Below are 54070 nucleotides of genomic sequence, written 5' to 3'. Positions count from 1 at the left end.
CATGGCAAAGGGTAAATTCGAACGCACCAAGCCGCACGTGAACGTGGGCACCATTGGTCACGTTGACCACGGCAAGACGACGCTGACGGCGGCGCTGACGAAGGTGGGTGCCGAGCGCTTTGGCGGCGAGTTCAAGGCGTACGACGCGATTGACGCGGCGCCGGAAGAGAAGGCCCGCGGCATCACGATTTCGACGGCGCACGTGGAATACGAAAGCCCGACGCGTCACTACGCGCACGTGGACTGCCCGGGCCACGCGGACTACGTGAAGAACATGATTACCGGTGCGGCGCAGATGGACGGCGCGATTCTGGTGTGCTCGGCCGCTGACGGCCCGATGCCGCAGACGCGCGAGCACATCCTGCTGTCTCGCCAGGTGGGCGTGCCGTACATCGTGGTGTTCCTGAACAAGGCCGACATGGTGGACGACGCCGAACTGCTGGAGCTGGTGGAGATGGAAGTCCGCGAGCTGCTGACCAAGTACGAGTTCCCGGGCGACGACACCCCCATCATCCACGGTTCGGCGCGTCTGGCGCTGGAAGGCGACCAGTCGGAGATTGGCGTGCCGGCCATCCTGAAGCTGGTGGAGGCGCTGGACACGTTCATTCCGGAGCCGCAGCGTGACGTGGACAAGCCGTTCCTGATGCCGGTGGAAGACGTGTTCTCGATTTCGGGTCGTGGCACGGTGGTGACCGGTCGCATCGAGCGCGGCATCATCAAGGTGGGCGACGAAATCGAAATCGTCGGTATCCGTCCGACCCAGAAGACCACGGTCACGGGCGTGGAAATGTTCCGCAAGCTGCTGGACCAGGGCCAGGCGGGCGACAACGCGGGTCTGCTGCTGCGCGGCACCAAGCGTGACGACGTGGAGCGTGGGCAGGTGCTGGCCAAGCCGGGTTCCATCACCCCGCACACAGAGTTCGAGGCCGAGGTGTACGTGCTGTCGAAGGACGAGGGTGGCCGTCACACGCCGTTCTTCAAGGGTTACCGTCCGCAGTTCTATTTCCGTACCACGGACATCACCGGTGCGGTGACGCTGCCGGAAGGCACGGAGATGGTGATGCCGGGCGACAACATCAAGATGAACGTGCAGCTCATCAACCCGGTGGCGATGGACGAAGGCCTGCGTTTCGCGATTCGCGAAGGCGGCCGTACCGTCGGCGCCGGCGTCGTGGCCAAGATCATCAAGTAAGCTGCTGTTCCGGCGATTCACCATCGCCGGACTTCGCGAACGGCGGGCCGGAACCTCGGTCCGCCTTCGCCGTCTAAGGGAAACCTTAAGCAAATCGATACGCCAGTAGCTCAATTGGCAGAGCAGCGGTCTCCAAAACCGCAGGTTGGGGGTTCGAGTCCCTCCTGGCGTGCCATACCAGCGGAGTCTTCCGCAGGCCGGGCGCGTGACGGCCGGCATAGAGCTAAAAGAGCGACACTGACTTGAACAGCAAGGTCGAACAATCCAAGGGCGGCGCATCCGCCGGCGACATCGCCAAATACGTGCTGGCTGCTGCCCTGGTGGTCGCGGGCCTGGTGGCATGGTGGTGGTTCAACGGCCAATGGGCCACGCCGGTGCGTTCGCTGGCGGTCGCGGCCGGTCTGGTCCTGGGTTCGGTGGTGTTCCTGACCACCGGCAAGGGGCGCGATACCCGCGAGTTCCTGTCGGAGTCGCGTTTCGAATTGCGCAAGGTGGTCTGGCCGACCCGCCAGGAAGCGACCCGCATGACTTGGGTGGTGGTGATCGTGGTGATCATCCTGAGCCTGCTGCTGGCGGGTTTCGATTTCGCCATCAAGTGGGCGATCGAGTTGTTCCTGGACTACGGCCGCTGAGGAGAATGTCGCAGTGAAGCGTTGGTACGTGGTTCACGCCTATTCGGGCTTCGAGAAGTCGGTCGCGCAGGCATTGCGTGATCGCATCGTCCGCAATGACATGCAGGACAGGTTCGGCGATGTCCTGGTTCCGACCGAGGAAGTGGTCGAAATGCGCTCCGGCCAGAAGCGCCGTTCCGAGCGCAAGTTCTTCCCGGGTTATGTGCTGGTGCAGATCGAGACCCATGACGAAGCGGGCATCCCGCGCATGGACAACGAAAGCTGGCACCTGGTGAAGGAAACCAGCAAGGTGCTGGGCTTCATCGGCGGCACCGCCGATCGCCCGCTGCCGATCCGCGACGAAGAGGCCGCCGCCATCCTGGACCGTGTTCAGGAAGGTGTGGAAAAGCCGCGTCCGAAGGTGTTGTTCGAGCCGGGCGAAATGGTCCGGGTCACCGACGGCCCGTTCAACGACTTCAACGGCGTGGTCGAGGAAGTCAACTACGAAAAGAGCCGCCTGCGCGTGGCGGTACTGATCTTCGGCCGTTCCACCCCGGTGGAGCTGGAGTTCGGCCAGGTCGAGAAGGCCTGACCCCTTCGGGCCTGCCGCCGGCACGGCCAGAAAAACCCTGTTATACTGCGCGGCTCCCTGTCCAGAGCCGGGCAGGGCACCAGCCGCCGCAAGGCGGCTTCCGTGCGTCTACAACGCGAAGCCGGGACGCGTGATTTTCCCGGTCCGATGGGGAGCCTGACACCAGGCGCTAGCACCCGGAGAGAACTCAGATGGCTAAGAAAGTTGTTGGTTACATCAAGCTGCAGGTGAAGGCCGGCCAGGCCAACCCCTCGCCGCCGGTCGGCCCGGCCCTGGGCCAGCGCGGCCTGAACATCATGGAATTCTGCAAGGCGTTCAACGCCGCCACGCAGAAGCTGGAACCGGGTCTGCCGATTCCCGTGGTCATTACCGCCTATTCCGACCGCACGTTCACCTTCATCACCAAGACGCCGCCGGCGACCATCCTGCTGAAGAAGGCCGTGGGCATCCAGTCCGGCTCCAAGCGCCCGAACACCGAAAAGGTGGGCAAGGTGACCCGCAAGCAGCTGGAAGAGATCGCCAAGGCGAAGGAACCCGACCTGACCGCGGCCGATCTGGACGCAGCAGTTCGCACGATCGCGGGTTCGGCCCGCTCCATGGGCCTGACGGTGGAGGGTTAAGAAGATGGCACAGACCAAGCGACAGAAGGCCATCCTGGCCGCAGTAACCCCGGGCAAGACCTACGTCATCGACGAGGCGCTGAAGATCGTCAAGTCCGCCACCAAGGCCAAGTTCGTCGAGTCCGTCGACGTTGCCGTGCGCCTGGGCGTGGACGCCAAGAAGTCCGACCAGCAGGTCCGCGGTTCGACCGTGCTGCCGGCCGGTACCGGCAAGTCGGTGCGCGTGGCGGTGTTTGCCCCGGCCGGCGCCAAGGCCGATGAGGCCGCCGCCGCCGGCGCCGAAGCCGTCGGCATGGACGACCTGGCCGAGAAGATGCTGGCTGGCGACATCAACTACGACGTGGTCATCGCCACGCCGGACGCGATGCGCGTGGTCGGCAAGCTGGGCACCGTGCTCGGTCCGCGTGGCCTGATGCCGAACCCGAAGGTCGGCACCGTGTCGCCGAATCCGGCCGAGGCGGTGAAGAACGCCAAGTCGGGTCAGGTGCGCTACCGCACCGACAAGGCCGGCATCATCCACTGCACCATCGGCAAGGCCAGCTTCGACGACGAAGCGCTGAAGAACAATCTGCAGGCCCTGCTGGCCGATCTGGTGAAGGCCAAGCCGGCCACCGCCAAGGGTCAGTACCTGCAGAAGATCTCGGTCAGCTCGACCATGGGGCCCGGCGTCACCGTCGACCAGTCGTCGCTCAACCTGAAGTAATGAACCGGTCCGCGCGCCAAGCGCGCGGCCTTGCCGGTTCATCATCCCTGCGAAGGTAGGGATCCATCGGGATCTTGAAGATCCCCGGATCCAGATCTCCACAAGGAAAAGCAACAAGGCAGCACCCGCGAGGGTGTTGCCGAACATTTGAGGGCAATCGCGAAGGAACCCGTTCCCGCGCGATAGCCGTCAAAGACCGCAGGCGTGATCAGCGCGCATCGACGACGGGCACGGAAGCTCGTGTTGGCAGGGAATCGCCGTCGATGCAAGCGAGGTCACTTAATCCGGACCCGCAAGGGAACGCGCCTGCGCAGATGGTGCCGCCTTCTGGAAATTTCCTGGTACAGATTCATGCCAGTCAGAAAGGCCACCACCGGGGTTCGCGCCCCCGGCGTCCAGGAAGGATGCCGTCCAGGACCGCAAGCGGCAGGAGTCGCGAGCGGAATCAACAAGTGAGGAGTGTATGGCTCTCAATCTGTCCCAGAAGCAAGAAGTAGTCGCCGAACTGGCAGACGTCGCCGCCAAGGCGCACTCCCTGGTCGCCGCCGAATACGCAGGCATCACGGTCACCCAGATGACCGCGATGCGCAAGAAGGCGCGTGAGACCGGCGTGTTCCTGAAAGTTGTCAAGAACACCCTGGCTTCCCGTGCCGTCGAAGGTACCGAATACGAGTGCGTCAAGGACAAGCTCGTCGGTCCGCTGCTGTATGCGTTTTCGACGGAAGAACCCGGCGCTGCCGGGCGTCTGATCAAGGAATTCGCCAAGGGCAACGACAAGCTGCAGGCCAAGGTGGTCGCGTTGGGTGGTCAGCTGTATCCGGCCAGCCACGTCGAGGTTCTGGCTTCGCTGCCGACCCGCGATCAGGCCCTGGCCATGCTGGCCCGCGTCCTGGCCGAACCGGCCTCGATGTTCGCCCGTGCCGTCAAGGCCGTGGGCGACAAGCAGGGGGGCGGCGAAGCCGTCGCCGAAGCTGCGGCCGAAGCCTGAGTTCGACGTCTCAACGGTTCACTGAACCCTTTCCCAAGATAAATTTCCAAAGGTAAACACAATGTCCCTTTCCAACGAGCAGATCGTCGACGCCATTGCCGGCAAGACCCTGATGGAAGTGATGGAGCTGGTCAAGGCCATCGAAGAGAAGTTCGGCGTCTCCGCCGCCGCCCCGGTCGTCGCCGCTGCCGGTCCGGCCGCCGCTGCCGCCCCGGTCGAAGAGCAGACCGAGTTCACCGTCACCCTGAAGTCCGCCGGCGAAAAGAAGGTCGAAGTCATCAAGGCCGTCCGCGCCATCACCGGCCTGGGCCTGAAGGAAGCCAAGGACCTCGCCGAGGCCGGTGGCGTCCTGAAGGAAGCCGCTTCGAAGGAAGACGCCGAGAAGATGAAGAAGGATCTCGAGGCCGTCGGCGCCACCGTCGAAGTGAAGTAAGCAACATCCGTCGCCACGCAACATCGGCGGCAAACCGAGGCCGGGGGCGAAAGCCCCTGGCCTTCGGTCGTTTCAACGGGAATAGGGAATAGGGAATAGGGAATCGCCAGAGAGCGGCGCCGGAAGGTCGCTTTTCTGACGATTCTCCATCCCCTATTCCCGATTCCCGCCCAAAAGCGAGTTTGTAGTTGGAAGCAGCAGCAGAAGGCGTGCTGGTGCCGGCAATACCAGCGGCTTCCAACTGAAAATTCTCCCGTTCGAAAGAATGTTCCCCCGGGGTCGCGGACGCGCGGCCCCCGATGCCAAAGGCACTCCCATGACGACATACTCGTTCACCGAGAAGAAGCGCATCCGCAAGGACTTCGGCAAACAGCGTTCGATCCTCGAAGTCCCCTTCCTGCTTGCCATCCAGGTCGACTCCTACCGCGAATTCCTGCAGGAATTCACCGAGCCGTCCAAGCGCGAGGACCGCGGCCTGCACGCCGCCCTCAAGTCGGTGTTCCCGATTTCCAGCTACAGCGGCAACGCCGCGCTGGAATACGTTGGCTACAAGCTTGGCGAACCCGTGTTCGACGAGCGCGAGTGCCGCAACCGTGGCCTGAGCTACGGCGCCCCGCTGCGCGTCACCGTCCGCCTGGTCATCTATGACCGCGAATCGTCGACCAAGGCGATCAAGTACGTGAAGGAGCAGGAGGTCTATCTGGGCGAAATCCCGCTGATGACCGAGAACGGCACCTTCATCGTCAACGGCACCGAGCGCGTCATCGTCTCCCAGCTGCACCGTTCGCCGGGCGTGTTCTTCGATCACGATCGCGGCAAGACCCACAGCTCGGGCAAGCTGTTGTACAGCGCCCGCATCATTCCTTACCGCGGCTCCTGGCTGGACTTCGAGTTCGACCCGAAGGACGCGCTCTTCACCCGTATCGATCGTCGCCGCAAGCTGCCGGTGACCATCCTGCTGCGCGCGCTGGGCTACTCCAACGAGGAGATGCTCAACGAGTTCTTCGACATCAACACCTTCCACATCCTGCCCGAAGGCGTGCAGCTGGAACTGGTGTCCGAGCGCCTGCGCGGTGAAACCCTCAACTTCGATCTGGCCGATGGCGACAAGGTCATCGTCGAAGCCGGCAAGCGCATCACCGCGCGCCACGTGAAGCAGCTGGAGCAGTCCGGCATCTCCGCGCTGGCGGTGCCCGACGAGTACCTGGTCGGCCGCATCCTGTCGCACGACGTGATCGACGGCAACACCGGCGAACTGCTGGCCAACGCCAACGACGAAATCACCGAAGAGCAGCTGGTCAAGTTCCGCAAGGCCGGCGTCGACGCGGTCGGCACCCTGTGGGTGAACGATCTGGACCGTGGTCCGTACCTGTCCAACACCCTGCGCATCGATCCGAGCCGCACCCAGCTGGAAGCGCTGGTCGAGATCTACCGCATGATGCGTCCGGGCGAGCCGCCGACCAAGGATGCCGCGCAGAACCTGTTCCACAACCTGTTCTTCACCTTCGAGCGCTACGACCTGTCCAATGTCGGCCGCATGAAGTTCAACCGCCGCGTGGGCCGCAAGGAAGTCACCGGCGAAGCCGTGCTGTATGACAAGAAGTACTTCGGTTCGCGTACCGATGAAGAGGCCAAGCGCCTGGTCGCCGAACTGGGCGAGACCTCGGACATCCTGGATGTCATCAAGGTCCTGACCGAGATCCGCAACGGCCGCGGTACCGTCGACGACATCGATCACCTGGGCAACCGTCGCGTGCGTTCGGTCGGCGAGATGGCCGAGAACGTGTTCCGCGTGGGCCTGGTCCGCGTCGAGCGCGCGGTCAAGGAGCGCCTGTCGATGGCCGAGTCCGAAGGCCTGACCCCGCAGGAGCTGATCAATGCCAAGCCGGTGGCCGCCGCGATCAAGGAGTTCTTCGGCTCCTCGCAGCTGTCCCAGTTCATGGATCAGAACAACCCGCTGTCGGAAGTCACCCACAAGCGCCGCGTCTCGGCGCTGGGTCCGGGTGGCCTGACCCGCGAGCGCGCCGGCTTCGAAGTGCGCGACGTGCATCCGACCCATTACGGCCGCGTCTGCACCATCGAGACGCCGGAAGGCCCGAACATCGGCCTGATCAACTCGCTGGCCGTGTACGCCCGCACCAACAACTACGGCTTCCTGGAAACCCCGTACCGCAAGGTCGTGGACGGCACCATCACCGACGAGATCGAATACCTGTCGGCGATCGAGGAGAACGAGTACGTCATCGCCCAGGCCAATGCGCTGCATGACCCCAAGGGCCACCTGACCGAACAGTTCGTGCCGTGCCGCTACCAGGGCGAATCGCTGCTGAAGCCGCCGAGCGAAGTGGACTACATGGACGTCTCGCCGATGCAGACCGTGTCGGTCGCGGCGGCGCTGGTGCCGTTCCTGGAGCACGATGACGCCAACCGTGCGCTGATGGGCGCCAACATGCAGCGCCAGGCCGTGCCGACGCTGCGCGCGCAGAAGCCGCTGGTGGGTACGGGCATCGAACGTGCCGTGGCGCGTGACTCGGGCGTGACCGTGAACGCGCGTCGCGGTGGCGTGGTCGAGCAGATCGACGCCGCCCGCATCGTGGTCAAGGTCAACGAGAGCGAGATCTCCGGCGAGCACGATGCCGGCGTCGACATCTACACGCTGATCAAGTACACCCGCTCCAACCAGAACACCTGCATCAACCAGCGTCCGCTGGTGAACGTGGGCGACACGGTGGCGCGCGGCGACGTGCTGGCCGACGGTCCCTCGACCGACATCGGCGAGCTGGCCCTGGGCCAGAACATGCTGATCGCGTTCATGCCGTGGAACGGCTACAACTTCGAAGACTCCATCCTGCTCTCCGAGCGCGTGGTGGAAGAGGATCGCTACACCACGATCCACATCGAAGAGCTGACCTGCGTCGCGCGTGACACCAAGCTGGGTCCGGAGGAAATCTCCGCCGACATCCCGAACGTTTCCGAGCAGGCGCTGAACCGCCTGGACGAGAGCGGCGTGGTGTACATCGGCGCCGAAGTGCGCGCCGGCGACATCATGGTCGGCAAGGTCACGCCGAAGGGCGAGAGCCAGCTGACTCCGGAAGAGAAGCTGCTGCGCGCCATCTTCGGCGAGAAGGCCTCCGACGTTAAGGACAGCTCGCTGCGCGTGCCGCCGGGCATGGACGGCACCGTCATCGACGTGCAGGTCTTCACCCGCGACGGCATCGAGAAGGACAAGCGTGCGCGCCAGATCGAGGAAAACGAGATCAAGCGCGTCAAGAAGGACTTCGACGATCAGTTCCGCATCCTGGAAAGTGCCATCTACGCCCGCTTGCGCTCGCAGCTGGTCGGCAAGGTCGCCAACGGTGGTCCGGGCCTGAAGAAGGGCGACACCATCAATGATGCCTACCTGGATGGCCTGAAGAAGGCCGACTGGTTCGCCATCCGCATGAAGGACGACGACGCCTCCGACGCCATCGAACGCGCCCAGAAGCAGATCCAGGTGCACGAGAAGGAGTTCGAGCGCCGCTTCGCCGACAAGCGCGGCAAGATCACCGCCGGCGACGATCTCGCCCCGGGCGTGCTGAAGATGGTCAAGGTCTACCTAGCCGTGAAGCGCCGCATCCAGCCGGGTGACAAGATGGCCGGCCGCCACGGCAACAAGGGCGTGGTGTCCACCATCGTGCCGGTCGAGGACATGCCGTACATGGCCACCGGCGAGACCGTGGACATCGTGCTGAATCCGCTGGGCGTGCCGTCGCGTATGAACATCGGCCAGGTGCTGGAAGTCCACCTGGGCTGGGCCGCCAAGGGACTGGGTCGGAAGATCCAGGCCATGCTGGAAGCCCAGGCCAAGGTCGCGGATCTGCGCAAGTTCCTGGACCAGATCTACAACCACGAGAAGAAGCTGGGCGAGGACCGCGTGGACCTGTCGCAGTTCAGCGACGAGGAACTGATCAACCTGGCCCGCAACCTGACCGACGGCGTGCCGATGGCGACGCCGGTGTTCGACGGTGCGGCGGAAGCGGAAATCAAGCACATGCTGGAGCTGGCTGATCTGCCGATCAGCGGCCAGACCCAGCTGTATGACGGCCGCACCGGCGAGGCGTTCGATCGCCACACCACGGTCGGCTACATGCACATGCTGAAGCTGAACCACCTGGTGGACGACAAGATGCACGCTCGCTCGACCGGTCCGTACTCGCTGGTCACCCAGCAGCCGCTGGGCGGCAAGGCGCAGTTCGGCGGCCAGCGTTTCGGCGAAATGGAAGTCTGGGCGCTGGAAGCCTACGGCGCGGCGCACACCCTGCAGGAAATGCTGACGGTCAAGTCGGATGACGTGCAGGGCCGCAACCAGATGTACAAGAACATTGTCGACGGCGAACACGAGATGGTCGCGGGCATGCCGGAATCCTTCAACGTGCTGGTGAAGGAAATCCGCTCCCTGGCCATCAACATGGAACTGGAAGACAACTGAGGTTCGGGATAGGTGATGCGGGATTCGGGACCGGCAAGCGATTGCCTCCCGAATCTCCCGGATCCCCGCTCTGACGAATCCCCAATCTCGAATTCCGAATCCCGGAGAAAACCATGAAAGATTTGCTCAACCTCTTCAACCAGCAGCGCCAGACGCTGGATTTCGACGCGATCAAGATCGCGCTGGCTTCGCCGGACCTGATCCGTTCCTGGTCCTACGGTGAAGTGAAGAAGCCGGAAACGATCAATTACCGTACCTTCAAGCCGGAGCGCGACGGCCTGTTCTGCGCCGCCATCTTCGGCCCGATCAAGGACTACGAGTGCCTGTGCGGCAAGTACAAGCGCATGAAGCACCGCGGCGTGGTCTGCGAGAAGTGCGGTACCGAAGTCACCCTGGCCAAGGTGCGCCGCGAGCGCATGGGCCACATCGACCTGGCCTCGCCGGTCGCACACATCTGGTTCCTCAAGTCGCTGCCCTCGCGCATCGGCCTGATGCTGGACATGACCCTGCGCGACATCGAACGCGTGCTGTACTTCGAAGCCTACGTGGTCACCGAACCCGGCCTGACAACCCTGGAGCGCCGCCAGCTGCTCACCGAAGAGCAGTACATGCAGGCGCGCCAGGAGCACGGCGACGACTTCGACGCAGCCATGGGCGCCGAGGCCGTCTATGACCTGCTGCGCACCATCGACCTGCAGGCCGAGATGGTCAACCTGCGCGAGGAAATCGCCAGCACCAACTCCGAGACCAAGCTCAAGCGCCTGACCAAGCGCATCAAGCTGATCGAGGCGTTCCTGGAGTCGGGCAACCGTCCGGAATGGATGGTCATGACCGTGCTGCCGGTGCTGCCGCCGGATCTGCGTCCGCTGGTGCCGCTGGACGGCGGCCGCTTCGCGACCTCCGATCTGAACGATCTGTACCGCCGCGTCATCAACCGCAACAACCGCCTGCGCCGCCTGCTGGAGCTGAACGCTCCGGACATCATCGTGCGCAACGAAAAGCGCATGCTGCAGGAATCGGTCGACGCGCTGATGGACAACGGCCGCCGCGGCCGCGCCATCACCGGCACCAACAAGCGCCCGCTCAAGTCGCTGGCCGACATGATCAAGGGCAAGCAGGGCCGCTTCCGCCAGAACCTGCTCGGCAAGCGCGTCGACTATTCCGGCCGTTCGGTCATCGTGGTCGGCCCGTACCTCAAGCTGCACCAGTGCGGCCTGCCGAAGAAGATGGCGCTGGAACTGTTCAAGCCGTTCGTGTTCGCCAAGCTGCAGCGCCGTGGCCTGGCCACCACCATCAAGGCCGCCAAGAAGCTGGTCGAGCGCGAAGAAGCCGAAGTCTGGGACATCCTGGAAGAGGTCATCCGCGAACACCCGGTGCTGCTGAACCGTGCGCCGACCCTGCACCGCCTGGGCATCCAGGCGTTCGAGCCGGTGCTGATCGAAGGCAAGGCGATCCAGCTGCATCCGCTGGTCTGCACCGCGTTCAACGCCGACTTCGACGGTGACCAGATGGCCGTGCACGTCCCGCTGTCGCTGGAAGCGCAGCTGGAAGCCCGCGCGCTGATGATGTCGACCAACAACATCCTCTCGCCCGCCAACGGCGAGCCGATCATCGTGCCGTCGCAGGACGTCGTGCTCGGCCTGTACTACATGACCCGCGCCCTGGAGAACAAGAAGGGCGAGGGCATGGCGTTCGCCAACATCTCCGAGGTCAAGCGCGCCTACGACAACCGCGTGGTCGAGCTGCATGCCAAGGTCAAGGTCCGCATCACCGAGGTGGTGACCGACGAGGACGGCAGCAAGCAGCGCAAGTCGTCGATCGTGGACACCACGATCGGCCGCGCGCTGCTGGCCGACATCCTGCCGGAAGGCCTGCCGTTCGCGCTGGCCAACACCGAGTTGAACAAGAAGGCCATCAGCCGCCTGATCAACTCCAGCTACCGCATGCTGGGCCTGAAGGACACGGTCGTGTTCGCCGACAAGCTGATGTACACCGGTTTCGCCTACGCGACCCGCGCCGGCGTCTCCATCGGCATCGACGACATGCTGATCCCGGCCGAGAAGAAGGGCATCCTGGGCGAAGCCGAGCAGGAAGTGCTGGAAATCCAGGAGCAGTACCAGTCGGGCCTGGTCACCGCGGGCGAGCGCTACAACAAGGTGGTCGACATCTGGTCGCGCACCAACGAGCGCATCGCCAAGGCGATGATGGACACCATCGGTACCGACAAGGTGCAGAACGCCAAGGGCGAGACCATCAACGAGAAGTCGATGAACTCGCTGTACATCATGGCCGACTCCGGCGCGCGTGGTAGCCAGGCGCAGATCCGCCAGCTGGCCGGCATGCGTGGCCTGATGGCGCGTCCGGACGGCTCGATCATCGAGACGCCCATCAAGGCGAACTTCCGCGAAGGCCTGAACGTGCAGGAGTACTTCAACTCCACCCACGGCGCCCGCAAGGGTCTGGCCGATACCGCGCTGAAGACGGCGAACTCGGGTTACCTGACCCGCCGTCTGGTCGACGTGGCGCAGGACGTGGTGATCACCGAAGTGGACTGCGGCACCAGCGAAGGCCTGACCATGACGCCGATCGTGGAAGGCGGCGACGTGGTCGAGCCGCTGCGCGATCGCGTGCTGGGTCGCGTCGTGGCCGAGGACGTGTTCCTGCCGGGCAACGACGAGGATCCGATCGTCACCCGCAACACCCTGCTGGACGAAGCCTGGGTGCAGAAGCTGGAAGACGCCAGCGTGCAATCCATCAAGGTGCGTTCGACCATCACCTGCGAATCGCAGTTCGGCGTGTGCGCGCACTGCTACGGACGTGACCTGGCCCGCGGCCACATCGTCAACATCGGCGAAGCGGTCGGCGTCATCGCCGCCCAGTCGATCGGCGAGCCCGGCACCCAGCTGACCATGCGTACGTTCCACATCGGTGGTGCGGCCTCGCGTGCGGCGGCGGTGGACAACATCACGGTCAAGACGACCGGCTCGATCAAGTTCAACAACCTGAAGTACGTCGAGCACGCCAACGGCAGCCTGGTCGCGGTGTCGCGTTCCGGCGAACTGTCGGTGCTGGACGGTCATGGCCGCGAGCGCGAGCGTTACAAGCTGCCCTACGGCGCCACCATCAACGTCAAGGATGCCGACCAGATCACCGCCGGCCAGGCCGTGGCGAACTGGGATCCGCACAACCACCCGATCGTCTCGGAAGTCGCCGGTTTCGTGCGCTTCGTGGACTTCGTCGACGGCGTCACCGTCATCGAGAAGACCGACGAACTGACCGGCCTGGCTTCGCGCGAGATCACCGATCCGAAGCGTCGCGGTTCCCAGGGCAAGGACCTGCGCCCGATCGTCCGCATCGTGGACAAGGACGGCAAGGATCTGAACATCCCGGGTACCGATCTGCCGGCGCAGTACCTGCTGCCGCCGCGCTCGATCGTCAACCTGCAGGATGGCGCCCCGGTGGGCGTGGGCGACGTGGTCGCCAAGATCCCGCAGGAAGCCTCGAAGACCCGCGACATCACCGGTGGTCTGCCGCGCGTGGCCGACCTGTTCGAAGCGCGCAAGCCGAAGGATCCCGCGATCCTGGCCGAGCGCTCGGGCGTGGTCAGCTTCGGCAAGGACACCAAGGGCAAGCAGCGCCTGATCATCAAGGACACCGATGGATCGGAGCACGAGGAGCTGATTCCGAAGTTCCGCCAGATCATCGTGTTCGAAGGCGAGCACGTGACCAAGGGCGAAACCGTCGTGGACGGCGAGCCGAGTCCGCAGGACATCCTGCGCCTGCTGGGCGTGGAACCGCTGGCGGCCTATTTGGTCAAGGAAATCCAGGACGTGTACCGACTGCAGGGCGTGAAGATCAACGACAAGCACATCGAGGTGATCACCCGCCAGATGCTGCGCAAGGTCGAGATCACCGACACCGGCAACAGCAAGTTCCTGTCCGGCGAGCAGGTCGAGAAGCAGCGCCTGATCGAGGAGAACGTCAAGCTGGCCGCCCGCAACGAGCTGCCGGCAAAGTACGACCCGGTCCTGCTGGGCATCACCAAGGCCTCGCTGGCGACCGAGTCGTTCATCTCGGCGGCCTCGTTCCAGGAGACCACCCGCGTGCTGACCGAGGCGGCCGTCCGCGGCACCCGAGACAGCCTGCGCGGCCTGAAGGAAAACGTGATCGTCGGCCGTCTGATCCCGGCCGGTACCGGTCTGGCTTACCACAACCAGCGTCGCCGCAACGCCTCCGGCCTGACCGAGGCGGAAGTGAACGCGCTGGCGGGCAGTCCGGCCGCCGAAGTCTCCACCCCGGCCGCCTCGGCCGAGGAAGCCGGCGAGGAGTCCAGCGCCAGCTAAAAACGGCAAGATGGCGGCCTTCGGGCCGCCCCAGACCACGAAATGAGGGGCAGGGAGCCCCTCGTTTTCGGCCCAGGAAGGGCGGGATCGCAAACCTGTAGAGGCCCCTGGCATACACCGCATTGACGGTGTCGCCGGGTGCCAGCTATACTTTTCCGTCTCGGTGGGCCGGTTCGCGGCCTGCCGTCGTTTTCACGCAACAAGGCTCCGGCCTTCACCCAAAGAATCCAAACATGGCAACCATCAACCAGCTGGTCCGCAAGCCGCGGCAGGCAACCACTTACAAGAGCGCCTCGCCGGCGCTGGACAAGTGCCCGCAGCGTCGCGGCGTGTGCACGCGCGTCTACACCACCACCCCGAAGAAGCCGAACTCGGCGCTTCGCAAGGTGGCCAAGGTGCGCCTGACCAACCAGGAAGAAGTCATCAGCTACATCGGTGGCGAAGGTCACAACCTGCAGGAGCACTCCGTCGTGCTTGTGCGTGGCGGTCGTGTGAAGGACCTGCCGGGCGTGCGTTACCACACCGTCCGCGGTTCGCTCGACGCCTCCGGCGTCGCCAAGCGTCGCCAGGGCCGTTCCAAGTACGGCGCCAAGCGCCCGAAGGCTTAAGGTTAAGGAAGAAGAATTATGTCGCGTAAAGGCTCAGCTCCCCAGCGTGAAGTCCTGCCGGATCCCAAGCATGGCAGCCAGACGATCGCCCGCTTCATCAACATGGTCATGCTCAGCGGCAAGAAGTCCGTCGCCGAGAAGATCGTCTATGGCGCCATGGACGTCATCGGCGAAAAGAACCCGAATGCCCTGGAACTCGTCGAGAAGGCGCTGGACAACGTGTCCCCGACCGTCGAGGTGAAGTCCCGCCGCGTCGGCGGTGCCACTTATCAGGTGCCGGTCGAAGTGCGTTCCAGCCGCCGCCTGGCGCTGGCGATGCGCTGGCTGATCGAATCCGCCCGCAAGCGTGGCGAGAACTCGATGCCGCGCAAGCTGGCCGCCGAGCTGCTGGACGCCTCGGAAAACCGTGGTGGCGCCATCAAGAAGCGCGAAGAAACCCACCGCATGGCGGAAGCGAACAAGGCGTTCGCCCACTACCGCTGGTAACAAGCCGGGCCCCCTTGCAACCGGGGGCCATCGGCACCATCTAGGTGCCCCAAGCGGCCTGTCCGCAGAATACCGAAGGCCGCCGCAAGGCGGCATTCGGCCATATAGAAGATCGCCCTCCACGGAGGACCGGATTCCCGTCGGTTCTCCCATCAGAAAAGAGAGACTGTCGTGGCTCGCACCACTCCCATCGAGCGTTACCGCAACTTCGGCATCATGGCGCACATCGACGCCGGCAAGACCACCACGTCCGAGCGCATCCTGTTCTACACCGGCAAGAGCCACAAGATCGGTGAAGTGCACGAAGGCGCCGCCACGATGGACTGGATGGAGCAGGAGCAGGAACGCGGCATCACCATCACCTCCGCCGCCACCACGGCGTTCTGGAAGGGCATGGATGGTTCGTTGCAGGAACACCGCTTCAACATCATCGACACCCCCGGGCACGTCGACTTCACCATCGAAGTCGAGCGTTCGCTGCGCGTGCTCGACGGCGCGGTGTTCGTGCTGTGCTCGGTCGGTGGCGTGCAGCCGCAGTCCGAGACCGTGTGGCGCCAGGCCAACAAGTACGCCGTGCCGCGCATGGCGTTCGTCAACAAGATGGACCGCACCGGTGCCAACTTCGACAAGGTCGTGGGCCAGCTGAAGTCGCGCCTGGGCGCCTACGCCGTGCCGATGCAGGTGCCGATCGGTGCCGAAGACGGTTTCGAGGGCGTGGTCGACCTGCTCAAGATGAAGGCCATCCACTGGGATGTCGCTTCGCAGGGCACCAAGTTCGAGTACCGCGACATCCCGGCCGAGCTGCAGGAAAAGGCCGAGGCGGCGCGTGCGTTCATGATCGAAGCCGCGGCTGAAGCCTCGGAAGCGCTGATGGACAAGTACCTCAACGACGGTGAGCTGTCCGAGGCCGACATCATCGCAGGTCTGCGCGAGCGCACCCTGAAGGTGGAAATCGTGCCGGTGTTCTGCGGCTCGGCGTTCAAGAACAAGGGCGTGCAGGCGATGCTGGACGGCGTGGTCAACCTGCTGCCGTCGCCGGCGGATCGTCCGCCGGTGCAGGGCATCGACGAGAACGAGAAGGAAGACAGCCGCAAGGCGTCCGACACCGAGCCGTTCTCGGCGCTGGCGTTCAAGATCATGACCGACCCGTTCGTCGGTTCGCTGACCTTCTTCCGCGTCTACTCGGGCGTGCTGAATTCGGGTGACCAGGTGTACAACCCGGTCAAGTCGAAGAAGGAGCGCGTGGGCCGCATCCTGCAGATGCACTCCAACCAGCGCGACGAGATCAAGGAAGTGCGCGCGGGCGACATCGCCGCGGCGGTGGGCCTGAAGGACGTCACCACCGGCGATACCCTGTGCGCGCAGGATCACATCATCACCCTGGAGCGCATGGTGTTCCCGGAGCCGGTCATCTCGATGGCCGTCGAACCGAAGACCAAGTCGGATCAGGAAAAGATGGGTATCGCCCTGGGCCGTCTGGCGCAGGAAGATCCTTCGTTCCGCGTGCGTACCGACGAAGAATCCGGCCAGACCATCATTTCCGGCATGGGCGAGCTGCACCTGGACATCATCGTCGACCGCATGAAGCGCGAGTTCAACGTTGAAGCCAACGTCGGCAAGCCGCAGGTGGCCTACCGCGAAACCATCCGCAAGAAGGTCAAGCAGGAAGGCAAGTTCGTGCGCCAGTCGGGCGGTCGCGGCCAGTACGGCCACATCGTCATCGAGATGGAGCCGCAGGAACGCGGCATCGGCTTCTCCTACGAGAGCGCGATCGTCGGCGGCGTGGTGCCCAAGGAATACGTGACCGCCGCCGGCAAGGGCATCGAGGAAGCGATGAAGAACGGAGTGCTCGCCGGCTTCCCGGTGGTCGACGTCAAGATCGTCGCGGTCGATGGTTCGTTCCACGACGTTGACTCCAACGAAATGGCGTTCAAGGTCGCCGGCTCGATGGCGTTCAAGGAAGCCTTCAGCAAGGCCAGCCCGGTCCTGCTCGAGCCGATGATGAAGGTCGAAATCGTCACTCCGGAGGAATACCTGGGTGACGTGATGGGCGACGTGAGCCGTCGTCGCGGCATCCTGCAGGGTCAGGACGACAGTCCGTCCGGCAAGGTGATCAACGCGATGGTGCCGCTGGGCGAAATGTTCGGCTACGCCACCACGCTGCGCTCGATGTCGCAAGGTCGCGCCACCTTCACGATGGAGTTCGACCATTACGCCGAAGCGCCGGCCAACATCGCCGACGCGGTCGTCAAGAAGAACTGAGGCTAGGCATAGGAACCGGGGCGCGCTGGCGCGTCCCGGCTTCCATCCCAATCCCCAATCACGAATCAATTAAAGGTAGAAGAACATGGCAAAGGGTAAATTCGAACGCACCAAGCCGCACGTGAACGTGGGCACCATTGGTCACGTTGACCACGGCAAGACGACGCTGACGGCGGCGCTGACGAAGGTGGGTGCCGAGCGCTTTGGCGGCGAGTTCAAGGCGTACGACGCGATTGACGCGGCGCCGGAAGAGAAGGCCCGCGGCATCACGATTTCGACGGCGCACGTGGAATACGAAAGCCCGACGCGTCACTACGCGCACGTGGACTGCCCGGGCCACGCGGACTACGTGAAGAACATGATTACCGGTGCGGCGCAGATGGACGGCGCGATTCTGGTGTGCTCGGCCGCTGACGGCCCGATGCCGCAGACGCGCGAGCACATCCTGCTGTCTCGCCAGGTGGGCGTGCCGTACATCGTGGTGTTCCTGAACAAGGCCGACATGGTGGACGACGCCGAACTGCTGGAGCTGGTGGAGATGGAAGTCCGCGAGCTGCTGACCAAGTACGAGTTCCCGGGCGACGACACCCCCATCATCCACGGTTCGGCGCGTCTGGCGCTGGAAGGCGACCAGTCGGAGATTGGCGTGCCGGCCATCCTGAAGCTGGTGGAGGCGCTGGACACGTTCATTCCGGAGCCGCAGCGTGACGTGGACAAGCCGTTCCTGATGCCGGTGGAAGACGTGTTCTCGATTTCGGGTCGTGGCACGGTGGTGACCGGTCGCATCGAGCGCGGCATCATCAAGGTGGGCGACGAAATCGAAATCGTCGGTATCCGTCCGACCCAGAAGACCACGGTCACGGGCGTGGAAATGTTCCGCAAGCTGCTGGACCAGGGCCAGGCGGGCGACAACGCGGGTCTGCTGCTGCGCGGCACCAAGCGTGACGACGTGGAGCGTGGGCAGGTGCTGGCCAAGCCGGGTTCCATCACCCCGCACACAGAGTTCGAGGCCGAGGTGTACGTGCTGTCGAAGGACGAGGGTGGCCGTCACACGCCGTTCTTCAAGGGTTACCGTCCGCAGTTCTATTTCCGTACCACGGACATCACCGGTGCGGTGACGCTGCCGGAAGGCACGGAGATGGTGATGCCGGGCGACAACATCAAGATGAACGTGCAGCTCATCAACCCGGTGGCGATGGACGAAGGCCTGCGTTTCGCGATTCGCGAAGGCGGCCGTACCGTCGGCGCCGGCGTCGTGGCCAAGATCATCAAGTAATGAGCTGAACGGGGCGGGCTCGATGAGCCCGCCCCGTTTTGTCGGTTCGTTGCGCCAGCGAAAGCCGGGGGCCATTGAACCGACAATGTCGGGAATACAGGGGAGGGGGCGGAAGTATTGACCCCGGCCTCATCCCGGCGGTGAAAATTCGCCGGATTTGCTGCAAACCAGCAAAAAGACCGTTATAATGCGCGTCCCCCGGACGGCACTGCCATCCCGGGTTCTCGCAATATCCACGCCGCTTCCCCCTGGGAGGAAAGCCGGCGCTACCGCGAAAAGAAGCACAGGGAGTGCTTCGTGTTCGCCAGACAAGGAGAGTCGCATGCCTGCCCGCCCGGTTTCAGGGGCGGACGCCCCGCTATTGACGGGGCCAGTCATGCGTTCTATACTTTTCTGTCTGGGCAGGCCGGTTTACCGGCCTGCCCAGTTTTTCAGGATGAAACCCCAGGCCGCTCAGGCTCGTCGATACCGCGCTTTCCCGGCGGTTGAGGCAAGGGGCTGAACGTCTGGACCCTACCGGGGCAAGGCATCCCAGAAGCCGCGCCCGTCGCTCTTTAACGAAGGAAATTCCGTCATGGCGGACCAAAAGATCCGAATCCGGCTCAAGGCGTACGATCATCGCTTGATCGACCGCTCGGCCAGCGAGATCGTTGAGACGGCCAAGCGGACCGGCGCGCAAGTGCGCGGCCCGATCCCGCTGCCGACCAAGATCGAACGCTACACCGTCCTGGTATCCCCGCACGTCGACAAGGACGCCCGCGACCAGTACGAGACCCGCACGCACAAGCGCGTGCTCGACATCGTCGACCCCAACGACAAGACCGTGGACGCGCTGATGAAGCTCGAACTCGCGGCTGGCGTCGACGTTCAGATCAAGCTGACCTGAGGCCAACGACCATGACCGCGAAGAAGTATTCGTTGGGAATCGTCGGCCGCAAGGCTGGCATGACCCGCGTGTTCACCGAAGATGGCAAGTCCATTCCGGTGACGCTGATTGAAGCCACCCCGAATCGCATCACCCAGATCAAGACCCAGGAAACCGACGGCTACAGCGCCGTGCAGGTGGCCGTGGGCACCCGCCGTGCCTCGCTGGTGACCAAGCCGGTCGCTGGTCACCTGGCCAAGGCCAAGGTCGAAGCCGGCCGTGGCCTGTGGGAACTGCGTGTCGAAGCCGACAAGCTGGGCGACTTCGCCGTCGGCGGCGAAATCAAGGCCGACATTTTCGAAGTGGGCCAGAAGGTCGATGTCCAGGGCGTGACCAAGGGCAAGGGCTTCCAGGGCACCATCAAGCGTTGGAACTTCACCATGGGCGACGCTACCCACGGTAACTCGCTGTCGCATCGCGCGCCGGGTTCGCTGGGTCAGCGCCAGACCCCGGGTCGTGTGTTCCCGGGCAAGAAGATGTCCGGCCACATGGGTGCCGTGACGCAGAGCACGCAGAACCTGGAAGTGGTTCGCGTGGATGCCGAGCGCGGCCTGATTGCCATTCGCGGTGCCGTGCCGGGTGCTGCCGGCGGTGACGTGATCGTGCGTCCGGCGAGCAAGGGTTGAGGAGAACGACAATGGAACTAGCCATTACAGGTAGCGCCAACAAGCTGTCGGTTTCCGACGCCGTGTTCGGTCGTGAATTCAGCGAAGACCTGGTCCACCAGGTGGTCGTTGCCTATCGCAATGCCGGTCGTGCCGGTACCAAGGCGCAGAAGACCCGCGCCGAAGTCAACGGCACCACCAAGAAGTCGAAGAAGCAGAAGGGCGGCGGTGCCCGTCACGGTGCCCTGACCGCGCCGATCTTCGTCGGCGGCGGCGTGACCTTCGCGGCGAAGCCCCGCAGCTTCGACCAGAAGGTCAACCGCAAGATGTACCGCGCGGCCATCTGCGCGATCCTGTCGGAGTTGAACCGCCAGAACCGCCTGAAGGTGGTCGACGCGTTCGACATCGACGCCACCAAGACCAAGACGCTGATCGAAAAGCTGAAGGGTCTGGAAGTCGGTCAGCGCCCGCTGATCGTCACCGAAGAAGCTTCCGAGCATCTGTACCTGTCCGCCCGCAACCTGCCGTATGTGGAAGTGCGTGACGTGCAGGGTCTGGATCCGGTTGCCCTGGTGGGCGCCGACAGCGTTGTCGTCACCGCCGATGCCATCAAGAAGATCGAGGAGTGGCTGGCATGAGCAACGAGAAAATCTTCAGCGTGCTGCGTGCTCCGCGTGTCTCCGAGAAGACTGCGCGCCTGCAGGAAGTTTCCAATCAATACGTCTTTGAAGTTTCGAATGACGCCACCAAGGCCGATGTGAAGGCTGCCGTGGAAAAGTTGTTCGACGTCAAGGTCGAGGCGGTCAATGTGGTCAACGTGAAGGGCAAGAACAAGTCCTTCCGTTTCCGCAACGGCCGTCGCGGCGACTGGCGAAAGGCGTACGTGCGTCTGGCCGAGGGCCAGGCTATCGACGTAACGGCCAAGGCCTGAGGTAGACCCACATGCCATTGATGAAATTTAAGCCAACCTCTGCCGGCCGCCGTTCCGCGGTCCGCGTGGTGACGCCGGACCTGCACAAGGGTGCTCCGCACGCCGCGCTGCTGGAAAAGCAGAGCAAGACCGGTGGCCGCAACCACCACGGTCGCATCACCACCCGTCATATCGGTGGTGGTCACAAGCAGCACTACCGCATCATCGACTTCAAGCGCGACAAGGAAGGCATCCCGGCGCGCGTTGAGCGGATCGAATACGATCCGAACCGCACCGCGCACATCGCGCTGCTGTGCTATGTCGACGGCGAGCGCCGCTACATCATCGCCCCGAAGGGCCTGAAGGCCGGTGACCAGGTCATCGCCGGCAGCGACGCGCCGATCAAGGTCGGCAACACGCTGCCGCTGCGCAACATCCCGGTCGGCACCACCGTGCACGGCATCGAACTGAAGCCGGGCAAGGGCGCCCAGATCGCCCGCGCCGCTGGCGCCGCCGTGCAGTTGGTCGCCCGCGAGCAGGGCTTCGCCACGCTGCGTCTCCGCTCCGGCGAAATGCGCAAGGTGCAGGTCGAATGCCGTGCCACCGTCGGTGAAGTCGGCAATGACGAGCACAGCCTGGAAAAGCTGGGCAAGGCCGGTGCCAAGCGCTGGCGCGGCATCAAGCCGACTGTCCGCGGTGCGGCCATGAACCCGGTTGACCACCCGCACGGTGGTGGTGAGGCCAAGGCCGGCCAGGGCAACCCGCACCCGGTCACCCCGTGGGGCGTGCCGACCAAGGGTTACAAGACGCGCAAGAACAAGCGCACTCAGCAATTCATCGTCCGCGATCGTAGGGGCTAATCGACCATGGCACGTTCACTCAAGAAGGGCCCGTTCGTCGATCACCACCTCGTCAAGAAGGTGGAGGCCGCCGGCGGCAGCAAGAAGCCGATCAAGACCTGGTCGCGCCGCTCGATGATCCTGCCGGAAATGGTGGGCTTCACGATCGCAATCCACAACGGCAAGAATCACGTTCCGGTGCTCGTCAACGAGAACATGGTCGGCCACAAGCTCGGCGAATTTGCCGTCACCCGTACCTTCAAGGGCCACGGTGGCGACAAGAAAGCCGGCGGTAAGAAGTAAGGAGAGATGACCATGGAAGCGAAAGCCATCCTGCGCACCGCGCGCATCTCCCCCCAGAAGGCCCGCCTGGTCGCTGACCAGGTGCGTGGACTGTCGGCCGAACGCGCCGTCAACCTGCTGAAGTTCTCGGACAAGAAGGCCGCCCACCTGATCAAGAAAGTGGTCGAGTCGGCGATTGCCAATGCCGAGAACAACCAGGGCGCCGACGTCGACGAACTGAAGGTCAAGACCATCATGGTTGACGAAGGTCCGGTGCTGAAGCGTTTCATGGCCCGCGCCAAGGGCCGTGGTACCCGCATTCTGAAGCGCACCAGCCACATCACCGTGGTCGTGGGCGAGGGCAAATAAGTATGGGTCACAAAGTTCATCCGACCGGAATCCGCCTGGGCATCGCCAAGGACTGGAATTCCAAGTGGTTCGCCAACAAGCGCGACTACGCCGACTACCTGGCCGCCGACCTCAAGGTGCGCGAAATGCTGCGCAAGAAGCTGGCGCAGGCGGGTATCTCCAAGATCCTGATCGAGCGTCCGGCCAAGACCGCCCGCGTGACCATCCACACCGCCCGCCCGGGCGTGGTGATCGGCAAGCGCGGTGAGGACATCGAGAAGCTGCGCAAGGAAGTCAGTGATCTGATGGGCGTCCCGGCGCACATCAACGTCACCGAAGTCCGCAAGCCGGAACTGGACGCGCAACTGGTGGCCGAGTCGATCGCCCAGCAGCTGGAGCGCCGCATCATGTTCCGCCGCGCCATGAAGCGCGCGGTCGGCAACGCGATGCGCCTGGGCGCCCTGGGCATCAAGGTCAACGTCGCTGGCCGCTTGAACGGCGCCGAAATCGCCCGTTCGGAGTGGTACCGCGAAGGCCGCGTGCCGCTGCACACCCTGCGCGCGGACATCGACTACGGCTTCGCTGAAGCCAAGACCACCTACGGCATCATCGGCATCAAGGTGTGGGTCTACAAGGGCGAAATCTTCGATTTCAGCCAGGTGGGCCAGGAGAAGCAGGACGACACGCCGCGCACCGAACGCAACGAGCGCAGCGACCGTCCGCGTGGACCGCGCCGTGATCGCGAGGCGAGGGAATAATCATGTTGCAACCCAAGCGAACCAAATACCGCAAGATGCACAAGGGCCGTAACGAAGGCCTGAGTTGGAACGGTAACCTCGTCAGCTTTGGCGAGTACGGCCTGAAGGCCACGGCGCACGGCCAGCTGACCGCGCGCCAGATCGAGGCCGCCCGCCGTTCCATCAGCCGTTACGTCAAGCGTGGCGGCAAGATGTGGATCCGCGTGTTCCCCGATAAGCCGATCACCAAGAAGCCGATCGAAGTCCGAATGGGCTCCGGCAAGGGCAACGTGGAGTACTGGGTCGCCCAGATCCAGCCCGGCCGCATGATCTATGAAATCGAAGGCGTCAGCGAGGATATCGCGCGCGAGGCGTTCCGCCTGGCCGCGGCCAAGCTGTCCGTCACCACCCAATTCGTGACCCGGACGGTGCGCTAATGGAACTCAAGCAACTCCGCGAGAAGTCGGCTGACGAACTGAAGGCCCACCTGACCGACCTGCGCAAGGAGCAGTTCTCCCTGCGCATGCAGAAGGTCACTGGCCAGCTGCCGAAGACCCATGAAACCCGCCGGGTACGCCGCGAGATTGCTCGTGTCAAGACCCTGCTTGGCGGCAAGAAGTAAGGAGCGCCCGAGATGAGCGATAACAAAGACAAAGCGCAACGCACCATCGAAGGCCGCGTCGTCAGCAACAAGATGGACAAGACCGTCACCGTGCTGGTGGAGCGTCAGGTCAAGCATGCCCTGTACGGCAAGTACATTCGTCGTTCCACCAAGCTGCACGCGCATGACGCGGACAACAGCTGCAAGGAAGGCGACGTGGTGCGCGTGACCGAAATCGCCCCGATGTCCAAGACCAAGAACTGGCGCGTGGTGGAAATCGTCACCCGCGCGGCTGAATAAGAGGAGATCTGAATCATGATCCAGATGCAGAGCTACCTTGACGCGGCCGACAACTCCGGCGCCAAGGAACTGATGTGCATCAAGGTGCTGGGCGGCTCCAAGCGCCGTTACGCCGGCATCGGCGACATCATCAAGGTGACCGTCAAGGACGCCATCCCGCGTGGCAAGGTGAAGAAGGGCGAAGTCTACGATGCCGTGGTCGTGCGTACCCGCAAGGGCGTCCGTCGCCCCGACGGTTCGCTGATCCGCTTCGATGGCAACGCCGCCGTGCTGCTCAACAACAAGCAGGAGCCGATCGGCACCCGCATCTTCGGGCCAGTTACCCGCGAGCTGCGTTCCGAGAAGTTCATGAAGATCGTTTCGCTCGCGCCTGAAGTGCTCTGAGCGGAGGACATAGAAATGGCAAACCGTATCAAGAAGGGCGACCAGGTGGTCGTCACCGCCGGCAAGGACAAGGGCAAGAAGGGCGACGTGGTGCGCGTGGACGGTGACCGTGTGGTCGTCTCCAACGTGAATGTCGTCAAGCGCCACACCAAGCCGAATCCGCAGGCGGGCATCGCCGGCGGCGTGGTCGAGCGTGAATCCTCGATCCACATTTCGAACGTTGCTCTGTTCAACCCGGCTACCGGCAAGGGCGAGCGTATCGGTTTCAAGGTCCTGGAGGATGGACGCAAACTGCGTGTGTTCCGCTCCAGTGGTGAGGCGCTCGACGCCTGAGGAATGAGGTCATGACCACCCGTCTCGAAAAAATCTACAAGGAAGAAGTGGCGCCGGCTCTGATGAAGAAGTTCGGCTACACCAATCCGATGGAAGTCCCGAAAATCACCAAGATCACCATCAATATGGGTGTGGGTGAAGCGGCTACCAACAAGAAGATCCTGGAAAATGCCGTGGCCGACCTGGCCAAGATCAGCGGCCAGAAGCCGATCACGACCAAGTCCCGCATCTCGGTGGCTTCGTTCAAGATCCGCGATGGCTGGCCGATCGGCTGCAAGGTGACCCTGCGTCGCGCCAAGATGTACGAATTCCTGGATCGCCTGATCAACATCTCGCTGCCGCGAGTGCGTGACTTCCGTGGCGTGTCGGGCCGTTCGTTCGATGGCCGCGGCAACTACAACATGGGCGTGAAGGAACAGATCATCTTCCCGGAAATCGACTTCGACCAGGTCGACGCGCTCCGCGGCATGGATATCGCCATCACCACCACCGCCAAGAGCGACGCCGAAGCCAAGGCGCTGCTGGAAGCGTTCAAGTTCCCGTTCCGTAACTGAGTCGCAGGAAAACCACACATGGCAAAGACCTCAATGGTGAACCGCGATATCAAGCGGGCCAAGCTGGCGAAGAAGTACGCCGCCAAGCGCGAAGCACTGAAGAAGATCATCTCGGGCGTCAACGCGTCCTTCGAAGAGAAGATGGAAGCGGTGACCAAGCTGCAGAAGCTGCCGCGCGATTCCTCGCCGTGCCGCGAGCGCAACCGTTGCGAACTTTCGGGTCGTTCGCGCGGCGTGTACCGCAAGTTCGGCCTGGGCCGCAACAAGCTGCGCGAAGCGACCATGCGCGGCGACGTGCCTGGCCTGCGCAAGGCCAGCTGGTAAGAAATACGGCCTCCCGGGCCCGTCCCGGGAAGGTCAGAATCCAGGTCCGGCACACGCCGGACTTGTTGCTGTACAATTACCGGTTCCCGCGGCTCGCCGTGGAACCCGGTCCCGTCGGGACCGCCACCTGGGGCTCCCAGGCAAAACCCAAGATTTTCGCGAAAGCGGATATCGGTGCTACTCAAAAGGCAACCACTTATGAGCATGACTGATCCCATCGCCGACATGCTGGTCCGCATCAAGAATGCGGCCGCCGTCGGCAAGCAGACGGTGAAAATGCCGTCCTCCAAGATCAAGGCCTCGATCGCCAACGTCCTGAAGTCGGAAGGCTACATCGCCGACGCGCGCGTGACCAAGACCGAGAACAACAAGGCCGAGCTGGAAATCGTCCTGAAGTACTTCGAAGGCAAGCCGGTCATCGAGAAGCTGTCGCGCGTGTCCCGCTCGGGCCTGCGCCAGTACCGTGGCAAGACGGAGCTGCCGAAGGTTCTCGGCGGTCTGGGCGTCGCCATCATTTCCACCTCCAAGGGCATCATGACCGATGCGCAGGCGCGCCAGCAGGGCGTCGGCGGTGAAGTCCTGTGCTTTGTGGCCTAACGGAGTAAACCAATGTCCCGTGTAGCCAAAAAGCCGATTGCCCTGCCCAAGGGCGTTGAAATCACTTCCCAGGCCGATGCGCTGAGCGTCAAGGGTCCGAAGGGCACCCTGTCGATCACCAAGCCGGCCGGCGTCCAGATCTCGATCGAGAACGGCGTCGCCAGCCTGTCTCCGGAGTCGCTGGAGCATGACGCGATCACCGGCACCATCCGCGCCATCCTCGCCAACATGGTGAAGGGTGTGTCCGAAGGTTTCGAGCGCAAGCTGGAGCTGGTGGGCGTGGGTTACCGCGCCGCGATGCAGGGCAAGGATCTGAGCCTGTCGCTCGGTTTCTCGCATCCGGTCGTGTTCGCGGCGCCGGAAGGCATCACCCTCGCCACCCCGACCCAGACCGAAATCCTGGTGCAGGGTGCGGACAAGCAGCGCGTGGGCGAAGTCGCCGCCAAGATCCGCGGTTTCCGTCCGCCGGAGCCCTACAAGGGCAAGGGCGTGAAGTACTCCGACGAGACCATCATCCGTAAGGAAGCGAAGAAGGCGTAAGCACGCCTTCGGCTTCGAGGAACCAGATCATGAGCATCAAGAACACCGCCCGTCTGCGCCGCGCCAAGTCGACCCGTTCGCACATCCGCGACCTGGGTGTGCCGCGCCTGTCCGTCCTGCGTACCGGCCAGCACATCTACGCCCAGCTTTTCACCGCCGACGGCGCCAAGGTCATCGCTTCGGCGAACACCCTGCAGGCCGACGTGAAGGATGGCCTGAAGAACGGCAAGAACAGCGATGCCGCTGCCCGCGTGGGCAAGATCATCGCCGAGCGCGCCAAGGCCGCGGGCATCGAGAAGGTGGCTTTCGACCGTTCCGGTTACCGCTTCCATGGCCGTATCAAGGCCCTGGCCGACGCGGCCCGCGAAGGCGGCCTGCAGTTCTAATCTTGAAAGGCATGGGGGCGACCCCATGCCTTGACCTGCCGGCGCGGGCTGCGTCGGGCGCTCCGGTCCTTATGTGGCCGGCCGCGTGGCAACGAAGTACTCCACAACCATAAGTGGCGAAGCCACAAATCCACATCAACCAAGGATTTCAACATGGCAGAACAACGTGAACCGCGGGGTCGTGATCGCGACCGCAACCGCGAAGAGAAAGTCGACGACGGCATGATCGAGAAGCTGGTCGCGGTCAACCGCGTCAGCAAGACCGTCAAGGGCGGCCGCCAGTTCACCTTCACCGCACTGACGGTGGTGGGCGACGGCGCCGGCAAGATCGGTTTCGGCTACGGCAAGGCGCGCGAAGTGCCGGTCGCCATCCAGAAATCGATGGAGTACGCCCGCAAGAACATGTCCAATGTCGAGCTGAACAACGGCACCCTGTGGCATCCGGTCAAGGCCGGCCACGGCGCGGCGCGCGTGTTCATGCAGCCGGCTTCGGAAGGTACCGGCGTGATCGCCGGTGGCGCGATGCGCGCCGTGCTGGAAGCGGTCGGCGTGAAGAACGTGCTGGCCAAGGCGGTAGGTTCGCGCAACCCGATCAATCTCGTCCGTGCCACCCTGAAGGGCCTGAGCGACATGCAGTCGCCGACCCGCATCGCGGCCAAGCGCGGCAAGAAGGTGGAGGAACTCCTCAATGGCTAACGAGTCCAACAAGACCGTCAAGGTCCGCCTGGTGCGTGGCCTGCGTGGTTCCCAGTCGCGTCACCGCCTGTCGGTGAAGGCGCTGGGCCTGAACAAGCTGAACGATGTGCGTGAACTCAAGGACAGCCCGCAGGTTCGCGGCCTGATCGCCAAAGTCCACTACCTCGTCAAGGTCGAGGAGTAATCAACATGCGTCTCAATACGTTGAAGCCCGCCGAGGGCGCCCGCACCGAACGCACCCGCGTCGGCCGCGGTATCGGTTCCGGCCTGGGCAAGACCGCGGGTCGCGGTCACAAGGGTTCGTTCGCCCGCGCGGGCAAGGGCAAGATCAAGGCGAAGTTCGAAGGCGGCCAGATGCCGCTGATCAAGCGTCTGCCGAAGGTCGGTTTCCGTTCCAAGCTCAAGCAGGACACGGCTGAAGTGTTGTCCTACCAGCTGGACAAGCTGGAAGCCGGCGAAATCGACTTCGCCGCGCTGCGTGCCGCCAAGCTGGTGCCGAGCACCGCCAAGCGCGCCAAGATCGTCAAGAAGGGCGAGCTGACCAAGAAGTTCGTGCTGAAGGGCGTGCTGGCCACCGCGGGTGCCAAGGCGGCTATCGAAGCCGTCGGCGGCAGCGTGCAGGAGTAAGTGACGCATGGCGCAGGGTAATGCCGCCAGCGCGCTGGCAGGCGCAGGCAAGTTCACCGAACTCCGCCAGCGCCTGCTGTTCGTGCTGGGTGCCTTGATCGTCTATCGCATCGGCTGTTACGTGCCGGTGCCTGGCGTCAATCCCGACGCCATGCTGGCGATGATGCAGAACCAGGGCGGCATCGTGGACATGTTCAACATGTTCTCGGGCGGCGCCCTGCATCGCTTCAGCATCTTCGCGCTGAACGTCATGCCGTACATCTCGGCGTCGATCGTGATGCAGCTGGGCGTGCATATCTTCCCCAGCCTGAAGGCGCTGCAGAAGGAAGGCGAGTCCGGTCGCCGCAAGATCACCCAGTACTCGCGCATCGGCGCGGTGATGCTGGCGGTCGTGCAGGGCGGCAGCATCGCCGTCGCGCTGCAGAATCAGGTCGCTCCCGGTGGCGTGCCGGTCGTGTATTCCCCCGGTCTCGGCTTCGTCCTGACCGCGGTGGTCGCGCTGACCGCCGGCACCATCTTCCTGATGTGGCTGGGCGAGCAGGTGACCGAGCGCGGTGTCGGCAATGGTGTATCGCTGATCATCTTCGCCGGTATCGTCGCGGGTCTGCCGGGTGCGGTGCTGACCACCCTGGAAGCTTTCCAGACGGGTACGCTCAACGCCATTTCGCTGATCATCATCGTGCTGGTTGTATTCGGCTTCACCTTCTTCGTGGTGTTCGTGGAACGCGGCCAGCGCCGTATTACCGTGAACTATGCACGGCGCCAGGGTGGTCGCAGCGCGTACATGAACCAGACTTCGTTCCTGCCGCTGAAGCTGAACATGTCGGGCGTCATCCCGCCGATCTTCGCGTCCAGCATCCTGGCCTTCCCGGCCACGCTGGCGATGTGGTCGGGCCAGAATGGCGCGACCACCTGGCTGCAACGCATCACCCAGGCGCTGGCCCCGGGCGAGCCTCTGCACATGATCGTGTTCGCAGCGATGATCATCGGCTTCGCGTTCTTCTACACGGCGCTGGTGTTCAACTCGCAGGAAACCGCCGAGAACCTGAAGAAGTCGGGCGCACTGATTCCGGGCATCCGTCCGGGCAAGGCCACGGCCGACTACGTCGACGGCGTGCTGACCCGCCTGACCGCGGCCGGTTCGTTGTACCTGGTGACGGTGTGCCTGTTGCCGGAAGTGATGCGGACCCAACTGGGTACTTCGTTCTACTTCGGCGGTACCTCGCTGCTGATCGTGGTGGTGGTGGTCATGGACTTCATCGCGCAGGTCCAGGCGCACCTGATGTCCCACCAGTACGAGAGCCTGTTGAAGAAGGCCAATTTGAAGGGTGGTTCCCGCGGCGGTCTTTCGCGCGGATAATCGCCTCCCTGGCGCGGAAGCCTTCCGCGCGGCCGGCCCTCCGGGGCTGGACCAACCAAAAGGGCGGCCCGGGCGGCGATCTCGCGCACGGGTGTGAAGCAGCCGGTCCCACGCCAGAGTAGCGTGGGCGGGGCAGGGCTCCGGGGGAAACCCCGATGCCAGGCACCAGGCCGCTTCCGGCGCCGGAGCATGGGCACACTCCCCATGCCGGGCTTCGTGCCGACCCTAGGTCGGCGCGGGCTTCCCAGTAACCCGAGATCTTGCTAAAATTTCCAGTTCACTCCGTCCGTCTGCCTGTTTTCCGTCTTGGAAAGGGGGCCTGCCGGGCCATCAAACACAGTTGGAGACCGCGTCATGGCGCGTATTGCAGGTGTCAACCTGCCTGCCCAGAAGCATGTCTGGGTCGGTTTGCAAAGCATCTACGGCATTGGCCGTACCCGTTCCAAAAAGGTCTGCGAAGCCGCTGGCGTCGCCGTGACCACCAAGATCCGCGACCTGTCGGAGCCGGAAGTCGAGCGCCTGCGCGCCGAAGTCGGCAAGTACGTGGTCGAGGGCGACCTGCGCCGTGAAGTCGGCATCGCGATCAAGCGCCTGATGGACCTGGGCTGCTATCGCGGCCTCCGCCATCGCCGCGGCCTGCCGCTGCGCGGCCAGCGCACCCGCACCAACGCCCGTACCCGCAAGGGTCCGCGCAAAGCCATCAAGAAGTAAGGGGCGACCATCATGGCCAAGCCAGCTGCTGCCAAAGTCAAGAAGAAGATCAAGCGCGTCATCACCGACGGCGTCGCCCACGTCCACGCTTCTTTCAACAACACCATCATCACCATCACCGATCGCCAGGGCAACGCGCTTTCCTGGGCGACTTCCGGTGGTGCCGGTTTCCGCGGTTCGCGCAAGTCGACGCCGTTCGCCGCGCAGGTCGCCGCCGAAAAGGCCGGTCGTGCTGCGCTGGACTACGGCGTGAAATCGCTGGAAGTCCGCATCAAAGGCCCGGGTCCGGGCCGCGAGTCCGCCGTTCGTTCGCTGAACAACGTCGGCTACAAGATCACCAACATCATCGACGTGACGCCAATCCCGCACAACGGGTGCCGTCCGCCGAAGAAGCGTCGCGTCTAAGGGGGCGATAAGAAATGGCTCGTTATATCGGTCCTACCTGTAAGTTGGCGCGCCGCGAAGGCGCCGACCTGTCCCTGAAGAGCCCGGCGCGCGCGCTGGACTCCAAGTGCAAGCTGGAGCAGAAGCCCGGCCAGCACGGTGCCGCCCGCAAGGGCAAGCTGTCCGACTACGCCACCCAGCTGCGCGAAAAGCAGAAGGTCAAGCGTATCTACGGTCTGCTGGAGCGCCAGTTCCGCAACTACTACAAGAAGGCCTCGACCAAGAAGGGCAACACCGGCGAGAACCTGCTGCAGTTGCTGGAAACCCGCCTGGACAACGTGATCTATCGCATGGGCTTCGCCGTGACCCGTCCGGCTGCTCGCCAGCTGGTCTCGCACCGTGGCGTGCTGGTCAATGGCAAGCCGGTCAATCTGCCGTCCTACCAGGTCAAGGCCGGTGACGCGATTGAGCTGTCCGAGCGTGCCCAGAAGCAGCTGCGCGTGCAGGAGTCGCTGACCCTGTCCGAACAGCTCGACCTGAGCCCGTCCTGGATCGAAGTCGACGCGAAGAAGTTCAGCGGCGTGTTCAAGGCCGTGCCGGAACGTTCCGACCTGCCTGCGGACATCAACGAAGCGCTGATCGTCGAGTTGTACTCGAAGTAATTCATTCACGCACCCCCGATGCCCCCGTCGGGGGTTTGCAGGAGACAAAGCAACATGACGGGTATCACTCAGCAAGTGCTGCGCCCCCGCGGCCCGCAGATCGAGCGTCTGACCGACAACCGTGCCAAAGTGGTCATCGAGCCGCTGGAGCGTGGTTACGGCCATACGCTCGGCAATGCGCTGCGCCGCGTGCTGCTCTCGTCCATCCCGGGCTTCGCAATCACCGAAGTCGAGATCGACGGCGTGCTGCACGAATACAGCACCATCGAAGGCCTGCAGGAAGACGTGCTGGAAGTCCTGCTGAACCTCAAGGATGTGGCCATCCGCATCCATACCGGTGATTCCTCGACCCTGACCCTGAGCAAGCAGGGCCCGGGCGTGGTGACCGCCGCGGACATCAAGACCGATCACAACGTCGAGATCCTCAATCCGGATCTGGTCATCTGCACGCTGACCAAGGACACCGCGCTCAACATGCGGTTGAAGATCGAGCGTGGCTTCGGCTATCAGCCGGCTGCCGCGCGTCGTCGTCCGGATGAAGAGACCCGCAGCATCGGTCGCCTGGTGCTGGACGCCTCGTTCTCGCCGGTCCGCCGTGTCGCCTACGCCGTGGAAGCCGCGCGCGTGGAGCAGCGTACCGACCTGGACAAGCTGGTCCTGGACATCGAAACCAACGGCACGATCGACGCCGAGGAAGCCGTGCGCACCGCGGCCGACATCCTGAGCGATCAGCTGTCGGTGTTCGGTGACTTCACCCACCGCGATCGCGGTGCGGCCAAGCCGGCCAGCAGTGGCGTGGATCCGGTGCTGCTGCGCCCGATCGACGATTTGGAGCTGACGGTGCGTTCGGCCAACTGCCTCAAGGCCGAGAGCATCTACTACATCGGCGACCTGATCCAGAAGACCGAAGTGGAACTGCTCAAGACCCCGAACCTCGGCAAGAAGTCGCTGACCGAGATCAAGGAAGTCCTGGCGCAGCGCGGCCTGTCCCTGGGCATGAAGCTGGAGAACTGGCCGCCGGCCGGTGTCGCCCAGCACGGCATGCTCGGCTAAGCCACACGCAGTCATCGCAATACCCCGCGCCTCCGGGCGCGGGTGGCTTCACCAGAGCAACAACGTCGACGGGCCTGAAGGCCCGCGACGGTTTCCGGCCAGGGAGCACAGGCCGGTTCGGACCATCCGCAGTCCAGGTTCCAACGCCAGGATGGCGACAACGATCTCCAACAGTTTCAACATTCATCAGGAATCAAGACCATGCGCCACCAGAAAGCCGGCCGCAAGTTCAGCCGCACCAGCGCCCATCGCGAAGCGATGTTCAGCAACATGGCCGCGTCGCTGATCAAGCACGGCCTCATCCGTACCACCCTGCCGAAGGCCAAGGAACTGCGCCGCGTCGCCGAGCCGCTGATCACCCTGGCCAAGGTCGACGGCGTCGCCAACCGCCGCCTCGCCTTCTCGCGCCTGCGCGACAAGGAAGCCGTGGGTACCCTGTTCACCACCCTCGGCCCGCGTTACCAGTCCCGTCCGGGTGGCTACCTGCGCATCCTCAAGTGCGGTTTCCGCGCTGGTGACAATGCACCGATGGCCTACGTCGAACTCGTGGACCGTCCGGAAGCAGCCCAGTAATCAGGCGCTTTTGGCGAATCGCAGAAAACCCCGGCCATGCCGGGGTTTTTTGTGCGCGCCGATCCGCCGCACCCGGGAGCACGGCCAACGCACGGTGGCAGGACTCCGGAGGTGGGTTTGTCCCGAACCGGCTTTCCCGCAGCGAACACGGGAACGCCTGGAGGGACATGCGCCGCCGGGGCCCGACGGAGAGAATCCGGAATTTGTTTTTACCCTTCACGCGGTGATAATGCGGCCTGCCCCTTCGCCGCGAGCCTTCATGAACCCGTTCCGCTGGTCGTTCCGTGCGCAGTTCCTTCTCGGCTTCGTCATCTGCGCGGCCCTGCTTGCCTATGCGTTGTACCTGGAGCACGTGCAGGGCCTGATCCCGTGTCCGCTGTGCACCTTCCAGCGGGGCGCCTTCGCCTTGCTGGGATTGGTGTTTCTGCTGGGCGGCCTGCACTCGCCGAAGGCCTCGGGTGGCCGCGGCTTCTACGGCATCCTGGGGCTGGCGGCCGCCGGCCTCGGCATAGGCATCGCCGGCCGGCACGTGTGGCTGCAGCACCTGCCTCCCGACCAGGTACCCGCCTGCGGCCCTGATTTGGCCTACATGATGGAAGCCTTTCCGATGGGCGACGTGCTCCGGCAGGTGCTGACAGGTTCCGGCGAGTGCGCCAAGGTCGACTGGTCGTTCCTGGGACTCTCGATGCCGGGCTGGGCGCTGGTCTGGTTCGTGCTGCTGGCGCTGTGGGCGCTGTTCGCCGCGTTCAAGCGGCGCAAGTCGCGCTACTACTGAGGTTTGACGCGGCGCACCATTCTGTCACCATGGTGGACCGCAAGAGGAATCCCCCATGAGTACCCCCGATCGCACCCTCCAAGCTGTCAGCCTGCCCGCGAACTGGGCGCCGGACAGCTGGCGCGACAAGCCGGCGGTGCAGATGCCGACCTATCCGGACGCCGCCGGACTGGCCTCGGCCTCGGCCGAACTCCGTCAGCTGCCGCCGCTGGTGACCTCGTGGGAAATCTTCGCGCTCAAGAAGCAACTGGCGGAAGCGCAGGAGGGCAAGCGTTTCCTGCTGCAGGGCGGGGATTGCGCGGAGAGTTTCAGCGACTGCGAATCCGGGCTGATCTCCAATCGCCTCAAAGTCCTGCTGCAGATGAGCCTGGTGCTCGTGCATGGATTGCGCCTGCCGGTGGTGCGGGTAGGCCGCTTCGCCGGCCAGTACGCCAAGCCGCGTTCGGCTGACACCGAGACCCGGGATGGTGTGACGCTGCCCAGCTATCGCGGCGATCTGGTCAACCAGCCCGAGTTCACCGCCGAAGCGCGGGTGCCGGATCCGCGCCGGATGATCAAGGCGCATGCGCGCTCGGCCATGACGATGAATTTCGTGCGCGCGCTGATCGACGGCGGGTTCGCCGACCTGCATCACCCGGAATACTGGAACCTGAGCTGGGTGGGCTACTCGCCGCTGTCGGCCGAGTACCAGGACATGGTGCGCTCGATCGGCGACGCGGTGCGGTTCATGGAAACCCTGTCCGGTTCCGAGGTGCACAACCTCAACCGAATCGATTTCTACACTTCGCATGAAGCGCTGCTGCTGCCCTACGAGGAGGCGCTGACGCGCGAGGTGCCGCGCCAGTGGGGCTGGTTCAACCTGAGCACCCATTTCCCGTGGATCGGGATGCGGACCGCCGCCGTCGACGGCGCGCACGTGGAGTACCTGCGTGGCGTCCGCAATCCCATCGCCATCAAGGTGGGGCCGTCGGTATCGCCGGATCAGCTGCTGCGGCTGATCGACGTGCTGAACCCGGAAGACGAACCCGGCCGTCTGACTTTCATCCATCGCATGGGCGCCGTCCAGATCGCCGACAAGCTGCCGGCCTTGCTGGAGGCGGTTCGCCGCGATGGCCGGCGCGTGCTGTGGGTCTGCGATCCGATGCATGGCAACACCGAGAGCACCTCCAACGGCTACAAGACCCGCCGCTTCGACAACATCCGGAGCGAGGTGGAACAGTCGTTCGATCTGCATGCCGCGGCGGGCACCCGCCTGGGCGGTGTGCATCTGGAGCTGACCGGCGAGGATGTCACCGAATGCACCGGTGGCGCGCGTGAATTGACCGACGCCGACCTGGAGCGCGCCTACCGCTCCACCGTGGACCCGCGCCTGAACTACGAACAGTCGCTGGAAATCGCGATGTCGATCGTGCGCAAGCAGAACCTGCTGGCGTCGCCGGCGGGACGCTGAGCCGCACTCCCTCAGGACCAGTGGGTATGCATCCCGCGCGCCGGCTGCGGGATGAACCATGACGGTTGTCCCGCGAACATGTGGGCGAAATCGGAGGCCGGCACGGGGGGACTGAACAGGTTGCCCTGCAGCTCGTCGCAACCGTTGGCGACCAGCCAGGCCAGTTGCGCCTGTGTCTCCACGCCCTCGGCCACCGTGCGGCACTGCAACTGGCCGGCGAGGCCGATGATGGCGCGGGTGATCGCGCCCTGGTTCGGCTCGGTGACGTCGCGCACGAACGATTGGTCGATCTTGAGCACGTTGAAGCCGTAGTTGCCGAGGTAACTCAGGCTGGAAAAACCGGTGCCGAAGTCGTCGATGGCGATCCGCACGCCCATTGCCTTGAGCGCGCGCAGGATGCGATCCGTGCGCTGGACGTCGCGCATCAGGGTGGTTTCGGTGACTTCCAGTTCCAGATGCTCGGCGGCCAGCCCGCTTTCCTCCAGCGCGGAGACCACCGTATCGAGCAGTGTGTCGGTGTCGAAGTTGGCGGCGGCCACGTTCACCGACACCCGGATCGGCGGCAATCCGGCCTGCTGCCATTGCCGGCTCTGGCGACAGGCGGCGCGGATCGCCCATTGGTCGAGATCGACGATGAGATTGGTTTCTTCGGCGATGGGCAGGAACTCGCCGGGCAGCATCAGGCGATCACCGCGCTTCCAGCGCACCAGTCCCTCCACGCCGACGATACGTCCGCTCAGGCGATCGATCTGCGGTTGGTAATAGAGGATGAGATCGCCATTGCGCAGGCTGCGGCGCAGGCTGCTTTCCAGTTCGATCCGCGCGTCCACGCTGGACGCGAGTTCGCGGGTGTAGAAACGGAAGGCATTGCGCCCGTTGCGCTTGGCCAGGTACATGGCCGCGTCGGAACGCATCATCAGGGTGGGCGCGTCGTAGCCATCCTCGGGGAACAGGCTGATGCCGATGCTGAAGGCCTGGTGCAGCTCATGCGAAGCGACGGTGTAGGGCGTGCCGCCAATCGCCAGCAGGCGCTCTGCCACCAGGATGACGTCGTCGCGGGTGACCACATTGTCCATCAGCACCACGAACTCGTCGCCGCCGGTCCGGTAGACCGTGCCCAGGTTGCCGATGTTGCGCTGGATGCGCTTGGCGACCTGCTGCAGCAACTGATCGCCGATGTGGTGCCCCAGCGCGTCGTTGACGTGCTTGAACAGGTCCAGGTCGATGAACAGCACCGCGACGCTGGTGCCGCGATGGGTGGCGTTGGTGATCGACTGCGCCAGCGCCTCGTTCAATTGGAGACGGTTGGGCAGGGTGGTGAGCGAGTCGTGATGGGCCAGATAGGCCATGCGCGCGCTGAGGGTGCGTTCCTCGGTGATATCGCGCAGGACCATGACCGAACCCATGAGGCTTTCATCGTGGCCGTACAGCGGCGAGTGGGAACGCTTCACCAGCATCCGGCGACCATCACGGCGGGCCAGCTCCAGATCGCCGGGCACCGACGCCGGCGGGCCGGGTTCTTCCGCGTCGTCGGATTCGACGGCCTGTCGCAGCGGTAGCACCTTCTCCAGCGGAACACCGATGGCCTCGGCAAGCGTCCAGCCGCTGATCGCTTCCGCCGCCGGATTCATGTAGGTGACGCGTCCGTCGGTATCGGTGGTGACGACGGCCTCGCTGATCGAGGAGAGGGTGACTTCGGCGCGTTCGGTGGCGTCGTGCAGCGCGTTTTCCAGCCGGGCCTTGTCCGAGATGTCGATCGCCATGACCAGGAAGCCGTTCACTTCGCCGTCGTCGCCGATGTCCGGCTTGTAGTAGACGTGCATCCGGCGAGGGCCGGCGGGCAGGGTGAACGAGGTTTCGAAGTCCACGTCGCGGCCGGACAGCACCGCATCGATATAGGGGCGACGCCGTGCGTAGTGCTCGTCGCCCAGCATTTCGCGGATCGGCACGCCCGGCGAATAGGGCTGATGCCAGATGGGAAGGTCCTGGCAGGCGCGGTTGAAGAACACCGTGCGTTCCTCGCGGTCGTACTGGGCGATCATCGCCGGCAGCCTGTCGGTGATGCGCTTGAGGTGATCGCGCGCCAGCGAGATCTCGCGCTGGGCGCGCTTCTGCTCGCTGGTGTCGGTGGCCATCAGATACCAGCCCGCAATGGCGCCGTCCGGATCCACGTCGGGAACCAGATAGGCCTGGACCGGGCGCTCCGGATCGCCGAGGCGGGTTTCCCATACGGCGCCATGTTCGGATGTGCTTTCTTCCATCGCCCGTCGGAGGTCGTCCAGGAACGCGGGATTGCCGGCGTGCACGTCCTCGATGGCGCGATCGGTCCACGCAGCGTTGCCGCTGAACCAGTCGCGGGTGGCGCGATTGGTGAAGCCGTAGCGGCGATCGCGGCCGACGTAGGCGATCAGGGCGGGCAGGTGGTCGGCGACGGCATCGAGCAACGCGCGGCTGCGATGCTCGGCGCGTGCGAGGCTGCGCAGCAGGAGGAACATCAGCACGCCGAAGGCCAGTCCGCAGGCCGTCAGCGCGGCAATCGGAATCAGTCCGGGAATGGCGACCTGCGTGGGCGGCGAGATCAGGGTCAGTTCCCAGCCGCCGCCGAGGAAATCCAGGTTGCGCACGTAGCGGAAGGCCGGCCGCATGTCGGCGCCATGGCGCTCCCGCAAGCCGCTGCGTTCGAACACCACGATCGGGGTGTCGGCCGCTCCGCGGGCCAGCAGGCGCAGGTCGAGCGGATCGCCGCCGGCCTCGCCCGCGACTTCCTGCATGACCTGGGCCCAGCCGAATCCCGCCGTCGCGTAGCCGCGCAGGTGCGTTCGCCGCTTGCCCGCATCGACGTCCAGTGGCATCGCGGTGTCGTAGACCGGTGAATACAGCAGGAAGCCGGGGCGACCGGCGTTGCCGCGCGAGGTGTCGGTGAGGGACACCAACGGTGCGATGCTCAGCTGGCCGCTGTCGCGGGCGCGCTGCATCGCCTCGCGCCGTGCCGGTTCGGCGAACACATCCTTGCCGAGCAGGCGCCGCATGCCTTCCTGATCCGGGTAGATCAGGTCGATCACGACATGCTCGTCGCCCGGGCGATCGGGTTGCAGGCGAAAACCGGCGCCGTGGAATCCGCGCTGGCGGGCCAGGTAGTCGGGGAGGTCCACGTCCGCCACCCGCCGCGCGAATCCCAGGCCGTGGACACCGGCCGGCTGGTTGGGAATACGCAGACGGCGGGCGAAGGTCTGGAAACCGGCGGGGTCGAGGCCGGGCTGTGCCTCCAGCACCGCCGCGGCCGCGCGCACGGTGTCCTCGTAGGCGTTCATGTGGGTGGCCAGGGCGGTGGCCATGGCGTCGGCGCGGGCGTTGAAGCGTGCGCGTGCGCCGGCCTCCGCCTGCCGCCAGGCCATCACGCCGAACCACAGCGACAGCAGGAACGACAGGATCAGCACGCCCCACGCCAGCGAGTCCAGGCGCCGCCTGCGCTCGGCGGCGGCGAATCGCGAACTGCCCAGTGCGCGCAGTTCCGAGGCGCGTTGCGGATCAAGCTCCATCAGCGGTCGGTCCGGTGGCGGCGCGTGCGGGTCCGGCGGTCATGCTACGCCGCACCCGGGGCGGTCGCCAGAACCCGTGCGGCACGCGCAGTCCACTCAGCGCCGTGCCCCCGCCTTGCGGGTGTCCAGGGTCGGCCAGTATTCGGGGGGATTGCGGGCGCGGGTCAGCTGTTCGTAGGCGTAGCCCAGTTCGATCAGCCGGCCCTCGCTCCAGGCGGTGCCCATGAACACGATGCCCAGCGGCAGGCCGTCGCTGTGCCCCATGGGCACGGTCAGGCTGGGATAGCCCGCCACCGCGGCGGCGCCATAACCGGCGCCGGGGAAATGATCGCCGGCCTTGTGATCGGTCAGCCATGCCGGGCCGGTCGCCGGCGCGATCAGCGCATCGAGCCGCTGCGCTTTCAGCGTCGCGTCGATGCCTTCGGGACCCGCCAGCCGGCGCGCGAGGCTGCGGGCGCGGATATAGGCGTCGTCGCCGAGCCCGCCCTTGGCGTTGGCCATCTCGAACAGTTCCTGGCCAAAGTAGGGCATCTCCGAGACGCGGTACTGCTGGTTGTAGCCGATCAATTGCGACAGCGTCTTGACCGGCGCGTCGTGGCTGGCGAGGTAGCGTTCCAGTCCGGCCTTGAACTCATACAGCATGAGTTCCAGCTCGGGCTCGTCCCATTGGCCGTCGGTGGGGATCTCGGCATCGACAATCGTGGCGCCGGCCTCGCGCATCACCTTGATCGCGCCTTCCATCGCGGCGGCGGCATCCGGGTGGATGGCGAGCTTGCTGCGCAGGACGCCGATGCGCGCCCCCTTCAGGCCATCGGGTTTCAACCGCGCGTGGTAGTCGAGGGTGACGTTCCAGGCGGCGTTGGTGGTGGCGGGATCGGCGGTGTCGCGTCCGGCCAGCGCGGTCAGCAGCAGGGCCGCATCGGCCACGCTGCGGGTCATCGGTCCGGCGGTATCCTGGCTGAACGAGATCGGGATGATGCCGTCGCGACTGACCAGCCCCACCGTGGGCTTCAGGCCCACCAGGCCGCTGACCGCGGCCGGGCAGATGATGCTGCCGTCGGTTTCGGTGCCGATGCTGGCCGCGGCGAGGTTGGCCGATACCGCGACCGCGCTGCCGGAGCTGGATCCGCAGGGGTTGCGATCCAGCACGTAGGGATTGCGGGTCTGGCCACCGCGCGCGCTCCAGCCGGAGGAGGAATGGGTGGAGCGGAAATTCGCCCATTCGCTCAGGTTGGTCTTGCCGAGAATGACCGCGCCGGCCTCGCGCAGGCGGCGCACCAGGAAGGCGTCGGTGGCGGGCCGGAAATCCTTCAGCGCCAGCGAGCCAGCCGAATTCACCATCGGGGTGGCGTCGATATTGTCCTTGAGCAGGATCGGGATGCCGTGCAGCGGGCCGCGCACGGCGTTGTTCTTGCGCTCCACATCGCGCAGGGCGGCTTCCTTCATGGCATCGGGATTGACCTCGATGACCGAGTTCAGCTGTGGCCCGGCCTTGTCGATCGAGGCGATGCGGTCCAGGTAGGCACGGGTCAGGGTGCGGCTGTCGAGCTCGCCACGCTGCATGCGGCCCTGCAGATCGTCGATGTCCAGTTCGGCGTAGGCGAAATCCGTCGGCGCTTCGGCGGGCGCATTGGTGACGGCGGCGGGCTGGCGCTGGCAGGCGGCCAGCATCAGGGCGGCTGAAAGCAGCAGCGTTCGCGAACGCATGTGATGGATTCCCCCGGTGAGCTAATGTGAGGCTAGCAGGCCGGGAGGTGCTTTCAAACCCTGCGGCGCCTGCGCAGATCGCGGCCGAGGATGTAGACCACGGCCAGGTTGATCAGCAACACCGCCCAGGTGTGCCAGCCGGGATGGTGGTAGAGCGCGTACAGATCCAGCGGCAGGTACAGGGCCGAGCCGACGCAGCCCAGCCAGGAGGCCCAGGCGCGGGCACGCCACAGACCCCAGGCTTCGGCCAGCCGCATGATCGCGTACAGCACGACCACCAGGACCGCCAGATGGACCGCTTCGGGATTGATCACCTTCAGCACGGACGGCAGGGCGCCGTGCCGGGTATCGAGGTGGAAGCGGGCGATCATCGCTTCCACCCAGTGACGCAGCGGCTGGGGTCCCAGCAGCGCCAACCCGGTCGCGGCGGCCAGTGCCAGCACACCCTTCAATCCCTCGAACAGGGCGATGACGTGCAGGCCCGGATGCGCCTTGGGATCCGGGTTATACGGAGCGTCGGTCATCCGTCGCCGATCAGGCGGCGCGCGAGGCGCGCTTGCGATCGCTTTCGGTCAGCATCTTCTTGCGCAGACGGATTTCCTTCGGGGTGACTTCCACCAGTTCGTCGTCCTCGATGAAATCCAGCGCCTGCTCCAGCGTGTACTTGATGGCCGGGGTCAGCTTGATCGCGTCATCCTTGCCCGAGGCGCGCATGTTGGTCAGCGGCTTGGGCTTGATCACGTTGACGGTCAGATCGTTGTCCTTCGAGTGGATGCCGACCAGTTGGCCTTCGTACACGTTGTCGCCTTCGGCGGCGAACAGGCGGCCACGCTCTTCCAGCGGTCCCAGCGAATAGGCGGGGGTGACGCCGGGGGCATTGGCGATCATCACGCCGTTCTGGCGCTTGGCGATCGGACCGGTCTCCTTCGGGCCGTAGTGATCGAACACGTGGAACAGCAGGCCCGAGCCCTGGGTCAGGGTGCGGAACTCGTTCTGGAAGCCGATCAGGCCCCGTGCCGGGATCATGTAGTCCAGGCGCACGCGACCCTTGCCGTCGGATTCCATGTTCTTCAGCTGCGCCTTGCGGGTGCCCAGCTTTTCCATCACGCCGCCCTGGTGCACTTCCTCGATGTCCACCACCAGCTGTTCGACCGGCTCCATCAGCTGGCCGTCGATTTCCTTGATGATGACTTCCGGGCGCGACACGGCCAGTTCGAAGCCCTCGCGGCGCATGGTTTCGATCAGCACCGACAGGTGCAGTTCGCCGCGGCCGGAGACCAGGAACTTGTCGGCATCACCTGTTTCTTCGACCTTCAGCGCCACATTGTGCAGGGTCTCGCGCTCCAGGCGCTCGCGGATCTGGCGGCTGGTGATGAATTTGCCGCCGCTGTGCTCCTTGCTGCCGGCGAACGGCGAATTGTTCACCTGGAAGGTCATGCTGATGGTGGGTTCGTCCACGGTCAGCGCCGGCAGCGCTTCCGGGGTGTCCAGCGCGCAGACGGTGTCGGAAATGCTCAGGTCCTGGATGCCGGCGATGGCGACGATGTCGCCGGCCTCGGCTTCCTCGACCTCGATGCGCTCCAGGCCCATGAAGCCCAGCACCTGCACGATCTTGCCCTGGCGCTTCTTGCCTTCGCGGTCGACGACGCTGACCGGCTGGTTCTTCTTGACCTTGCCGCGCTGGATGCGGCCGACGCCGATCAGGCCGACGAAGTTGTTGTAGTCCAGCTGGCTGATGCGCATCTGGAACGCGCCGTCCAGATCCACCGCCGGGGCCGGCACGTGCTTCATGATCGCTTCGTACAGCGGGGTCATGTCGCCGTCGCGCGCGGCGTCGTCCAGGCTGGCGTAGCCGTGCAGCGCCGAGGCGTAGACGATCGGGAAATCAAGCTGCTCGTTGGTGGCGCCGAGCTTGTCGAACAGGTCGAACACCTGGTCGATGACCCAGTCCGGACGGGCGCCGGGGCGATCGATCTTGTTGACCACCACGATCGGCTTGAAACCCATCGCGAAGGCCTTCTGGGTGACGAAGCGGGTCTGCGGCATCGGACCATCCATCGCGTCGACCAGGATCAGCACCGAGTCGACCATCGACAGCACGCGCTCGACTTCGCCGCCGAAGTCGGCGTGTCCGGGCGTGTCGACGATGTTGATGCGGTTGCCCTGCCACGTGATGGCGGTGTTCTTGGCCAGGATGGTGATGCCGCGTTCCTTTTCCTGGTCGTTGCTGTCCATCACCCGCTCGGCAAGCACCGTGCGCTCGGACAGGGTGCCGGACTGCTTCAGCAGGCAGTCGACGAGGGTGGTCTTGCCGTGGTCGACGTGGGCGACGATGGCGATATTGCGAAGATTCTGGATGGACATGCGGAAAAGCGCGCCAGGGCGCGCGCGGGGTCTGTGGAGGAATGGCGCGTATTATAACGGGTTACGTTCCCGCAATTAGCGTCCCGTGACGTCCTGGCTGAACGCGGTCGGGGCTGGAAACGGTGCCGACGGCCCCCAGATCCGGGGCCGACCCGGTTTCCGAACCCCCGGGACCCCCTTCCACCCCTGTCCTGCACCTGGAGCTCCCGATGTCCCTCATCGCCACCTTCGACACCTCCCGCGGCCCGATCAAGGTCGAGCTGTACCCCGACAATGCCCCGCTGACGGTCGCCAACTTCGTCAACCTGGCCAAGCGCGGCTTCTACGACGGCCTGAACTTCCACCGGGTGATCGCCGATTTCATGATCCAGGGCGGCTGCCCCGAGGGCTCCGGCCGCGGTGGCCCGGGCTACCGGTTCGAGGACGAGACCAACAATGGCGTGCGCCACGAGCGTGGCGTGCTGTCGATGGCCAACGCCGGTCCCAACACCAACGGCAGCCAGTTCTTCATCACCCATGTGGCGACCCCCTGGCTGGACGGCAAGCACACCGTGTTCGGCAAGGTCCTGGAAGGCCTGGACGTGGTCGATGCGGTCCAGCAGGGCGACCTGATCAACCGGTTGACCCTCGAGGGCGACGCCGACGCGGTGCTGGCCGCCAAGGCCGACCGCGTGGCCGAGTGGAACCGCTACCTGAGCGCCTGAACCCGGCGCGCCCGCGGCTCCCCGGTCCGGGGGAGCCGCGGCTACGACCAAGGGAGGAGGCCGGACCCTCCGATCCACCCCCGGCCGGACCGGGGCGGCGTGGTAAAATTCCGCGCCGCAAAAAACGGCGCACGCACGTTCCTCCCGCGAAACGTTCCCTTGCGAGGTAATGCAATGCCCCAGCTTGCCCGGCGCACCGGTCGCGCCAAGCCCAGCGCGATCATGGCGGTCGCGGAAAAGGCGAAGAAGCTCAAGGCCGAAGGCCGCGACATCATCAGCTTCTCGATCGGCGTACCGAATTTCCTGCCTGGCGAACACGTCTACGAGGCCGCCCGCAAATCGCTGGACAAGGACTCGGGCCAGTACGGTTCCAACCGCGGCACCGACGCCTTGCTGGATGCGTTCCTGCACCATCTGGAAGGCAGCGGGCTGACCGGTTACACCCGCCGCAACATCGTCGCCGGCGTCGGCGCCAAGCACGTGCTGTACAACCTGGCCGAGGCGCTGCTGGACGAAGGCGACACCATCGCCTATCCAACCCCGTACTGGACCACCTACCAGGACATCGCCGACATCGTCGGCGCGGTGTCGCTGAAGCTGCCGTGCCCACCCGAGCAGAACTACAAGCTCACTCCGGAACAGCTGGACGATGCGCTGGCGCGCAAGCCCAAGGTGTTCCTGTTCAACAACCCGTCCAATCCGACCGGCATGGTCTATTCGAAGGACGAGGTCGCGGCGCTGGCCGAGGTGGTGTCACGCCATCCGGACACCTGGATCCTGTTGGATGACATCTACAACCGCCTGGTGTTCGATGGCGTCGGCTATCACAACTTCCTGCATTTCCGTCCGGAACTGCGCGAACGCACCATCGTCATCGATTCGCTGTCCAAGACCTACGGCATGCCGGGCTGGCGTGTGGGCCTGATTGCCGCGCCGGAGAATGTCGCCCAGGCGCTGGTGGCGCTCAACTCGAACCACATCACCAACCTGCCGGAAGTGGTCACCGCCGCGGCGGTCGCCGCGCTGACCGGCCCGCAGGACATTCCGCAGCGCAAGCGCGCAGAGTTCGCCGCCAAGCGGGATCGCGTGCTGGCGGCGCTGGCGCGGATTCCGGGCGTGGTGTGCCCGCGTCCGGAAGGCGCGTTCTATGCGTTCCCGGACATCTCGGTCGCATTCGGGAAAACCCATGACGGCGTGGTCATCCACAACGATGTGGATTTCTGCAATGTCCTGCTGGAAGCCAAGGGCGTGGCCTGCGTGCCGGGTTCTGCATTCGGCGAACCGCGCGCGCTGCGGATTTCCTACACCTGTGCCGACGATCAGCTGGATGAAGGCCTGTCGCGCATCCAGGCTTTCTTCGCCGAACTCGCCTGAGTCCGGCCTTCCCTTCCCTCGGAGACAACCCCATGAAGACCCCCGTCCGTGTTGCAGTCACCGGCGCCGCCGGCCAGATCGGCTACGCCCTCCTGTTCCGCATCGCTTCCGGCGAAATGCTCGGCAAGGATCAGCCGGTCATCCTGCAACTGCTGGAGCTGCCGATCGACAAGGCCCAGGCCGCGCTGAAGGGCGTGATGATGGAACTGGAAGACTGCGCATTCCCGCTGCTGGCCGGCATGGTCGGCACCGATGATCCGGAAGTGGCGTTCAAGGATGCCGACGTGGCCCTGCTGGTCGGCGCGCGTCCGCGCGGCCCGGGCATGGAGCGCAAGGACCTGCTGCTGGAGAACGCCAAGATCTTCACCGCCCAGGGCGCCGCGCTGAACAAGGTCGCCAGCCGCGACGTCAAGGTGCTGGTGGTCGGCAACCCGGCCAACACCAATGCCTACATCGCCATGAAGTCGGCGCCGGACCTGCCGGCGAAGAACTTCACCGCGATGCTGCGCCTGGATCACAACCGTGCGCTGAGCCAGCTCGCCAACAAGGCCGGTGTGGCCGTGGGCGACATCGAGAAGCTGGTGGTGTGGGGCAACCACAGCCCGACCATGTATCCCGACTACCGCTTCGCCACCGCCAATGGCGTGTCGCTGAAGGACAAGATCAACGATGCCGACTGGAACGCCAACGCGTTCATTCCGCAGGTCGGCAAGCGTGGCGCCGCCATCATCGAAGCGCGTGGCCTGTCCTCGGCCGCATCCGCCGCCAACGCCGCCATCGATCACATCCGCGACTGGGTGCTGGGCAGCAACGGCAAGTGGGTGACCATGGGCGTGCCGTCCGACGGCAGCTACGGCATCCCGGAAGGCGTGATCTACGGTGTGCCGGTGATCACCGCGAACGGCGAATACACCCGCGTGGAAGGTCTGGAAGTCGACGCGTTCAGCCGCGTCGCCATGGACAAGACGCTGGCCGAACTGGAAGAAGAGCGCGCCGGCGTGGCGCACCTGCTGGGCTGAGTCACCACCCAAGGAAGAAACATGGGCCACCCCCGCATCGCAGTACTCGTGCCGTGTTACAACGAAGCCATCACGATCGAGCGGGTGGTGGCCGACTTCCGGAAAGCGCTTCCGGAGGCAGTGGTGCATGTCTTCGACAACGATTCGGAGGATGACACCGCGGAACGGGCAAGAGCGGCGGGCGCCCGTGTCGGTCATGTCAGGCTGCGTGGCAAGGGGCACGTCGTTCGCCGTCTTTTCGCGGACGTCGATGCCGATATCTACGTGTTGGTGGACGGCGACGATACCTATTCGGCTGCCTGCGCTCCCCGCTTGATTGAACGCCTGCGGGATGGCCACGACATGGTGGTAGGCGTGCGCGAAGCAACGGGTACCCTGGCCTATCGGGCCGGGCACGTATTCGGGAACCGCTTGCTGACCGGATTCCTGGGCTGGTTGTTCGGGCGGCCATGCCGGGACATCCTGTCGGGATATCGCGCGTTCTCGCGTCGGTTCGTGAAAAGCTTCCCGGCGCAATCCGGTGGATTCGAGATTGAAACCGAATTGACGGTCCATGCACTTGAACTGCACATGTCGATCGGTGAAGTCGCTACGCCCTACAAGGAGCGGCCGGAAGGGTCCGTTAGCAAGCTGAGTACGTGGCGTGACGGGTTCCGCATCATGCGGACGATGTTGAAGCTGTTCAGCACGGAACGACCCATCGCCTTCTACGGCATGCTCAGCCTGTTCACGGCGTTGCTTGGGTTCCTGCTGGGGGTGCCATTGCTTCTGACTTACCTGGATACGGGGCTGGTGCCGCGCATTCCAACCGCCATCCTCGTGACCGCATTGGCCGTGGTGTCCATGCTGGCCATGGTCGCGGGACTCGTGCTCGATGCAGTGACTCGCGGTCGTCGCGAACTCAAGGCATTGGCCTACCTGCGCTGGCCGTCTCCAGCAATGGAGCAACTCGACGCCGGAGATTGACCACCGCATCAATCAGGATCGCCATGTTCGCGAGCATGAACCATGGCAATGGTTGAATGTAACGGAAGGACACGATGTGGGCGAACAGCAGATGGGAAGTTACCAAGCCCATGGATGCCAGCGCGAGCAGGACGACTTGGGGGCGTTGCGGCTTTCGCCAGCCGGCGATGAGCGCAAGCAGCGCAACGGGGAAAAGCCCAAACAGGCAGAACACCAGCCATGGATATGATGCCGTGAAGTAGCGGCGTGCAGGGGTCTCCAGAGAACTGATTCCCCGAGCATCCCATCCAAGCCATTCTTTCACGAGTTCGAGTGCGCGTTCATCGGGAGCGATCACGCCGATGTCGTCCTGCATCCGCCAGTAGACACGGTCCTTGTCGAAATAGCCGTCCAAAGTTTCCAGATTGATCTTCAGCAGGCCGAGTGGATTGGAAAGCATGGCCCGACGCGTGATCGTGCGGGCGACGAGCTCGGGCTGAGGAGTACTTGTTTCCAGTTGGTGCCAAAGGCCTTTGCTGGACCAGATGTGGTTGCCGCGCTGCCAGTGATCCGACAACGGCAACTCCACCTGCTTGAGGATATCTCCCGAGACTCCCGTTCCCTTGAAATGCTCGGGTTGAATGAGGGGGGCCACCAGGCCGATCCGCATCATGCCGGTGAGCGCCAGGTATCCGGGCGGGCATTTGAAGGCTACGCCATAGGCCTGGGTGTATGCCACGTGAGACGCGGCGAGCGCGCCGACTGCGAGGGCAACGGCCCCCAATCGCTGGCGCCATGCCTTGTCGATATCGACCAACCAATACCTGACCCAAGGGACCGTCAGGCCAAGGCCGAGTACCACAGGCAGCAAACTGGTACGGAAGTTCGCGGCCAGAAGTCCGAGCAGGCAGCTGGCCACGTACCAGCGCAGCTTTCCGCACGCAAGGAAACGGGAGAGTGCCAAGACGGTTGCGATCAGCGCGAATTGTCCTGCCGTTTCCGCCATGACCATCCGCTCGAAGAAGATCTGCGCGGGCTCGGCTGCATAGAGCGCAGTGGCAAACAGGGATATCCAGAGGCGCAGCGTGAGTACATGGCGCAGAAAATGGAAAAGGAGCAGCGCCGTGGTTGCGGACAGGGCGGCGTGCAGCATGAGGATCGCGATGGGCGAATGCAGGGGGATGGCTGAAAAATGCAGCAATACGCCATACAGGAATGAACGACCCGGACTCGGGCTTAGCCAGGCGCCGGTCTGCAGATAGACCATCGAGTCGCCCATGTAGAGGCGCAAGGTATGGTCGGCAAGAAGCCAGCCAGCCTTGATCAGTAGTACCAGGACTATGGCCGCAAGCCATTCCCTGTGGTGGCGAAGGTGCGTGAACAGGTGTGTGGACAATGGAACGCTCATCTTCACATTCTGCCGTTTTCACATGCGGACCGCCATCGACGGGCGACAGGCAGCCGGCTGGCTTGAATGCTCCCGGAAAGTACTGCGGGGCTCCGGGCGAGGGAACGCGCCTGCCGCGCGTTTGACCAAAGTCGGAAGGTGGGACGGCGTCCGCGGGACTATGCTGCGTGCAACGGGACAGGAGACTGCCGCATGGGGTACGAAGAGGTCTATCGCCGGTCGATCGACGAACCGGAAGCCTTCTGGGGCGAGGAGGCGCGGGCCATCCATTGGCATGTGCCGCCGCAGCAGGTGCTCGACTATTCGCGGCCGCCGTTCCGGCGCTGGTTCGTCGGCGGCCGGACCAATCTCTGCTACAACGCCGTTGATCGCCACATCGAAGCGCGCGCGGATCAGTTGGCGCTGGTGGCCGTGTCCACCGAAACCGGGACGACCCGCGAGATCACCTATCGCGAGCTGCATCGCGAGGTGAATGCCTTCGCCGCCATTCTCCTGCGCCTGGGTGTGGGCCATGGCGACCGGGTGGTCATCTACATGCCGAACATGGCCGAGGCGGTGTTCGCGATGCTCGCCTGCGCGCGCATCGGTGCGATCCACTCGGTGGTGTTCGGCGGTTTCGCCGCGCACAACCTGGCGCTGCGCATCGATGATGCCCAACCCAAATTGCTGATCACCGCCGACGCCGGCATGCGCGGCGGCAAGGTCATTCCGTACAAGCCGCTGGTCGACGAGGCCTGCGCCAAATCCAACACGCCACCACCGAAACTACTGATCGTGTCGCGCGGGCTGGATCCGGCCGAGCCGAAAGTGGCCGGACGCGACGAGGACTACGCGACGCTGCGCGCGGCGGTCGGCGACGCGCGGGTGGACGTGACGTGGCTGGAATCCAACGAGCCCAGCTATCTGCTGTACACCTCCGGCACCACCGGCAAGCCCAAGGGCGTGCAGCGTGACGTCGGCGGTTACGCGGTCGCGCTGGCGCTGTCGATGCGCACCGTGTTCGACGTCGCGCCGGGGCAGGTGATGTTCTCCACCTCCGACGTGGGCTGGGCGGTCGGCCATTCGTACAACGTGTATGGACCGCTGATCGTGGGCGCCACGTCACTGCTGTACGAGGGCCTGCCATTCCATCCGGACGCCGGCATCTGGTGGTCGCTGTGCGAGAAGTACGGCGTACGCACCATGTTCTCTTCGCCGACCGCGATCCGCGTGTTGAAGAAGCATGACGTCGATTTCATCCGCCGGCATGATCTGTCGAAGCTGGAATACCTGTTCCTGGCCGGCGAACCGCTGGACGAGCCGACGGCGCACTGGATCAACGACGCGCTGGGCAAGCCGGTCATCGACAATTATTGGCAGACCGAGACCGGCTGGCCCGCGCTGACGCTGTTGCCGGGCCTGGACATGAAGCCGGTGAGGTTCGGGTCGCCAGGTTTCCCCAATCTCGGCTATCGCATGAAGGTGATCGACGAAGGGACGGGCGCGGAAGTCGGACCCGGCGAGAAGGGCGTGCTGGTCATGCAGCCGCCGCTGCCACCGGGCTGCATGACCACCATCTGGAACGATGATGCCCGCTTTCTGTCCAGCTACTTCAGCCACTTCAAGGAACTGCTGTACAGCTCGCTGGACTGGGCCATCCGCGACGAGCAGGGCTACACCTTCATCCTCGGTCGCACCGACGACGTGATCAACGTCGCCGGCCATCGCCTGGGCACACGCGAGATCGAGGAATCGGTCTCCGGTTTCCCCGCCGTGGCCGAAGCCGCGGTGATCGGTGTCAGCGATGAATTGAAGGGGCAGGTGCCGGTGGTGTTCGCGACGCTGCGGCAGGCGACCGAGGAACCGCATGCGCGCGTGCACGCCGCGGAAGGCATGCGCCGCACCGTGGAGCAGAGCCTGGGCGCGGTGGCGCGACCCGCGCGCGTCTACATCGTCAATGCATTGCCCAAGACGCGTTCCGGCAAGCTGTTGCGGCGTTCGCTGCAGGCGCTGGCGCAGGGCGCGGATCCCGGTGATCTGTCCACGCTGGATGACCCGAACGCGCTGGAGGAAGTGAAGAAGGCGCTGCAGCGCGGGCCGGAAGCCGGCAGCTGATGCCGGTTCACTTCACTCCGCCGGTGGCGGCGGCACGCCCGCGTAACTGGCGCGGGGGCGGATCAGTCGCCCCTGCGCCTGCTGTTCCAGTGCATGCGCGAGCCAGCCGGCCAGCCGTGCCGCCGCGAACATCACCAGCGCTGGTGCGGCGGGCAGGGCATTGGCGTGGCAGATGGCCGCGAGGGTGAAATCGACGTTGGGGCGCAGCCCGTTGATGTCCTCGGTGGCGCTGATCACCGCTTCCATCCGCCGCATCACCGGCGTATCGGCATGCCGGTGGCGCAGGTATGCCAGCAGTTCGGTGGCGCGGGGATCGCCGTGCGGATACAGCGCATGGCCGAAGCCGGGCAGATCCTCGCCCTGCTGCCAGCGCGCGGCGATGAAATCGCGCGGCGAGTCCGCCGAGCAGGCGGCTTCTATCAGCGAATAGGCGCGCGCGGTGGCACCGCCATGACGCGGGCCGGACAGCGCCGCCAGGCCGCTGCAGACGGTGGCGTGCAGGTGCGCGCCGGTCGAGGCGACCACGCGCGCGGCGAATGCGGAGACATTGAGTTCGTGTTCGGCACACAACACCAGCGCCGCGCGCACGATATCGGCGAAGCCTTCATCGCCGGGTTTCCACGTTTCCGCCAGCAACCGATGGACCGGCCCCGCGGATGGCGGACGCGCCACCAGCAACGCGGCGTTGTGACGCAGCAGGGTGGCCGCGATTTCGTGGCGGACCAGGGCGGTGGCGCCCACGGGCTGGCGCACGTCCAGCGCCAGCAGCGGAATCGCCGACATCGCGCGCGCCAGCGGCGGCAGGCCGGCGTCGCCGGCGATGGGGGCGACGTGCGGGGGCCAGCGTGTTTCCAGCGACGCCGCAAACGGATCCTGGTCGCCGCAGTCCCATAGCAGCCGCGCCGCGTCCTCCAGGGTGGCGCCGTCGCGCACCGCGGCGACCGCCGAACGCCCGCGGTAGTAAGGGCCTTCCGGCCGGATCAGCGAGATCCGGGTCTCCAGCACCGGCAGCCCGCGATCCAGGCTCTGCGCCGCGCCACGGGCGGCGCCGCGGCCGGCGCGCTTGCGCTGGGCCAGCCGGTCCACGTCCCGGCGCAGGTACAGCCGGCTGCGATGATCGGGGCCGGGCCGCGATTCGATCAGGCCGCGGCTGACGTAGGCGTACAAGGTGGCCTGGCTGATGCCGAGCAGGCGGCAGGTGTCCTGGGCGGAGAGCAGATCGGTGTCCATGGCCAATAGATTGATTGATGTGATCAAGATTGATCAACCCGAGTGATGGTGCCAGATTGTGCGCCGCCGGTGCGCGTACCCTTCGTGCACCCCCGGCCCGCTCCGCCGAGGAACGGGTGCCATCCGCTTCCGCAGGAGACATGCATGAGCAACGCATCCGCCGGCGCGCGCTTCCGAGCCGCGATCGCCGAGGAATCCCCGCTGCAGGTGATGGGCGCCATCACCGCCTACGCCGGCCTGATGGCCCGCCGCGTCGGCTACAAGGCGCTGTACCTGTCCGGTGGCGGTGTGGCCGCCAACTCGCTGGGCATGCCCGATTTGGGCATCAGCACGATGGAAGACGTCCTGACCGACGCGCGCCGCATCGTCGACGCCACCGGCCTGCCGCTGCTGGTCGACATCGACACCGGGTGGGGCGGCGCGTTCAACATCGCGCGCACCATCCGTTCGTTCGAGCGCGTCGGCGTGGCCGCCGTACACATGGAGGACCAGGTCGGCCAGAAGCGCTGCGGCCATCGTCCCGGCAAGGAAGTGGTGCCGAAGGAGGAAATGGTCGATCGGGTCAAGGCCGCGGTGGACGCGCGTGGCGACGACGGCTTCGTGATCATGGCGCGCACCGACGCCGCCGCCGTCGAGGGTATCGATTCGGCGATCGAACGCGCGGTCGCCTACGTCGAGGCCGGCGCGGACATGATCTTCCCGGAAGCGATGAAAACGCTGGACGATTACCGTCGCTTCAAGGATGCGGTGAAAGTACCGATCCTGGCCAACCTGACCGAGTTCGGTTCCACTCCGTTCTTCACCGTCGACGAACTGCGTACCGCCGGCGTGGACATCGCCCTGTATTGCTGCGGCGCCTATCGCGCCATGAACAAGGCGGCGCTGAACTTCTACGAAACCGTGCGCCGCGAGGGCACCCAGAAGAACATCATCGATACCCTGCAGTCGCGCGCGGATCTGTACGACTACCTGGGCTACCACGCCTACGAAGACAAACTCGACGCCCTGTTCGCGAAGAAGGGCGACGCCTGACATCACCCGGAGGACGGGCGATTCCGTTCCCGGTCATTCCAGCGTGGCGGACAGATTCCGCCCGCACCGCCAAACCATCGGGAGGCAGCAATGAGTGAACCCACCCCAGTCACCGGCTTCAAGCCGAAGAAATCCGTCGCCCTGAGCGGCACCGCCGCCGGCAACACCGCGCTGTGCACGGTCGGCCGCAGCGGCAACGATCTGCATTACCGCGGTTACGACATCCTCGACATCGCCACCACCAGCGAATTCGAGGAAGTCGCCTGCCTGCTGGTCCACGGCAAGCTGCCCAACCGTGCCGAACTGGCCGGCTACAAGGCCAAGCTGAAGTCGCTGCGAGGCATTCCCGCCTCGGTCAAGACCGCGCTGGAACAACTGCCGCCATCGGCGCATCCGATGGACGTGATGCGCACCGGTGTCTCGGTGCTCGGCTGCGTCTCGCCGGAGAAGGACGACCACAACCATCCGGGCGCGCGCGACATCGCCGACAAGCTGATGGCCTCGCTGGGTTCGATGCTGCTGTACTGGTACCACTACAGCCACAACGGCAAGCGCATCGACGTGGAGACCGACGACGACTCGATCGGCGGCCACTTCCTGCACCTGCTGCACGGCGAGAAGCCGCGCGACTCGTGGGTACGCGCGATGCACACCTCGCTGATCCTGTACGCCGAGCACGAGTTCAACGCCTCGACCTTCACCGCGCGTGTCATCGCCGGCACCGGCAGCGACATGCATTCGTGCATCACCGGCGCCATCGGCGCGCTGCGCGGGCCCAAGCATGGCGGCGCCAACGAGGTCGCGTTCGAGGTGCAGAAGCGCTACGAGACGCCGGACGAGGCCGAGGCCGACATCAAGGCACGGGTCGAGCGCAAGGAAGTGGTCATCGGCTTCGGCCACCCGGTCTATACCGTCGGCGATCCGCGCAACGACGTGATCAAGCAGGTGGCCAGGGATCTGTCCGAGGAACAGCAGAGCACCAAGATGTATGCCATCGCCGAGCGCCTGGAAGCGGTCATGTGGGACATCAAGAAGATGTTCCCCAACCTGGACTGGTTCAGCGCGGTGAGCTACCACATGATGGGCGTGCCGACCGCGATGTTCACCCCGCTGTTC

General features: G+C 64.7%; 55 protein-coding genes and 1 tRNA gene (1 of these 56 only partly in view). 50 read left to right on the top strand and 6 right to left on the bottom strand.

The annotated features are described in order from the left end of the window. Position 1: 1 nt before the first annotated feature. The 43 genes from tuf (AC3DEZ_RS18820) to AC3DEZ_RS18610 all read left to right on the top strand — a co-directional run bounded on the left by tuf (AC3DEZ_RS18820) (position 2) and on the right by AC3DEZ_RS18610 (position 35538). Positions 2 to 1192 carry an elongation factor Tu gene (tuf, locus tag AC3DEZ_RS18820; protein WP_447103104.1) on the top strand — a complete coding sequence of 397 codons (1191 nt, stop codon included), beginning with the start codon at positions 2 to 4 and terminating at the stop codon, positions 1190 to 1192. A gap of 99 nt (positions 1193 to 1291) precedes the next feature. Continuing rightward, positions 1292 to 1367: transfer RNA gene (locus AC3DEZ_RS18815), tRNA-Trp, on the top strand. 67 nt (positions 1368 to 1434) lie between these two features. After that, positions 1435 to 1824 (top strand): preprotein translocase subunit SecE, encoded by a 390-nt coding sequence (gene secE, locus AC3DEZ_RS18810; protein ID WP_447103113.1) that lies wholly within the window; start codon positions 1435 to 1437, stop codon positions 1822 to 1824. Positions 1825 to 1837: 13 nt separating this feature from the next. After that, the gene (gene nusG / locus AC3DEZ_RS18805; protein WP_447103112.1) at positions 1838 to 2395 is read left to right on the top strand and encodes a transcription termination/antitermination protein NusG; all 558 of its coding nucleotides are present in this window, start codon (positions 1838 to 1840) and stop codon (positions 2393 to 2395) included. A gap of 191 nt (positions 2396 to 2586) precedes the next feature. Beyond that, on the top strand, positions 2587 to 3015 hold the full coding sequence (gene rplK / locus AC3DEZ_RS18800; RefSeq protein ID WP_141455871.1) for a 50S ribosomal protein L11: 429 nt from the start codon (positions 2587 to 2589) through the stop codon (positions 3013 to 3015). Positions 3016 to 3019: 4 nt separating this feature from the next. Continuing rightward, the gene (rplA, locus tag AC3DEZ_RS18795; RefSeq protein WP_447103111.1) at positions 3020 to 3718 is read left to right on the top strand and encodes a 50S ribosomal protein L1; all 699 of its coding nucleotides are present in this window, start codon (positions 3020 to 3022) and stop codon (positions 3716 to 3718) included. Positions 3719 to 4181: 463 nt separating this feature from the next. Beyond that, positions 4182 to 4706 carry a 50S ribosomal protein L10 gene (gene rplJ, locus AC3DEZ_RS18790; RefSeq protein WP_141455873.1) on the top strand — a complete coding sequence of 175 codons (525 nt, stop codon included), beginning with the start codon at positions 4182 to 4184 and terminating at the stop codon, positions 4704 to 4706. A 61-nt stretch (positions 4707 to 4767) separates the two neighbouring features. Beyond that, positions 4768 to 5139 carry a 50S ribosomal protein L7/L12 gene (gene rplL, locus AC3DEZ_RS18785; protein ID WP_447103109.1) on the top strand — a complete coding sequence of 124 codons (372 nt, stop codon included), beginning with the start codon at positions 4768 to 4770 and terminating at the stop codon, positions 5137 to 5139. Between the two features lie 316 nt (positions 5140 to 5455). Continuing rightward, positions 5456 to 9607 (top strand): DNA-directed RNA polymerase subunit beta, encoded by a 4152-nt coding sequence (gene rpoB / locus AC3DEZ_RS18780; protein ID WP_488389570.1) that lies wholly within the window; start codon positions 5456 to 5458, stop codon positions 9605 to 9607. Positions 9608 to 9720: 113 nt separating this feature from the next. Then, the gene (rpoC, locus tag AC3DEZ_RS18775; RefSeq protein WP_488389569.1) at positions 9721 to 13950 is read left to right on the top strand and encodes a DNA-directed RNA polymerase subunit beta'; all 4230 of its coding nucleotides are present in this window, start codon (positions 9721 to 9723) and stop codon (positions 13948 to 13950) included. 233 nt (positions 13951 to 14183) lie between these two features. Continuing rightward, positions 14184 to 14558, top strand: coding sequence for a 30S ribosomal protein S12 (gene rpsL, locus AC3DEZ_RS18770; RefSeq protein ID WP_141455877.1), 375 nt, complete (start codon positions 14184 to 14186; stop codon positions 14556 to 14558). 18 nt (positions 14559 to 14576) lie between these two features. Then, complete coding sequence (gene rpsG / locus AC3DEZ_RS18765) at positions 14577 to 15044, top strand: 30S ribosomal protein S7 (protein ID WP_447103106.1); 468 nt, start codon at positions 14577 to 14579, stop codon at positions 15042 to 15044. A 171-nt stretch (positions 15045 to 15215) separates the two neighbouring features. Beyond that, positions 15216 to 17306, top strand: coding sequence for an elongation factor G (fusA, locus tag AC3DEZ_RS18760; RefSeq protein WP_447103105.1), 2091 nt, complete (start codon positions 15216 to 15218; stop codon positions 17304 to 17306). Positions 17307 to 17391: 85 nt separating this feature from the next. Next, positions 17392 to 18582, top strand: coding sequence for an elongation factor Tu (tuf, locus tag AC3DEZ_RS18755; RefSeq protein WP_447103104.1), 1191 nt, complete (start codon positions 17392 to 17394; stop codon positions 18580 to 18582). 574 nt (positions 18583 to 19156) lie between these two features. Then, positions 19157 to 19468: a 30S ribosomal protein S10 gene (rpsJ, locus tag AC3DEZ_RS18750; protein ID WP_022968186.1), complete on the top strand. Its 312-nt coding sequence runs from the start codon at positions 19157 to 19159 to the stop codon at positions 19466 to 19468. An 11-nt stretch (positions 19469 to 19479) separates the two neighbouring features. Continuing rightward, complete coding sequence (gene rplC, locus AC3DEZ_RS18745; protein ID WP_447103103.1) at positions 19480 to 20133, top strand: 50S ribosomal protein L3; 654 nt, start codon at positions 19480 to 19482, stop codon at positions 20131 to 20133. Positions 20134 to 20144: 11 nt separating this feature from the next. Beyond that, positions 20145 to 20750 (top strand): 50S ribosomal protein L4, encoded by a 606-nt coding sequence (gene rplD, locus AC3DEZ_RS18740; protein WP_447103102.1) that lies wholly within the window; start codon positions 20145 to 20147, stop codon positions 20748 to 20750. Continuing rightward, positions 20747 to 21043, top strand: a complete 297-nt coding sequence (rplW, locus tag AC3DEZ_RS18735; protein WP_141455882.1) for a 50S ribosomal protein L23 — start codon at positions 20747 to 20749, stop codon at positions 21041 to 21043. Before rplD ends, rplW begins: the two co-directional genes overlap by 4 nt. An 11-nt stretch (positions 21044 to 21054) precedes the next feature. Next, positions 21055 to 21882 carry a 50S ribosomal protein L2 gene (gene rplB, locus AC3DEZ_RS18730; protein ID WP_295376329.1) on the top strand — a complete coding sequence of 276 codons (828 nt, stop codon included), beginning with the start codon at positions 21055 to 21057 and terminating at the stop codon, positions 21880 to 21882. A 6-nt stretch (positions 21883 to 21888) separates the two neighbouring features. Continuing rightward, on the top strand, positions 21889 to 22164 hold the full coding sequence (rpsS, locus tag AC3DEZ_RS18725; RefSeq protein ID WP_055941277.1) for a 30S ribosomal protein S19: 276 nt from the start codon (positions 21889 to 21891) through the stop codon (positions 22162 to 22164). A gap of 12 nt (positions 22165 to 22176) precedes the next feature. Further along, positions 22177 to 22512 (top strand): 50S ribosomal protein L22, encoded by a 336-nt coding sequence (gene rplV, locus AC3DEZ_RS18720; RefSeq protein ID WP_079724420.1) that lies wholly within the window; start codon positions 22177 to 22179, stop codon positions 22510 to 22512. Positions 22513 to 22514: 2 nt separating this feature from the next. Beyond that, positions 22515 to 23249 carry a 30S ribosomal protein S3 gene (gene rpsC / locus AC3DEZ_RS18715; protein WP_488389568.1) on the top strand — a complete coding sequence of 245 codons (735 nt, stop codon included), beginning with the start codon at positions 22515 to 22517 and terminating at the stop codon, positions 23247 to 23249. A gap of 2 nt (positions 23250 to 23251) precedes the next feature. Beyond that, positions 23252 to 23665: a 50S ribosomal protein L16 gene (gene rplP / locus AC3DEZ_RS18710; RefSeq protein WP_295376321.1), complete on the top strand. Its 414-nt coding sequence runs from the start codon at positions 23252 to 23254 to the stop codon at positions 23663 to 23665. Then, positions 23665 to 23850, top strand: a complete 186-nt coding sequence (rpmC, locus tag AC3DEZ_RS18705; protein WP_141455886.1) for a 50S ribosomal protein L29 — start codon at positions 23665 to 23667, stop codon at positions 23848 to 23850. Before rplP ends, rpmC begins: the two co-directional genes overlap by 1 nt. Positions 23851 to 23862: 12 nt before the next feature. Further along, entirely contained in the window at positions 23863 to 24129 is a 267-nt protein-coding gene (gene rpsQ / locus AC3DEZ_RS18700; RefSeq protein WP_141455887.1) for a 30S ribosomal protein S17, read from the top strand. 15 nt (positions 24130 to 24144) lie between these two features. Next, a complete protein-coding gene (gene rplN / locus AC3DEZ_RS18695; protein WP_013535986.1) occupies positions 24145 to 24513 on the top strand; it encodes a 50S ribosomal protein L14 in 369 nt (122 codons plus the stop codon). A gap of 15 nt (positions 24514 to 24528) precedes the next feature. Further along, positions 24529 to 24846 (top strand): 50S ribosomal protein L24, encoded by a 318-nt coding sequence (rplX, locus tag AC3DEZ_RS18690; protein WP_447103100.1) that lies wholly within the window; start codon positions 24529 to 24531, stop codon positions 24844 to 24846. A gap of 11 nt (positions 24847 to 24857) precedes the next feature. Beyond that, positions 24858 to 25400 (top strand): 50S ribosomal protein L5, encoded by a 543-nt coding sequence (rplE, locus tag AC3DEZ_RS18685; protein WP_141455889.1) that lies wholly within the window; start codon positions 24858 to 24860, stop codon positions 25398 to 25400. 18 nt (positions 25401 to 25418) lie between these two features. After that, positions 25419 to 25724 carry a 30S ribosomal protein S14 gene (gene rpsN / locus AC3DEZ_RS18680; RefSeq protein WP_447103098.1) on the top strand — a complete coding sequence of 102 codons (306 nt, stop codon included), beginning with the start codon at positions 25419 to 25421 and terminating at the stop codon, positions 25722 to 25724. A gap of 198 nt (positions 25725 to 25922) precedes the next feature. Beyond that, positions 25923 to 26321 (top strand): 30S ribosomal protein S8, encoded by a 399-nt coding sequence (gene rpsH, locus AC3DEZ_RS18675; protein ID WP_447103097.1) that lies wholly within the window; start codon positions 25923 to 25925, stop codon positions 26319 to 26321. 12 nt (positions 26322 to 26333) lie between these two features. Further along, positions 26334 to 26861 carry a 50S ribosomal protein L6 gene (rplF, locus tag AC3DEZ_RS18670; protein ID WP_488389567.1) on the top strand — a complete coding sequence of 176 codons (528 nt, stop codon included), beginning with the start codon at positions 26334 to 26336 and terminating at the stop codon, positions 26859 to 26861. Between the two features lie 29 nt (positions 26862 to 26890). Then, on the top strand, positions 26891 to 27247 hold the full coding sequence (gene rplR / locus AC3DEZ_RS18665) for a 50S ribosomal protein L18 (RefSeq protein ID WP_447103095.1): 357 nt from the start codon (positions 26891 to 26893) through the stop codon (positions 27245 to 27247). A 153-nt stretch (positions 27248 to 27400) separates the two neighbouring features. Beyond that, the gene (gene rpsE, locus AC3DEZ_RS18660; protein ID WP_295376297.1) at positions 27401 to 27943 is read left to right on the top strand and encodes a 30S ribosomal protein S5; all 543 of its coding nucleotides are present in this window, start codon (positions 27401 to 27403) and stop codon (positions 27941 to 27943) included. After that, positions 27936 to 28127: a 50S ribosomal protein L30 gene (rpmD, locus tag AC3DEZ_RS18655; protein ID WP_055941302.1), complete on the top strand. Its 192-nt coding sequence runs from the start codon at positions 27936 to 27938 to the stop codon at positions 28125 to 28127. Before rpsE ends, rpmD begins: the two co-directional genes overlap by 8 nt. Then, positions 28127 to 28570 (top strand): 50S ribosomal protein L15, encoded by a 444-nt coding sequence (gene rplO / locus AC3DEZ_RS18650; RefSeq protein ID WP_488389577.1) that lies wholly within the window; start codon positions 28127 to 28129, stop codon positions 28568 to 28570. The genes rpmD and rplO overlap by 1 nt, the downstream gene beginning before the upstream one ends. A 7-nt stretch (positions 28571 to 28577) precedes the next feature. Next, positions 28578 to 29930: a preprotein translocase subunit SecY gene (gene secY, locus AC3DEZ_RS18645; protein ID WP_488389566.1), complete on the top strand. Its 1353-nt coding sequence runs from the start codon at positions 28578 to 28580 to the stop codon at positions 29928 to 29930. A gap of 354 nt (positions 29931 to 30284) precedes the next feature. Beyond that, the gene (gene rpsM, locus AC3DEZ_RS18640; RefSeq protein WP_295376291.1) at positions 30285 to 30641 is read left to right on the top strand and encodes a 30S ribosomal protein S13; all 357 of its coding nucleotides are present in this window, start codon (positions 30285 to 30287) and stop codon (positions 30639 to 30641) included. A 12-nt stretch (positions 30642 to 30653) separates the two neighbouring features. Then, positions 30654 to 31046, top strand: coding sequence for a 30S ribosomal protein S11 (rpsK, locus tag AC3DEZ_RS18635; RefSeq protein WP_488389565.1), 393 nt, complete (start codon positions 30654 to 30656; stop codon positions 31044 to 31046). 14 nt (positions 31047 to 31060) lie between these two features. Further along, positions 31061 to 31687, top strand: coding sequence for a 30S ribosomal protein S4 (rpsD, locus tag AC3DEZ_RS18630; protein ID WP_447103093.1), 627 nt, complete (start codon positions 31061 to 31063; stop codon positions 31685 to 31687). A 54-nt stretch (positions 31688 to 31741) separates the two neighbouring features. Beyond that, complete coding sequence (locus tag AC3DEZ_RS18625) at positions 31742 to 32740, top strand: DNA-directed RNA polymerase subunit alpha (RefSeq protein ID WP_295376281.1); 999 nt, start codon at positions 31742 to 31744, stop codon at positions 32738 to 32740. 201 nt (positions 32741 to 32941) lie between these two features. After that, the gene (gene rplQ / locus AC3DEZ_RS18620) at positions 32942 to 33313 is read left to right on the top strand and encodes a 50S ribosomal protein L17 (protein WP_447103092.1); all 372 of its coding nucleotides are present in this window, start codon (positions 32942 to 32944) and stop codon (positions 33311 to 33313) included. Positions 33314 to 33572: 259 nt separating this feature from the next. Further along, positions 33573 to 34088, top strand: a complete 516-nt coding sequence (locus AC3DEZ_RS18615; RefSeq protein WP_488389564.1) for a disulfide bond formation protein B — start codon at positions 33573 to 33575, stop codon at positions 34086 to 34088. Positions 34089 to 34143: 55 nt separating this feature from the next. Next, positions 34144 to 35538: a class II 3-deoxy-7-phosphoheptulonate synthase gene (locus tag AC3DEZ_RS18610; protein ID WP_447103090.1), complete on the top strand. Its 1395-nt coding sequence runs from the start codon at positions 34144 to 34146 to the stop codon at positions 35536 to 35538. 11 nt (positions 35539 to 35549) lie between these two features. On the opposite strand, the gene AC3DEZ_RS18605 is transcribed toward AC3DEZ_RS18610, so the two are convergent. From AC3DEZ_RS18605 to typA, 4 genes are all read right to left on the bottom strand, one after another. Next, positions 35550 to 39077, bottom strand: a complete 3528-nt coding sequence (locus tag AC3DEZ_RS18605) for a bifunctional diguanylate cyclase/phosphodiesterase (RefSeq protein WP_488389563.1) — start codon at positions 39075 to 39077, stop codon at positions 35550 to 35552. A gap of 96 nt (positions 39078 to 39173) precedes the next feature. After that, the gene (locus AC3DEZ_RS18600) at positions 39174 to 40784 is read right to left on the bottom strand and encodes an amidase (RefSeq protein ID WP_488389562.1); all 1611 of its coding nucleotides are present in this window, start codon (positions 40782 to 40784) and stop codon (positions 39174 to 39176) included. 53 nt (positions 40785 to 40837) lie between these two features. Then, on the bottom strand, positions 40838 to 41308 hold the full coding sequence (locus AC3DEZ_RS18595) for a DUF2127 domain-containing protein (protein WP_488389561.1): 471 nt from the start codon (positions 41306 to 41308) through the stop codon (positions 40838 to 40840). A gap of 10 nt (positions 41309 to 41318) precedes the next feature. Next, positions 41319 to 43148 (bottom strand): translational GTPase TypA, encoded by a 1830-nt coding sequence (gene typA, locus AC3DEZ_RS18590; RefSeq protein WP_488389560.1) that lies wholly within the window; start codon positions 43146 to 43148, stop codon positions 41319 to 41321. Between the two features lie 209 nt (positions 43149 to 43357). Here typA and AC3DEZ_RS18585 point away from each other — a divergent pair, with 209 nt between their 5' ends. From AC3DEZ_RS18585 to AC3DEZ_RS18570, 4 genes are all read left to right on the top strand, one after another. Then, positions 43358 to 43852 carry a peptidylprolyl isomerase gene (locus tag AC3DEZ_RS18585; protein ID WP_488389559.1) on the top strand — a complete coding sequence of 165 codons (495 nt, stop codon included), beginning with the start codon at positions 43358 to 43360 and terminating at the stop codon, positions 43850 to 43852. Between the two features lie 174 nt (positions 43853 to 44026). Further along, entirely contained in the window at positions 44027 to 45226 is a 1200-nt protein-coding gene (locus AC3DEZ_RS18580; protein WP_488389558.1) for a pyridoxal phosphate-dependent aminotransferase, read from the top strand. Positions 45227 to 45258: 32 nt separating this feature from the next. After that, on the top strand, positions 45259 to 46245 hold the full coding sequence (locus AC3DEZ_RS18575; RefSeq protein ID WP_488389557.1) for a malate dehydrogenase: 987 nt from the start codon (positions 45259 to 45261) through the stop codon (positions 46243 to 46245). A gap of 21 nt (positions 46246 to 46266) precedes the next feature. Then, the gene (locus tag AC3DEZ_RS18570; protein WP_447103082.1) at positions 46267 to 47211 is read left to right on the top strand and encodes a glycosyltransferase; all 945 of its coding nucleotides are present in this window, start codon (positions 46267 to 46269) and stop codon (positions 47209 to 47211) included. On the opposite strand, the gene AC3DEZ_RS18565 is transcribed toward AC3DEZ_RS18570, so the two are convergent. After that, the gene (locus tag AC3DEZ_RS18565) at positions 47147 to 48598 is read right to left on the bottom strand and encodes a hypothetical protein (RefSeq protein WP_488389556.1); all 1452 of its coding nucleotides are present in this window, start codon (positions 48596 to 48598) and stop codon (positions 47147 to 47149) included. The two genes, AC3DEZ_RS18570 and AC3DEZ_RS18565, sit on opposite strands and share 65 nt — an antisense overlap. 192 nt (positions 48599 to 48790) lie before the next feature. Here AC3DEZ_RS18565 and prpE point away from each other — a divergent pair, with 192 nt between their 5' ends. Next, complete coding sequence (gene prpE, locus AC3DEZ_RS18560) at positions 48791 to 50692, top strand: propionate--CoA ligase (protein WP_488389555.1); 1902 nt, start codon at positions 48791 to 48793, stop codon at positions 50690 to 50692. Between the two features lie 12 nt (positions 50693 to 50704). Here prpE and AC3DEZ_RS18555 read toward each other — a convergent pair whose 3' ends face one another. Further along, entirely contained in the window at positions 50705 to 51922 is a 1218-nt protein-coding gene (locus tag AC3DEZ_RS18555) for a citrate synthase family protein (RefSeq protein ID WP_488389554.1), read from the bottom strand. Between the two features lie 144 nt (positions 51923 to 52066). Here AC3DEZ_RS18555 and prpB point away from each other — a divergent pair, with 144 nt between their 5' ends. After that, complete coding sequence (prpB, locus tag AC3DEZ_RS18550) at positions 52067 to 52954, top strand: methylisocitrate lyase (RefSeq protein WP_488389553.1); 888 nt, start codon at positions 52067 to 52069, stop codon at positions 52952 to 52954. 90 nt (positions 52955 to 53044) lie between these two features. Further along, a protein-coding gene (gene prpC, locus AC3DEZ_RS18545) for a bifunctional 2-methylcitrate synthase/citrate synthase (protein WP_488389552.1) crosses the window boundary here: on the top strand, positions 53045 to 54070 show its 5' portion. It continues 129 nt past the right edge of the window; only the first 1026 of its 1155 coding nucleotides appear in the window; the start codon lies at positions 53045 to 53047; the stop codon falls past the right edge of the window.

The sequence above is a fragment of the Pseudoxanthomonas sp. 134C1 genome, assembly GCF_057773065.1.
The sequence above is the reverse complement of the archived record's forward strand: the minus strand, read 5'-3'. Positions and strand labels throughout refer to the sequence as shown.

What these genes read in the sequence shown, in the direction of transcription:
- secY (WP_488389566.1), top strand. Translation starts at nt 28,578, where the DNA reads ATGGCGCAGGGTAATGCCGCCAGCGCGCTGGCAGGCGCAGGCAAGTTC.
- tuf (WP_447103104.1), top strand. Translation starts at nt 2, where the DNA reads ATGGCAAAGGGTAAATTCGAACGCACCAAGCCGCACGTGAACGTGGGC.
- rpsL (WP_141455877.1), top strand. Translation starts at nt 14,184, where the DNA reads ATGGCAACCATCAACCAGCTGGTCCGCAAGCCGCGGCAGGCAACCACT.
- rpsG (WP_447103106.1), top strand. Translation starts at nt 14,577, where the DNA reads ATGTCGCGTAAAGGCTCAGCTCCCCAGCGTGAAGTCCTGCCGGATCCC.
- rplE (WP_141455889.1), top strand. Translation starts at nt 24,858, where the DNA reads ATGACCACCCGTCTCGAAAAAATCTACAAGGAAGAAGTGGCGCCGGCT.
- tuf (WP_447103104.1), top strand. Translation starts at nt 17,392, where the DNA reads ATGGCAAAGGGTAAATTCGAACGCACCAAGCCGCACGTGAACGTGGGC.
- prpE (WP_488389555.1), top strand. Translation starts at nt 48,791, where the DNA reads ATGGGGTACGAAGAGGTCTATCGCCGGTCGATCGACGAACCGGAAGCC.
- rpmD (WP_055941302.1), top strand. Translation starts at nt 27,936, where the DNA reads ATGGCTAACGAGTCCAACAAGACCGTCAAGGTCCGCCTGGTGCGTGGC.
- rplK (WP_141455871.1), top strand. Translation starts at nt 2,587, where the DNA reads ATGGCTAAGAAAGTTGTTGGTTACATCAAGCTGCAGGTGAAGGCCGGC.
- rpsN (WP_447103098.1), top strand. Translation starts at nt 25,419, where the DNA reads ATGGCAAAGACCTCAATGGTGAACCGCGATATCAAGCGGGCCAAGCTG.
- AC3DEZ_RS18580 (WP_488389558.1), top strand. Translation starts at nt 44,027, where the DNA reads ATGCCCCAGCTTGCCCGGCGCACCGGTCGCGCCAAGCCCAGCGCGATC.
- rplC (WP_447103103.1), top strand. Translation starts at nt 19,480, where the DNA reads ATGACCGCGAAGAAGTATTCGTTGGGAATCGTCGGCCGCAAGGCTGGC.
- AC3DEZ_RS18570 (WP_447103082.1), top strand. Translation starts at nt 46,267, where the DNA reads ATGGGCCACCCCCGCATCGCAGTACTCGTGCCGTGTTACAACGAAGCC.
- rplP (WP_295376321.1), top strand. Translation starts at nt 23,252, where the DNA reads ATGTTGCAACCCAAGCGAACCAAATACCGCAAGATGCACAAGGGCCGT.
- rplD (WP_447103102.1), top strand. Translation starts at nt 20,145, where the DNA reads ATGGAACTAGCCATTACAGGTAGCGCCAACAAGCTGTCGGTTTCCGAC.
- AC3DEZ_RS18595 (WP_488389561.1), bottom strand. Translation starts at nt 41,308, where the DNA reads ATGACCGACGCTCCGTATAACCCGGATCCCAAGGCGCATCCGGGCCTG.
- rpsJ (WP_022968186.1), top strand. Translation starts at nt 19,157, where the DNA reads ATGGCGGACCAAAAGATCCGAATCCGGCTCAAGGCGTACGATCATCGC.
- rplV (WP_079724420.1), top strand. Translation starts at nt 22,177, where the DNA reads ATGGAAGCGAAAGCCATCCTGCGCACCGCGCGCATCTCCCCCCAGAAG.
- rpsM (WP_295376291.1), top strand. Translation starts at nt 30,285, where the DNA reads ATGGCGCGTATTGCAGGTGTCAACCTGCCTGCCCAGAAGCATGTCTGG.
- AC3DEZ_RS18600 (WP_488389562.1), bottom strand. Translation starts at nt 40,784, where the DNA reads ATGCGTTCGCGAACGCTGCTGCTTTCAGCCGCCCTGATGCTGGCCGCC.
- rplR (WP_447103095.1), top strand. Translation starts at nt 26,891, where the DNA reads ATGAGCATCAAGAACACCGCCCGTCTGCGCCGCGCCAAGTCGACCCGT.
- AC3DEZ_RS18605 (WP_488389563.1), bottom strand. Translation starts at nt 39,077, where the DNA reads ATGGAGCTTGATCCGCAACGCGCCTCGGAACTGCGCGCACTGGGCAGT.
- typA (WP_488389560.1), bottom strand. Translation starts at nt 43,148, where the DNA reads ATGTCCATCCAGAATCTTCGCAATATCGCCATCGTCGCCCACGTCGAC.
- rplN (WP_013535986.1), top strand. Translation starts at nt 24,145, where the DNA reads ATGATCCAGATGCAGAGCTACCTTGACGCGGCCGACAACTCCGGCGCC.
- rplA (WP_447103111.1), top strand. Translation starts at nt 3,020, where the DNA reads ATGGCACAGACCAAGCGACAGAAGGCCATCCTGGCCGCAGTAACCCCG.
- rpsE (WP_295376297.1), top strand. Translation starts at nt 27,401, where the DNA reads ATGGCAGAACAACGTGAACCGCGGGGTCGTGATCGCGACCGCAACCGC.
- rplQ (WP_447103092.1), top strand. Translation starts at nt 32,942, where the DNA reads ATGCGCCACCAGAAAGCCGGCCGCAAGTTCAGCCGCACCAGCGCCCAT.
- rpsD (WP_447103093.1), top strand. Translation starts at nt 31,061, where the DNA reads ATGGCTCGTTATATCGGTCCTACCTGTAAGTTGGCGCGCCGCGAAGGC.
- rpsH (WP_447103097.1), top strand. Translation starts at nt 25,923, where the DNA reads ATGAGCATGACTGATCCCATCGCCGACATGCTGGTCCGCATCAAGAAT.
- rpoC (WP_488389569.1), top strand. Translation starts at nt 9,721, where the DNA reads ATGAAAGATTTGCTCAACCTCTTCAACCAGCAGCGCCAGACGCTGGAT.
- rpoB (WP_488389570.1), top strand. Translation starts at nt 5,456, where the DNA reads ATGACGACATACTCGTTCACCGAGAAGAAGCGCATCCGCAAGGACTTC.
- rpsQ (WP_141455887.1), top strand. Translation starts at nt 23,863, where the DNA reads ATGAGCGATAACAAAGACAAAGCGCAACGCACCATCGAAGGCCGCGTC.
- rpsS (WP_055941277.1), top strand. Translation starts at nt 21,889, where the DNA reads ATGGCACGTTCACTCAAGAAGGGCCCGTTCGTCGATCACCACCTCGTC.
- AC3DEZ_RS18585 (WP_488389559.1), top strand. Translation starts at nt 43,358, where the DNA reads ATGTCCCTCATCGCCACCTTCGACACCTCCCGCGGCCCGATCAAGGTC.
- rplL (WP_447103109.1), top strand. Translation starts at nt 4,768, where the DNA reads ATGTCCCTTTCCAACGAGCAGATCGTCGACGCCATTGCCGGCAAGACC.
- rpsC (WP_488389568.1), top strand. Translation starts at nt 22,515, where the DNA reads ATGGGTCACAAAGTTCATCCGACCGGAATCCGCCTGGGCATCGCCAAG.
- AC3DEZ_RS18615 (WP_488389564.1), top strand. Translation starts at nt 33,573, where the DNA reads ATGAACCCGTTCCGCTGGTCGTTCCGTGCGCAGTTCCTTCTCGGCTTC.
- rplX (WP_447103100.1), top strand. Translation starts at nt 24,529, where the DNA reads ATGGCAAACCGTATCAAGAAGGGCGACCAGGTGGTCGTCACCGCCGGC.
- rpsK (WP_488389565.1), top strand. Translation starts at nt 30,654, where the DNA reads ATGGCCAAGCCAGCTGCTGCCAAAGTCAAGAAGAAGATCAAGCGCGTC.
- AC3DEZ_RS18625 (WP_295376281.1), top strand. Translation starts at nt 31,742, where the DNA reads ATGACGGGTATCACTCAGCAAGTGCTGCGCCCCCGCGGCCCGCAGATC.
- rplW (WP_141455882.1), top strand. Translation starts at nt 20,747, where the DNA reads ATGAGCAACGAGAAAATCTTCAGCGTGCTGCGTGCTCCGCGTGTCTCC.
- rpmC (WP_141455886.1), top strand. Translation starts at nt 23,665, where the DNA reads ATGGAACTCAAGCAACTCCGCGAGAAGTCGGCTGACGAACTGAAGGCC.
- AC3DEZ_RS18565 (WP_488389556.1), bottom strand. Translation starts at nt 48,598, where the DNA reads ATGAGCGTTCCATTGTCCACACACCTGTTCACGCACCTTCGCCACCAC.
- prpB (WP_488389553.1), top strand. Translation starts at nt 52,067, where the DNA reads ATGAGCAACGCATCCGCCGGCGCGCGCTTCCGAGCCGCGATCGCCGAG.
- rplB (WP_295376329.1), top strand. Translation starts at nt 21,055, where the DNA reads ATGCCATTGATGAAATTTAAGCCAACCTCTGCCGGCCGCCGTTCCGCG.
- AC3DEZ_RS18610 (WP_447103090.1), top strand. Translation starts at nt 34,144, where the DNA reads ATGAGTACCCCCGATCGCACCCTCCAAGCTGTCAGCCTGCCCGCGAAC.
- rplJ (WP_141455873.1), top strand. Translation starts at nt 4,182, where the DNA reads ATGGCTCTCAATCTGTCCCAGAAGCAAGAAGTAGTCGCCGAACTGGCA.
- rplF (WP_488389567.1), top strand. Translation starts at nt 26,334, where the DNA reads ATGTCCCGTGTAGCCAAAAAGCCGATTGCCCTGCCCAAGGGCGTTGAA.
- AC3DEZ_RS18575 (WP_488389557.1), top strand. Translation starts at nt 45,259, where the DNA reads ATGAAGACCCCCGTCCGTGTTGCAGTCACCGGCGCCGCCGGCCAGATC.
- AC3DEZ_RS18555 (WP_488389554.1), bottom strand. Translation starts at nt 51,922, where the DNA reads ATGGACACCGATCTGCTCTCCGCCCAGGACACCTGCCGCCTGCTCGGC.